55 protein-coding genes and 3 tRNA genes (2 of these 58 running past the window's edge) are annotated in these 55,390 nt (G+C 67.0%); 34 read left to right on the top strand and 24 right to left on the bottom strand.

The features are described from left to right. From ACFTSF_RS03800 to ACFTSF_RS03815, 4 genes are all read left to right on the top strand, one after another. Window positions 1-72, top strand: the 3' portion of a protein-coding gene (locus ACFTSF_RS03800) for a hypothetical protein (RefSeq protein WP_380152342.1). 69 nt of this gene lie to the left of the window's left edge; the window shows 72 of its 141 coding nt (coding positions 70-141); its start codon lies beyond the left edge, outside the window; the stop codon is at window positions 70-72. Window positions 73-331: 259 nt separating this feature from the next. Beyond that, window positions 332-526 (top strand): hypothetical protein, encoded by a 195-nt coding sequence (locus ACFTSF_RS03805; protein ID WP_380152343.1) that lies wholly within the window; start codon window positions 332-334, stop codon window positions 524-526. Window positions 527-540: 14 nt separating this feature from the next. Continuing rightward, a complete protein-coding gene (locus ACFTSF_RS03810) occupies window positions 541-1,059 on the top strand; it encodes a DUF6879 family protein (protein ID WP_380152344.1) in 519 nt (172 codons plus the stop codon). Continuing rightward, on the top strand, window positions 1,001-1,897 hold the full coding sequence (locus ACFTSF_RS03815; RefSeq protein ID WP_380152345.1) for a helix-turn-helix domain-containing protein: 897 nt from the start codon (window positions 1,001-1,003) through the stop codon (window positions 1,895-1,897). The genes ACFTSF_RS03810 and ACFTSF_RS03815 overlap by 59 nt, the downstream gene beginning before the upstream one ends. Before the next feature lie 627 nt (window positions 1,898-2,524). On the opposite strand, the gene ACFTSF_RS03820 is transcribed toward ACFTSF_RS03815, so the two are convergent. The 4 genes from ACFTSF_RS03820 to ACFTSF_RS03835 form a co-directional block, all read right to left on the bottom strand. After that, window positions 2,525-2,600, bottom strand: a tRNA-Phe gene (locus tag ACFTSF_RS03820). A gap of 45 nt (window positions 2,601-2,645) precedes the next feature. Next, a tRNA-Asp gene (locus ACFTSF_RS03825) sits at window positions 2,646-2,722 on the bottom strand. A 59-nt stretch (window positions 2,723-2,781) separates the two neighbouring features. Beyond that, window positions 2,782-2,854 (bottom strand) — tRNA-Glu (locus tag ACFTSF_RS03830). 124 nt (window positions 2,855-2,978) lie between these two features. After that, a complete protein-coding gene (locus tag ACFTSF_RS03835; RefSeq protein WP_380152346.1) occupies window positions 2,979-4,139 on the bottom strand; it encodes a hypothetical protein in 1,161 nt (386 codons plus the stop codon). Window positions 4,140-4,266: 127 nt separating this feature from the next. Here ACFTSF_RS03835 and ACFTSF_RS03840 point away from each other — a divergent pair, with 127 nt between their 5' ends. Together ACFTSF_RS03840 and ACFTSF_RS03845 are read left to right on the top strand one after the other, a co-directional pair. Beyond that, entirely contained in the window at window positions 4,267-5,190 is a 924-nt protein-coding gene (locus ACFTSF_RS03840) for a LuxR C-terminal-related transcriptional regulator (protein ID WP_344153179.1), read from the top strand. A gap of 16 nt (window positions 5,191-5,206) precedes the next feature. Then, window positions 5,207-5,557, top strand: a complete 351-nt coding sequence (locus ACFTSF_RS03845; protein WP_344153182.1) for a metallopeptidase family protein — start codon at window positions 5,207-5,209, stop codon at window positions 5,555-5,557. A 49-nt stretch (window positions 5,558-5,606) separates the two neighbouring features. Here the strand turns inward: ACFTSF_RS03845 and ACFTSF_RS03850 are convergent, their stop codons facing one another. Then, window positions 5,607-6,335: a polyprenol monophosphomannose synthase gene (locus ACFTSF_RS03850; protein WP_380152347.1), complete on the bottom strand. Its 729-nt coding sequence runs from the start codon at window positions 6,333-6,335 to the stop codon at window positions 5,607-5,609. Between the two features lie 102 nt (window positions 6,336-6,437). Further along, window positions 6,438-6,788 carry an STAS domain-containing protein gene (locus ACFTSF_RS03855; RefSeq protein WP_344153188.1) on the bottom strand — a complete coding sequence of 117 codons (351 nt, stop codon included), beginning with the start codon at window positions 6,786-6,788 and terminating at the stop codon, window positions 6,438-6,440. 243 nt (window positions 6,789-7,031) lie between these two features. Between ACFTSF_RS03855 and ACFTSF_RS03860 the strand changes: the two genes are divergently transcribed. From ACFTSF_RS03860 to ACFTSF_RS03870, 3 genes are all read left to right on the top strand, one after another. Next, complete coding sequence (locus tag ACFTSF_RS03860; protein WP_344153191.1) at window positions 7,032-7,775, top strand: SDR family oxidoreductase; 744 nt, start codon at window positions 7,032-7,034, stop codon at window positions 7,773-7,775. After that, a complete protein-coding gene (locus tag ACFTSF_RS03865) occupies window positions 7,772-8,497 on the top strand; it encodes a DNA alkylation repair protein (protein ID WP_380152348.1) in 726 nt (241 codons plus the stop codon). Before ACFTSF_RS03860 ends, ACFTSF_RS03865 begins: the two co-directional genes overlap by 4 nt. Before the next feature lie 84 nt (window positions 8,498-8,581). Continuing rightward, window positions 8,582-9,391, top strand: a complete 810-nt coding sequence (locus ACFTSF_RS03870) for a M23 family metallopeptidase (protein ID WP_380152349.1) — start codon at window positions 8,582-8,584, stop codon at window positions 9,389-9,391. On the opposite strand, the gene ACFTSF_RS03875 is transcribed toward ACFTSF_RS03870, so the two are convergent. The 3 genes from ACFTSF_RS03875 to ACFTSF_RS03885 all read right to left on the bottom strand — a co-directional run bounded on the left by ACFTSF_RS03875 (window position 9,322) and on the right by ACFTSF_RS03885 (window position 12,437). After that, on the bottom strand, window positions 9,322-10,155 hold the full coding sequence (locus ACFTSF_RS03875) for a type II CAAX prenyl endopeptidase Rce1 family protein (protein ID WP_380152350.1): 834 nt from the start codon (window positions 10,153-10,155) through the stop codon (window positions 9,322-9,324). The genes ACFTSF_RS03870 and ACFTSF_RS03875 overlap by 70 nt on opposite strands. 86 nt (window positions 10,156-10,241) lie before the next feature. Continuing rightward, window positions 10,242-11,708, bottom strand: coding sequence for an MFS transporter (locus ACFTSF_RS03880; protein WP_380152352.1), 1,467 nt, complete (start codon window positions 11,706-11,708; stop codon window positions 10,242-10,244). A 36-nt stretch (window positions 11,709-11,744) separates the two neighbouring features. Further along, the gene (locus ACFTSF_RS03885; protein WP_380152353.1) at window positions 11,745-12,437 is read right to left on the bottom strand and encodes a hypothetical protein; all 693 of its coding nucleotides are present in this window, start codon (window positions 12,435-12,437) and stop codon (window positions 11,745-11,747) included. Between the two features lie 213 nt (window positions 12,438-12,650). Between ACFTSF_RS03885 and ACFTSF_RS03890 the strand changes: the two genes are divergently transcribed. After that, window positions 12,651-13,412, top strand: coding sequence for a DUF4397 domain-containing protein (locus tag ACFTSF_RS03890; RefSeq protein ID WP_344153209.1), 762 nt, complete (start codon window positions 12,651-12,653; stop codon window positions 13,410-13,412). A 74-nt stretch (window positions 13,413-13,486) separates the two neighbouring features. Continuing rightward, entirely contained in the window at window positions 13,487-14,053 is a 567-nt protein-coding gene (locus ACFTSF_RS03895) for a class F sortase (RefSeq protein WP_380152354.1), read from the top strand. 1 nt (window position 14,054) lies between these two features. Here ACFTSF_RS03895 and ACFTSF_RS03900 read toward each other — a convergent pair whose 3' ends face one another. Beyond that, window positions 14,055-14,378, bottom strand: a complete 324-nt coding sequence (locus tag ACFTSF_RS03900; RefSeq protein ID WP_380152355.1) for a cupin domain-containing protein — start codon at window positions 14,376-14,378, stop codon at window positions 14,055-14,057. Beyond that, window positions 14,378-15,421, bottom strand: coding sequence for a Gfo/Idh/MocA family protein (locus ACFTSF_RS03905; RefSeq protein WP_380152356.1), 1,044 nt, complete (start codon window positions 15,419-15,421; stop codon window positions 14,378-14,380). The genes ACFTSF_RS03900 and ACFTSF_RS03905 overlap by 1 nt, the downstream gene beginning before the upstream one ends. A 65-nt stretch (window positions 15,422-15,486) precedes the next feature. Here ACFTSF_RS03905 and ACFTSF_RS03910 point away from each other — a divergent pair, with 65 nt between their 5' ends. The 5 genes from ACFTSF_RS03910 to ACFTSF_RS03930 all read left to right on the top strand — a co-directional run bounded on the left by ACFTSF_RS03910 (window position 15,487) and on the right by ACFTSF_RS03930 (window position 21,014). Next, window positions 15,487-16,899 carry a PLP-dependent aminotransferase family protein gene (locus ACFTSF_RS03910; protein WP_380152357.1) on the top strand — a complete coding sequence of 471 codons (1,413 nt, stop codon included), beginning with the start codon at window positions 15,487-15,489 and terminating at the stop codon, window positions 16,897-16,899. 53 nt (window positions 16,900-16,952) lie between these two features. Then, window positions 16,953-18,140 (top strand): S41 family peptidase, encoded by a 1,188-nt coding sequence (locus ACFTSF_RS03915; RefSeq protein ID WP_380152358.1) that lies wholly within the window; start codon window positions 16,953-16,955, stop codon window positions 18,138-18,140. A gap of 9 nt (window positions 18,141-18,149) precedes the next feature. Beyond that, window positions 18,150-18,767: an L-threonylcarbamoyladenylate synthase gene (locus ACFTSF_RS03920; RefSeq protein ID WP_344153226.1), complete on the top strand. Its 618-nt coding sequence runs from the start codon at window positions 18,150-18,152 to the stop codon at window positions 18,765-18,767. 83 nt (window positions 18,768-18,850) lie between these two features. Next, window positions 18,851-19,807, top strand: a complete 957-nt coding sequence (locus ACFTSF_RS03925) for a penicillin-insensitive murein endopeptidase (RefSeq protein ID WP_380152359.1) — start codon at window positions 18,851-18,853, stop codon at window positions 19,805-19,807. A gap of 580 nt (window positions 19,808-20,387) precedes the next feature. Further along, entirely contained in the window at window positions 20,388-21,014 is a 627-nt protein-coding gene (locus ACFTSF_RS03930; protein WP_380152360.1) for a nitroreductase family protein, read from the top strand. Here ACFTSF_RS03930 and ACFTSF_RS03935 read toward each other — a convergent pair. The 3 genes from ACFTSF_RS03935 to ACFTSF_RS03945 form a co-directional block, all read right to left on the bottom strand. After that, the gene (locus tag ACFTSF_RS03935; protein WP_380152361.1) at window positions 21,011-24,157 is read right to left on the bottom strand and encodes a glycoside hydrolase domain-containing protein; all 3,147 of its coding nucleotides are present in this window, start codon (window positions 24,155-24,157) and stop codon (window positions 21,011-21,013) included. The genes ACFTSF_RS03930 and ACFTSF_RS03935 overlap by 4 nt on opposite strands. Window positions 24,158-24,252: 95 nt before the next feature. Next, entirely contained in the window at window positions 24,253-24,726 is a 474-nt protein-coding gene (locus tag ACFTSF_RS03940; protein WP_380152362.1) for a DNA polymerase ligase N-terminal domain-containing protein, read from the bottom strand. 20 nt (window positions 24,727-24,746) lie between these two features. Beyond that, window positions 24,747-25,556: a SigB/SigF/SigG family RNA polymerase sigma factor gene (locus tag ACFTSF_RS03945; protein WP_344153240.1), complete on the bottom strand. Its 810-nt coding sequence runs from the start codon at window positions 25,554-25,556 to the stop codon at window positions 24,747-24,749. A gap of 224 nt (window positions 25,557-25,780) precedes the next feature. Here ACFTSF_RS03945 and ACFTSF_RS03950 point away from each other — a divergent pair, with 224 nt between their 5' ends. The 5 genes from ACFTSF_RS03950 (at window position 25,781) to ACFTSF_RS03970 (ending at window position 29,249) form a co-directional block, all read left to right on the top strand. Beyond that, complete coding sequence (locus ACFTSF_RS03950; protein WP_344153243.1) at window positions 25,781-25,975, top strand: hypothetical protein; 195 nt, start codon at window positions 25,781-25,783, stop codon at window positions 25,973-25,975. Window positions 25,976-25,987: 12 nt separating this feature from the next. Further along, on the top strand, window positions 25,988-26,920 hold the full coding sequence (locus tag ACFTSF_RS03955) for a LysR family transcriptional regulator (RefSeq protein ID WP_344153246.1): 933 nt from the start codon (window positions 25,988-25,990) through the stop codon (window positions 26,918-26,920). A 93-nt stretch (window positions 26,921-27,013) separates the two neighbouring features. Continuing rightward, the gene (locus ACFTSF_RS03960; protein WP_344153250.1) at window positions 27,014-27,751 is read left to right on the top strand and encodes an SDR family oxidoreductase; all 738 of its coding nucleotides are present in this window, start codon (window positions 27,014-27,016) and stop codon (window positions 27,749-27,751) included. Next, a complete protein-coding gene (locus ACFTSF_RS03965; protein WP_380152363.1) occupies window positions 27,748-28,623 on the top strand; it encodes an SDR family oxidoreductase in 876 nt (291 codons plus the stop codon). The genes ACFTSF_RS03960 and ACFTSF_RS03965 overlap by 4 nt, the downstream gene beginning before the upstream one ends. Continuing rightward, the gene (locus ACFTSF_RS03970; protein ID WP_380152364.1) at window positions 28,620-29,249 is read left to right on the top strand and encodes an amidohydrolase family protein; all 630 of its coding nucleotides are present in this window, start codon (window positions 28,620-28,622) and stop codon (window positions 29,247-29,249) included. The genes ACFTSF_RS03965 and ACFTSF_RS03970 overlap by 4 nt, the downstream gene beginning before the upstream one ends. Here ACFTSF_RS03970 and ACFTSF_RS03975 read toward each other — a convergent pair. Beyond that, window positions 29,228-30,133 carry a TIGR03564 family F420-dependent LLM class oxidoreductase gene (locus tag ACFTSF_RS03975; protein WP_380152365.1) on the bottom strand — a complete coding sequence of 302 codons (906 nt, stop codon included), beginning with the start codon at window positions 30,131-30,133 and terminating at the stop codon, window positions 29,228-29,230. The two genes, ACFTSF_RS03970 and ACFTSF_RS03975, sit on opposite strands and share 22 nt — an antisense overlap. A gap of 87 nt (window positions 30,134-30,220) precedes the next feature. On the opposite strand from ACFTSF_RS03975, the gene ACFTSF_RS03980 reads away from it, so the two are divergent. The 8 genes from ACFTSF_RS03980 (at window position 30,221) to ACFTSF_RS04015 (ending at window position 41,480) form a co-directional block, all read left to right on the top strand. Continuing rightward, window positions 30,221-31,063, top strand: a complete 843-nt coding sequence (locus ACFTSF_RS03980) for a LysR family transcriptional regulator (RefSeq protein WP_380152366.1) — start codon at window positions 30,221-30,223, stop codon at window positions 31,061-31,063. Window positions 31,064-31,335: 272 nt separating this feature from the next. Continuing rightward, complete coding sequence (locus ACFTSF_RS03985) at window positions 31,336-33,639, top strand: MFS transporter (protein WP_380152368.1); 2,304 nt, start codon at window positions 31,336-31,338, stop codon at window positions 33,637-33,639. Between the two features lie 460 nt (window positions 33,640-34,099). Continuing rightward, window positions 34,100-35,389 (top strand): SWIM zinc finger family protein, encoded by a 1,290-nt coding sequence (locus ACFTSF_RS03990; protein WP_380152370.1) that lies wholly within the window; start codon window positions 34,100-34,102, stop codon window positions 35,387-35,389. Then, window positions 35,386-36,789, top strand: a complete 1,404-nt coding sequence (locus ACFTSF_RS03995) for a DUF5691 domain-containing protein (RefSeq protein WP_380152371.1) — start codon at window positions 35,386-35,388, stop codon at window positions 36,787-36,789. Before ACFTSF_RS03990 ends, ACFTSF_RS03995 begins: the two co-directional genes overlap by 4 nt. Next, window positions 36,786-37,865: an AAA family ATPase gene (locus ACFTSF_RS04000; protein WP_380152372.1), complete on the top strand. Its 1,080-nt coding sequence runs from the start codon at window positions 36,786-36,788 to the stop codon at window positions 37,863-37,865. Before ACFTSF_RS03995 ends, ACFTSF_RS04000 begins: the two co-directional genes overlap by 4 nt. After that, a complete protein-coding gene (locus tag ACFTSF_RS04005; protein WP_380152373.1) occupies window positions 37,862-40,039 on the top strand; it encodes a DUF5682 family protein in 2,178 nt (725 codons plus the stop codon). The genes ACFTSF_RS04000 and ACFTSF_RS04005 overlap by 4 nt, the downstream gene beginning before the upstream one ends. Beyond that, a complete protein-coding gene (locus ACFTSF_RS04010) occupies window positions 40,039-41,184 on the top strand; it encodes a VWA domain-containing protein (RefSeq protein ID WP_380152374.1) in 1,146 nt (381 codons plus the stop codon). The genes ACFTSF_RS04005 and ACFTSF_RS04010 overlap by 1 nt, the downstream gene beginning before the upstream one ends. A gap of 11 nt (window positions 41,185-41,195) precedes the next feature. Then, window positions 41,196-41,480 (top strand): antibiotic biosynthesis monooxygenase family protein, encoded by a 285-nt coding sequence (locus ACFTSF_RS04015; protein ID WP_380152375.1) that lies wholly within the window; start codon window positions 41,196-41,198, stop codon window positions 41,478-41,480. 36 nt (window positions 41,481-41,516) lie between these two features. Here the strand turns inward: ACFTSF_RS04015 and ACFTSF_RS04020 are convergent, their stop codons facing one another. From ACFTSF_RS04020 to ACFTSF_RS04030, 3 genes are all read right to left on the bottom strand, one after another. Then, complete coding sequence (locus tag ACFTSF_RS04020) at window positions 41,517-42,266, bottom strand: polysaccharide lyase family 7 protein (protein WP_380152376.1); 750 nt, start codon at window positions 42,264-42,266, stop codon at window positions 41,517-41,519. Between the two features lie 31 nt (window positions 42,267-42,297). Next, a complete protein-coding gene (locus ACFTSF_RS04025; RefSeq protein ID WP_380153078.1) occupies window positions 42,298-43,227 on the bottom strand; it encodes a D-2-hydroxyacid dehydrogenase in 930 nt (309 codons plus the stop codon). A gap of 134 nt (window positions 43,228-43,361) precedes the next feature. After that, the gene (locus ACFTSF_RS04030; RefSeq protein WP_380152377.1) at window positions 43,362-44,450 is read right to left on the bottom strand and encodes a hypothetical protein; all 1,089 of its coding nucleotides are present in this window, start codon (window positions 44,448-44,450) and stop codon (window positions 43,362-43,364) included. A gap of 168 nt (window positions 44,451-44,618) precedes the next feature. On the opposite strand from ACFTSF_RS04030, the gene ACFTSF_RS04035 reads away from it, so the two are divergent. Beyond that, window positions 44,619-45,632, top strand: coding sequence for a LacI family DNA-binding transcriptional regulator (locus tag ACFTSF_RS04035; protein ID WP_380152378.1), 1,014 nt, complete (start codon window positions 44,619-44,621; stop codon window positions 45,630-45,632). A 770-nt stretch (window positions 45,633-46,402) separates the two neighbouring features. Beyond that, entirely contained in the window at window positions 46,403-46,834 is a 432-nt protein-coding gene (locus ACFTSF_RS04040) for a GNAT family N-acetyltransferase (RefSeq protein WP_380152379.1), read from the top strand. Here the strand turns inward: ACFTSF_RS04040 and ACFTSF_RS04045 are convergent. From ACFTSF_RS04045 to ACFTSF_RS04060, 4 genes are all read right to left on the bottom strand, one after another. Beyond that, the gene (locus ACFTSF_RS04045) at window positions 46,831-47,175 is read right to left on the bottom strand and encodes a YciI family protein (RefSeq protein ID WP_344153300.1); all 345 of its coding nucleotides are present in this window, start codon (window positions 47,173-47,175) and stop codon (window positions 46,831-46,833) included. The genes ACFTSF_RS04040 and ACFTSF_RS04045 overlap by 4 nt on opposite strands. Before the next feature lie 10 nt (window positions 47,176-47,185). After that, a complete protein-coding gene (locus ACFTSF_RS04050; RefSeq protein ID WP_380152381.1) occupies window positions 47,186-48,136 on the bottom strand; it encodes an aldo/keto reductase in 951 nt (316 codons plus the stop codon). A gap of 158 nt (window positions 48,137-48,294) precedes the next feature. Further along, window positions 48,295-49,458, bottom strand: coding sequence for a hypothetical protein (locus ACFTSF_RS04055; protein ID WP_380153079.1), 1,164 nt, complete (start codon window positions 49,456-49,458; stop codon window positions 48,295-48,297). After that, on the bottom strand, window positions 49,442-50,494 hold the full coding sequence (locus ACFTSF_RS04060) for a glycosyltransferase family 2 protein (RefSeq protein ID WP_380152382.1): 1,053 nt from the start codon (window positions 50,492-50,494) through the stop codon (window positions 49,442-49,444). The genes ACFTSF_RS04055 and ACFTSF_RS04060 overlap by 17 nt, the downstream gene beginning before the upstream one ends. Window positions 50,495-50,567: 73 nt before the next feature. On the opposite strand from ACFTSF_RS04060, the gene ACFTSF_RS04065 reads away from it, so the two are divergent. The 3 genes from ACFTSF_RS04065 to aceB are packed head-to-tail and all read left to right on the top strand — an operon-like array spanning window position 50,568 to window position 53,547. Further along, complete coding sequence (locus ACFTSF_RS04065) at window positions 50,568-51,122, top strand: TetR/AcrR family transcriptional regulator (RefSeq protein WP_380152383.1); 555 nt, start codon at window positions 50,568-50,570, stop codon at window positions 51,120-51,122. Beyond that, window positions 51,119-51,976 (top strand): LLM class F420-dependent oxidoreductase, encoded by an 858-nt coding sequence (locus ACFTSF_RS04070; RefSeq protein ID WP_380152384.1) that lies wholly within the window; start codon window positions 51,119-51,121, stop codon window positions 51,974-51,976. The genes ACFTSF_RS04065 and ACFTSF_RS04070 overlap by 4 nt, the downstream gene beginning before the upstream one ends. 5 nt (window positions 51,977-51,981) lie before the next feature. Then, a complete protein-coding gene (gene aceB / locus ACFTSF_RS04075; RefSeq protein WP_380152385.1) occupies window positions 51,982-53,547 on the top strand; it encodes a malate synthase A in 1,566 nt (521 codons plus the stop codon). Window positions 53,548-53,681: 134 nt separating this feature from the next. On the opposite strand, the gene ACFTSF_RS04080 is transcribed toward aceB, so the two are convergent. Continuing rightward, complete coding sequence (locus tag ACFTSF_RS04080) at window positions 53,682-54,338, bottom strand: Rid family hydrolase (RefSeq protein WP_380152386.1); 657 nt, start codon at window positions 54,336-54,338, stop codon at window positions 53,682-53,684. Then, window positions 54,335-55,390: the 3' portion of a flavin monoamine oxidase family protein gene (locus ACFTSF_RS04085; protein WP_380152387.1), read on the bottom strand. 528 nt of this gene lie beyond the right edge of the window; only the last 1,056 of its 1,584 coding nucleotides appear in the window; the start codon falls outside the window, past its right edge; the stop codon is at window positions 54,335-54,337. The genes ACFTSF_RS04080 and ACFTSF_RS04085 overlap by 4 nt, the downstream gene beginning before the upstream one ends.

Raw genomic sequence — 55,390 nt, forward strand, 5'->3', positions numbered from 1 at the left:
GAGCGGCCGCTCGCTGATCAAGTACGCCGCTGCGATGAGCCGTCGCTTCGCCGGGCTGCGTGTCACCAATGAGCCTCTACCGCCGTTGGCCGCCAGCGATTCGCAACAAGTCGACCATCCACCGATTCCGTCCGAGCAGCGGCTCTGGCCGCTGACGGTCCTCTGATCCTCACCTCACGGGAGCACAGCATGTAGACGATGAGCGCCTTCCCCGGCGTTGCGAGGCTAGGCTGGATCGCGCAACTTCCCGCAACTCCGCTGACAGGCAACAAGCCGTAACTCCAGACTCAAATGGAGCAAGGTCAGGCAACGACGGAAGCAGGGAAACATCATGAAATTGACGCTCGTAGCAGGCGACCCGCAGTCCCGCCCGGACAACAGCCCCACGCTGTACAAGACTGACCGCGGGAGTTGGGTGGTGCAGGGTTGGGTCGTCGAAGACCCAGACGCACTTGCGACACTCAATGTGCCGGACGGTGAGACCGTCGTCGAGATCCCGGACCGCATGATCCAGTTCTTCAAGTAAAGGCGCCGCTCACAGTGGAAGAGATCAGCGAAGACGACTTCGGGAGGCTATTGAGGTCGTTCAATCGATCCTCGCTGCATCTTGAGACCCGCGATGCCTATGGCACGGAGACCGAGCTGCCACACATGGCGAGGTGGGCGGCCGGTGAGCCGGACGACTTCGAATGGCTCAAGGAGTATTGCGAGAGACTGCGAGCTCATCGGGCCGCTGGACGCATCGTGCATCGAGCGATGATCGTGTCCGAGCCCCTCAGCGACTACCAGCGTTGGGCATACAGCACAACGCAGCCGCTGGTCGACGCAGGCGAGGATCTTCGTTGGGTTCCTCGGCGTCGTGTCTCCGAGGTGTGCATCCCTGGCAACGATTTCTACCTCCTCGACGATGAGCGAGCTGTGTTTCTGCACTACGCGGGCTCAGGTCTGAACACTGCCTTCACGACCACAACCGATACCGCAACAGTGGCAATGTGCCGCGATGCCTTCGCACGTGTGTGGTCCTTGGCAATCCCGCACAGTGACTACAAACCCGAGTAGTTCAGCTAGAAAAGCGCAGGAGGCTTTAGGGATACGCCTGCGAGACCTGCGCATGGATGCCGGGCTGACCGGTCGCGAGCTAGCAGCCGCGACCGGTTGGCATTTCACTCGGATCAGCAAGCTGGAGCATGGCGTTCAGACGCCCACAGACCAGGACATCCGGACTTGGTGTGCTGCCTGTCGCGCCGAGGATCAAGCTGCGGACTTGATCGCCCAGTCTCGAGCTGTCACCTCGATGTACATGGAGTGGCGTCGTAGAACGCGCGCCGGCATGAAGCAGCTAATGCTCTCTGGCGTCCCGCTGTACGAGCGCACCAAGCGCTTCCGGATCTACGAGCTGAATGTCGTTCCCGGCTTGTTCCAGACCGCTGATTACGCCCGCGCGATGCTCGCCGTATGGATCGAGTTTCTAGATGCTCACGACGACCTCGATGCCGCAGTCGCCGCGAAGATGGCGAGGCAATCCGTCATCTACGACGGCACCAAGACCTTCGCAGTCCTCCTGGAGGAGGCGTCCTTGCGGACGTGGTCCGGCAACGCTGACACGATGCTTGCTCAGCTCGACCGGCTGCTGTCGGTCATGACGTTGCCCAACATTTCGCTCGGGATCCTTCCCGCCATGATCGAGCGTCAGGCAGTCGGCTCGGCCGGCTTCTGGATCTTCGATGAGACGGTCGTCGCGCTCGAAATCCCAACCGCCAGCATCGAGGTCACCCAACCCCAGGAGATCGGCCTCTACGCCCGAATGTTCGAGCAGATGAGCCGAGCGGCGGTCTACGGCCGCGACGCGCGCGCAATCATCATCCGCGTGCAATCCGAGATCGACGGGCGCAACTGACCGCAACTGTCTATCCCCCGCGAGGCTCCCGTTCCTAGCGTTCTCGTCATGACCTCCGCAGGACTCACAGACTTTGGCGCAGAGTGGGGCGGCGAGCCTACTCGTCCGACGCCCGCAGGACTCGGTTGGCCGACCCTGCGACCCGCTGAACTTTGCGACGGTGAAAACCCGATGACTGGTCGTCCTTGCGCCAAGGGCCACCACCGCGGCTACCACTGCGACACCACAGGTGCAGAGTGGCTGGACGACTGACTCTCGACACCGACACTCAGCTGGGCAACTAACCTGGACTAGCGCTGCTGTAAGTCCAGGTTAGGCAGATAACCTGGACTTAGCGTGTCGAGGAGTCCAGGTTGATCCACCAGATGACTCCACCCGCTTGTGGCTGGATCTGACGAGCCTGGACCGGTTCTCCTGTTCGATGCCTAGATCATTAGCCGAGTGCCGGGAGGGAGCGCCGGCGTGCGGCAGGGGAAGGAGCGCGCGATAGCACGCACCGCCGAGGGTGGGCGGGTGCGCGCGTAGTGGGCGCGGGTGAGGAGCGGAGCGACGAGGGAGCGAACGCGTAGCACGCTGGGGAAAGATAAAACCCCAAAAGAAAACCCTCACCGGTGTCGGGGAGGGTGGTGGTGGTCAGGGGCGGTCTCGAACCGCCGACCTTCCGCTTTTCAGGCGGACGCTCTACCAGCTGAGCTACCTGACCGGGGAGAAAGTTCGGCGGCGGTGTGTTTACACCGCCGCCTTCTCCTGGCGACCCAGACGGGACTCGAACCCGCGACCTCCGCCGTGACAGGGCGGCACGCTAACCAACTGCGCTACTGGGCCAGGTTTCTCGATGATCTTACAGCATCTTCGAGGTGGTTCTGACACTGGTCTTTCGACCGTATCCCCAACGGGATTCGAACCCGCGTTACCGCCTTGAAAGGGCAGCGTCCTAGGCCACTAGACGATGGGGACTCGGACCCGCGGGAGCCGAAGCTCCAGGGACAGCCGTAAGCATAGAGGAGGTTTCGTCAGCTTCCAAAACGAGTTCTGGAGGGCCCCGGACCGGGTGTGAGAGGGACCGGTCCGGGGCGGTTGGTCAGCTGGTGGCGTCGGGGGCGATCAGCTGGGGGTAGTGGGCAACGAAGAGGCTGTGGAAGGTGAGGGCGGGGAGGATGTGGCCTTGGGGGCGGGCGGTGTCGGCGACGTTGTAGGCCCAGAGTGCAGTGCGCATGCGTTGGGTGGGGGTGCCGTGGTGACCGGGGGCGCTGAAGCCGCAGTCGCCTACCTGGAAGAAGACCTGGCTGAACTGCTGGGCGCGCTTCCACTGGACGGCGCCGCCGCGGGCGTGGGCGAGGAAGTACGACGAGAACGCGTCGGCCATCAGTTCGGCCCAGCGGGAGGCTTCGGGGGCGGGGAGGTCGGTGCGCATCAGGTTGTCGGCGAACTGGACCTGGTGGCCGAATTCGTGGGCCAGGATTGCGCGGGGTGCCACGTCGCCCAGGCCGACCTTGGCGAAGCCGTCGAGGACACCGTCGCCGAGGACGATGCGGCGTACTGCTGTGGGGTACCCGGGGATGACCTCGCCGCCGGAGGCCGCGTAGGCGTTGAAGGTGAAGACGGGCAGGTCGCCCTGGTTGAGGGCTGGGGTGTTGAGCTGTACGGCGATCAGTTCGCCGACCGCCTGAGCCGTGGCCGGGTTGACGCCGTACAGGGCGGTGAGGACGCGGGCGCTCACTGCCGGGTTGAGGAGTGAGTGGCCGTGGGCGGGGACCAGTTCGATTCCGGCGGACGGGATGTCCCAGAAGGTCCGCAGACTGCGGTCCGTGCGGTTGACCTGGGCGGTGAAGTCACCGTCGGCGCCGTATGTGAACGGGCCGCTCTGTGGCAGGTAGACCGCATCGACCATGGGGATGTCGAAGATCAGTACGAGTGTTGCGGCCAGACGCTGGTCCGGGGTCCAGTTCGTCGCGTCGGGGAGGATTGCGGACAGTACGGGCGGCGGTGCGGCCGAGCACTCGTACTGCGTCGGGTCGATCGCGGCCAGTGCAGCGTCCTGCATCGGACTGCGAGTCAGGCCGAGCCGTGCCTGTCCGGCCTCGGCGAGTGCCTTCAGCGCCGGCAGTTGCTCGGCGACAGGGGACAAGGCAGGGGATAAGGCAGGGGACAAGGCCGGTGCTGCGGTAGCGCCGGTCGGCGCGGTGAGGCCGAGGGTGAGGCCCAGAGCGGCCACCACCGGCCAGACAAGGCGTTTTCTCATCGGGGTCTCCTGAAACGCGAGGGGAACAGAGCACGGTCAGTATTTGCCGGTGAGAGCGCGTGCACGAGACGCCAGTGGTGTCAGAAACCGGCATGGCGGGAACCTGTCGCCAGTGGTACACAGAGGCATGGACGCGCTCCGCGCACTAGACCTCTCGCCGGAGGCGGAGAAGCTCTACCTAGAGCTCCTGCAGCACCACGTAGAGCACCCAGCACAGCAGTACGTCGACGAACTGGCCGCGCGGGGCCTTGTCGAGCACGTAGGTGGCGAGGTCGTCGTCCGGCCGCCGAGGCTCGCCGTGGAAGCGCTCGCTGAGCAGCACGCGAAGCAGTCCGCACTCATAAGGGAGAGCGCGGACGTCCTCACAGACCTCTGGCGGGCGGCCTCCGGCAAGCAGGACCACCTGGAGCTCCTGACCACGTACGACGCCGTACAGTCCGTGATCGACTCGGTACAGACCGATGCGCAGCACCAGGTCCGGGCGATGACGATGGGCACGATCATGGCGCCGCGCAAGATGCAGATCGTGGCCGGCCTGTTCGACGCACTCAAGCGAGGAGTCCGGTACGACGTCATCTACGGAGCACACGTCTTGCAGAACGAGGCCGCACTCCACATGGCCCAGGAGTGCATCGACGCGGGTGAGCAGGCCAGGGTCTTCCCACGCGTACCGCTCAACCTGACCCTGGTCGACCACCGCTGGGCCCTGGTCGCCGCCCGCTCACCAGACGCCCGCCCGGAGTTCGTCGCGATGGTGGTCCACGAATCGGCGCTGCTCGAGGGTCTCGAGGGAATCTTCGAGGCGCTGTGGCGGATCGCCGTACCGATCACCAACACCACCGAGTTGAACGACGTCGACGCCGGACCGAGCCTGGAGACGAAGCGGCTGCTCACCTATCTGAGCGCGGGCCTGACTGACGAGTCGATCGCGCGCGAGGTCGGGGTCAGTGAACGCACCATCGCCCGGCGGATCGGGCGGCTCCAGGAAGCGCTGGGTGCGCAGACCCGGTTCCAGCTCGGCGTTCAGGCCAGCAGGCAGGGCTGGTTGTAGTCACTACGCTGGTGATGTGATCGAGATGACACGGGCGGACTTCGAGGTGCTGGTGGCCGAGGCGCTGGACGAGGTGCCGCCGGAGCTCGCGGCGTTGATCGACAACGTGGCGATCTTCGTGGAGGACGACCCGCCGCCGGGGGACCGCGAGCTGCTCGGGATCTACGAGGGCATCCCGTTGACGGAGCGCGGGCACTACTACGGCGGCGTGCTGCCGGACCGGATCACGATCTACCGGAATCCGACGCTGCGGATCTGCGAGACCGTCGAGGACGTCGTGGATGAGGTGAACATCACGGTGGTCCACGAGATCGCGCACCACTTCGGGATCGACGACGCGCGGCTGCACGAATTGGGCTACGGGTAGGCCAAAACCGCCGTACGGCGCGAACGTCGTACGGCGGTCAACAGAACGCTCAGGAGCGGCTGAAGAGCAGCTTCCAGGGCATCATGGCCGACTCGAGCTGCACCCGCAGGCTCATCTTCGAGACACCCTCGGTGCGCTCCTCGAAGTGGATCGGGACCTCCGCGATGCGCAGGCCGCGCTTCACCGTGCGGTAGTTCATCTCGACCTGGAACGAGTAGCCGTTGCTCTCGATCGAGCCGACGTCGATCCAGCGCAGGGTGTCGGCCTTCCAGGCCTTGAAGCCGGCGGTGGCGTCCTTCACGTGCAGCCGCAGTAGGGCGTTCACGTAGAAGTTGGCCCAGGCCGACAGCGCCCGGCGGTGCCAGCCCCACTCGGCGGCCGCGGAGCCGCCCTCGACGTACCGGGAGCCGATCACGAGGCCGGCGTCGGTGGTCCGCAGGGTCTCGACCATCAGCGGGATGACCGAGGCGGGGTGCGAGAGGTCTGCGTCCATCTGGATGACGATGTCGGCGCCTTCGTTCAGCGCGCGGGTGATCCCGGCGATGTACGCGCGGCCGAGGCCGTCCTTGGTGGTGCGGTGCAGTACGCCGACCTTGTCCGGCGACTCCTTCGCCAGTTCGTCGGCGACGTCACCGGTACCGTCGGGGGAGTTGTCGTCGACAACCAGCAGTTCGAGCCCGGGCAGGTTCAGGTCGGACAGCAGCCCGGCCAGAACAGGCAGGTTCTCCCGCTCGTTGTAGGTCGGTACGACGATCACGATCTTGGCTAAGTCACCCATGCCATTCCTTCTTCGGGGATACCGGACGCTACCGCACCTAACGGTCGAGACCATGAACGCGGTACGCCGAAGGCCGGTGTTGCCACCGGCAACCCCCGGAAGTCAGAGCTCAGCGAGGGCTTCGGCAGCCGATGCGAAGATGCGGAACTGCCCGCCCAGACCGGTGACGGCGAGCGGCCGATCGACCGGGCGACCGACGCCGACCAGGGCGAGGGTGATGTTGTGCCGGCCAGCCAGCGTGCGCGCCTCGACCAGGTTCCCGAGGCCGGCCGAGCTGAGGAACGTGACAGCCGAGACGTCGATCAGCACCAGCCTCGCCGGTGGTGCGACCGCGGCGCGGATCGATTCGGAAGCGAAGTCGGTGGTGGCGATGTCGATCTCGCCGGACAGGCGCACGAGCAGGACGCCCGGCTCCAGCTCTTCGGTGACCGCGTCGAACGTCGTTCTGATCATTTCGCCGTCCCGCGGCTCAGGCTGGCTTGTCACGCCGGTCTCTCCCCCGGGTAGTCCTGGCCGCCGGTCCGTCCTGGCGGGTTGTACTGCCCTGGGGCAACCGTATGCCCCGATGGCTTAACGTCACAACGCCTGCCCGACGGTTAACCCCGGAGCGTGACCACCCCGTTGTAAGCGCTACCAGAAAAGTCAAGCCCTGTAACGACGATGCTGACTGTCCCCGCCGGATGGTAGACAAAGAACATGGGCGTACTCGACGGCAAGGCAGCTCTGGTCACCGGCGGTTCGCGAGGCATCGGTGCCGCGATCGTACGGCGTTTGGCGGCGGACGGTGCCGTCGTCACATTCACCTATTTGAATAGCGAGGCCAAGGCGGCCGATGTGGTCGCCGAGGTGAAGGCGGCCGGCGGTCAGGCGATCGCGGTGCAGTCCGACCAGGCCGACGTGTCCGCGGTGCCCGAGTTGTTCGAGCGAGCGCTTGAGCCGACCGGCACACTGGACATCTTCGTCTGCAACGCGGCGCTGGCGACGATCTCGCCGATTGCGGACGTCACCGAGCCCATGTACGACGAGTTGTTCGCGACCAACCTGCGTGGTCCGTTCTTCGCGATCCAGCGCGCGGGTGAGGTGTTGCCCGACGGCGGCCGGATCATCGCGCTCTCGACACTCAACACGGCGATGCCGGTCCCGACCGTCGCCCTGTACGCCGCCAGCAAGGCCGGGCTGGAGCAGTTCGTGAAGATCGCCGCCCGCGAGTACGGCGCTCGTGGCATCACCGTCAACTCGGTCTCGCCGGGAGCCACCGCGACCGAGATGTTCTACGACAACAATCCGCCCGAGGTCCAGAACATGCTGGTCAGCGTGACCGCCCTGGCCCGGGTCGGTCAGCCGGTCGACATCGCCGACATCGTCGGTTTCCTGGCCGGACCGGACAGCCGCTGGCTCACCGGCCAGAACCTCCGTGCCAGCGGCGGCATGCTGATATGACCGCGGCAACTTTGACCGCGGCCACGCTGCTCGCCGAGATCGACGACGCCGCGGATCCCCAGGTCGCCGAGGTCCTCGAGCGCTACTTCCAGCTCCAGCCGGGCGGCTATGGGTACGGCGATCAGATGGCCGGCGTGAAGCTCTCCACGATCCGCGGACTGCTCAAGCCGTATGCCCGAGCCGCGATCCCGCTGGAGGATCTCGAGCAAGCCCTGACCAGCCCGATCCACGAGCACAGGCTGGCCATCCTCTGCCTGCTCGCCGACCGAGCCAGCCGGAACAAAGGCAACGAGCGGCCAGAGATCTACGACCTCTACCTCCGCAGCACGGCGTACATCAACAACTGGGATCTGGTCGACTGCAGCGCCTCCGAGATCGTCGGCGGCCATCTGCTCGACAAGCCACGGGACGTCCTGACGAATCTGGTCCACTCGGAGTCGCTCTGGGAGCGCCGCATCGCCCTCGTCGCGACCCACTGGTTCATCAGACGCGGTGAGAGCGAGGACATCTACCACCTCGCGCCCGAAGTCTTCGATGACCGCGAGGACCTGATCCACAAAGCGGCCGGCTGGATGCTGCGCGAGGCCGGCAAACGGGTGTCCGAGGAGGAGCTCCGCGTCTTCCTCGACGAACACGCACCGGCGATGCCCCGGACCATGCTCCGCTACGCCATCGAGCGGCTGCCAGCCGACGTACGAGCGAGCTACCGCGCGCGGCGCTAACACTTCGGCCAGGCTCGAAAGGACTGCTTCACCCCGTACGGCGGATCTACGCTGAGCGGACCCGAGTTCTGAGAGGTCCGCCCCATGAAGCTCATCCGTTTGGCCCTGCTGGCGATTCTGGTCGCGGCCGGCCTGATCGCCGTACCGACGACGGCGATGGCCGCCGATCCGGTCTTCCAGATGCCGATCCCGTGCGGTCTGCGCTGGACGACGGCCACGCACAGCGGTCACAACCCCAAGGAGAAGCTCGACATGGTCGACCCGGGTGGGAACACCCGCGGTACGACGGTCCTCGCGGCCGCCGCCGGCCGGGTCAGCGTCTCGACCTTCGTGGCCGACGCCGGGAACATGATCGTCATCGACCATGCGGACGGCTGGCAGACCCGCTACCTGCACCTCGATCGCCGTGATGTTGCTGTCGGCAACGAGGTGGCTCAGGGCGCGCCGATCGGGCTGGTCGGCAACACGGGCAGCGCGACGACCGGGGCGCATCTGCACTTCGAGGAGAAGCAGAACGGCGTCGTCAAGCAGGTCACGTTCGACGGTCACCTGGTCCCGATCACGTGGAGCTATGGCGAGCACTTCGAGACCAGCGCGAACTGCAGCGGTCCCGGGGACAGCAAGTTCTGGGTCGACACCTTCGCCGACGCCCCCGGGTATGCGAGCCCGGGTGTCGAGCCCAGCACCGGCACCCTGAGGAAGGGCACGAGCTACGTCTACTGCCGGGTCGAGGGCCCGGTCGTCCGCGTCGGCGACAGCTACAACAAGTGGTGGCTGAAGACCGACCTGGACGTCGGCCCGGCCAACCAGTACGTCTCGGCGTACTACTTGTCGCGCTGGGGCAACGACGAGGCCAAGGACAACTCCGGCCGCGATATCAAGAACTGCACGTAGTAGACGAGGGCGGCGAGCACCAGGTACGCCGGGACGAGCAGCAGCACGTCCTGGCTGACCAGGCTCGCCGACCACCCCGAGTCCCGCTTGGCGCCGTCAACGGTCAGCCGGTTCACCGTGAGGAAGGTCAGATGTGTTGCGACACTGGCCCACAGTGAACCGGTGGCCACGCGAGCGGCGATCAGCGTGAACCCGAAGATCGTCAGCAGGAACAGGTACGACGCGATGTCCTCGCCCGGGGGGACGAAACTCAGCGCCTGGGTGTTCTGCTCGAAGATGGTCCCGAGAATGAGCTGGACCGCCGATGAGATCCCCGGCACGAGCAGGAACAACGCGGTGGTCCCGACGGCAGCCAGCAGCCCGCGGTACCGCGATCGCAGCGCACTCCAGGTGTGACCCCGCAGGCTGAGCTCCTCCGGCAGAGCCTCGAGCAGCAGCGCGATGATCGTGTTCGTCAGCAGGAACAACAGCACGCGATGCAGTTCGAATCGGCCCCAGGTGATCCATCCGGCGAGCGTCCCCGCGCCGAGGACGATGGCAGCGCTGCCGCCCGTCACCACCAGCCCGTTGAGCAGCCCGCGCGCCGCGTTCCGCAGCCCCAGCTCCTGCCGCCGCCGGAAGGGCCGGATCAGCAGTACGGCGACCACCGCACACACCACCGCCGGCACGTACCGGTTGTGCACCGCCTCGGACACCGTGATCGAGCACCCCAGCGCAAACCCCATCGCGGCGGCTCCGAACGCCGCCCGCCACCACACGTTCACCCCGTACCTCCCCAGGTCGCTTGCCACCGACCATATCGCACGACCGTGTCAAAAAGATCCCGGTTTGTCGACATGTCGGCCAACGATCAGCGGGTGTGCGTGTACGGCGGTGCCTCCAGCGCGCAATGCCGGTGATGCAGGACCTGCACCGTACGGCGCTTGGTCCCGTCCCCGAGCGTGGTCCACGCAATGACCGCCCCGGCCACGGCGAGTACCGCGGAGATGATCAACGCCCGGTGAAAGCTATTGCTAAAGGCAACAGGATCCCGATACGACTCCCCGGTGATCCCCGCCGCCATCGGAATCGCGGCAACCGCCATCAACTGCGCCGACCGGGCAATCGCGTTGTTCACCCCGGACGCAATCCCAGCGTGATGATCCTCGACCGATGACAACACGGTCGCGGTCAATGGCGCGACCGTCGCAACCAGCCCAAGACCCAGTACGACGACCGCCGGCAGGACCGCGGTCACGTACTGCGAGCCAGGCGAGATCCGCAGCATCAGCAGGAAGCCACCCGCCATCAGCAACGGCCCCACCGTCATCGGTATTCGGGCCCCGATCTTCTCCGCCAATCCACCCGCATAGCCCGACAGGGTGAACATCAACGCGGTCATCGGTAGCAAGGCCGCCCCGGCCCACACTGCGGCGTACCCAAGGGCTGTCTGGAAGTAGACGACCACCAGGAACGTCGCCGTACCGAGGGCGCCATAGACAACTACGGTCACCAGGTTCGCCCCGGTGAAGCGTCTGTTGGCGAAGATGCCAGGTGGCAGCATCGGGTGCGAACTGCGCCGCTCGACCTCGACGAAGACACCGAAGGCAATCAGCCCGGCCGCCAGACTGGCGATCACCGACGCGTTGCCGAAGCCGCTCTCACCTGCGCGAATCAACCCGAACGTGAAGCCGGCCAAGCCGATCGTGGCCAGGCCTGCGCCACCGAGGTCGAGTTTGCCGGCCATCGTTTCGTCGCGGGTCTCCGGCACATGCCGCATCGTGACGAGGATGGTGACGAGCGCGATCGGTGCGTTGATCAGGAAGATCAGCCGCCAGGAACCGCTGTCCACCAAGGTCCCGCCGACGAACGGCCCAACGGCAGCCGCGACCGAGGTAAGCCCGGACCACGTCCCGACCGCCTTGCCGCGATCACCTGGCGCAAAAGTCGTCTGCAGGATCGCGAGACTGCCCGGCGTCAGCAGCGCGCCGCCGATGCCCTGCAGAACGCGCCCGGCGATCATCACCTCGAGGTTCGGTGCGATCGTGCAGATCACCGACGCCACCGCGAACCAGGCCACGCCGATCACGTACATCCGCCGTCGTCCGAGCCGGTCGCCGAGCGATCCGCTGAGCAGGATCAGCGACGCCAGCATCAGCATGTAGCCGTTGACGATCCACTGCAGACCGGCCATGTCCGCGCCGAGGTCCTTGCCCATCGCGGGCAACGCGACATTGACCACCGTGCCGTCGAGGAATGCCATCCCCGACCCGAGCGCCGTCGCCGCCAGCACCCACCGCGCTCGCGCGGTCCCCAATGCGATCCGTTCCTCCGCCATGAACTCACAGTAAGCGGCCCCTCGGACAAAACGACATCAGGGCAGGTCGAGCTGGATCACCACCAGTGCCTCGGCGACCGGAATGTCCGGCCGGATCGTCAGCGCAGGCGGGTCGCCGACCGCGCAGCGGGTCTCCGGAAGCAACGGGCAGACCGCGTTCAACAGCCCGGCCGACACCGAAACCGTTGTCGGCAAGGTGCTCTCGGCGGGCATGATCAGCGGGCGCAACGCGGCCGCGGCGCGCTCAGGTCGCTGCGGTGTACGGCGAACCGTCGTACCAGTCAGCCGATACGTCAACCGAATCTTCGTGGCGGCCGACGGCAGCGGCAGATCCCGAGTGGTCTCCACCGTGGTTGTGTCGAGCGGGATTTCGTGGTCATCGGCCAGCAACTGCAAGTCGGACGCGCGTGGCGCGGTCTTCGTCATCAACCCCGGCAACTGTTCCCCAGAAGTAGGAACCTGCAACTGCAGCACATCGACCGGCGCAAACAGCATCACGTCTTCGACCATGTCGAACGACCCGTCAGTCCGCGGTACGGCGGTCAGCCGGATCCCCGGCGCGGTGACGCCGGGACCCGGCGTCTCGGGCGTTTCCGACTGACCCGGCGGTGGAATGGCCTCGGTATCGCCGACTCCCGGACTGGGTGGCACTGGTTCGGGCTCCCCGGAACATCCGCCGAGCGCCAGGATCAGCGCAGCCAAGACCAACGTTCGTTTGCGATGTGGCATCACGCATCGCCCCCCAAGGAAACGGATCCGGTTGGGCGCACTGCCTCTGGCGGCCGGATCTGTTTGCGCTTACGATACGCCGGAATTCGCCGATTCTCGGCAATTGTGTGGGGACACTGTGAACGCGAACATCCAGGGGGCGAAATGTGGAAACGTAGCGTATCCGAACATCTCCGGGCGGTATTTTCGAGAATACCAGGTCCGGTAATTCTGGTGCTGGCGATCGTGGCGGCTCCGGCCGTCCTGGCGGTGCCGGCGCAGGGGGCCGCCGGAGGCAATGTCTACATCGTCCAGGGGCTGCCCGGGCGGAGTCTCGACATCAGCATCGACGGTCGTGAGGTGGCCACGAAGGTAGCGGCCGCCAAGCTGATCGGCCCGCTCGGCGTCTCCGCCGGGCAGCGCACAATCACTGCGAAACAAGGCGGAAAGGTCGTCATCGAACGCAAGGTGACGGTCGCCTCCGGCGGCAGTCTCGACGTCGTGATCCACCAGCCGGCCTCCCCGGGTGGCGCGCCCGTGATCACGTCGTACAACAACAAGCTGAATGCGGTCCCGGCCGATAAGGCCGCGGTCCGGGTCGCGCACACCGCCGCGGTCGGCCCGGCCGACATCCGGGTGAACGGACAAGTCCTGTTCGCGAATGTTGCGAACGGAGAATCACTCGACGTAGTCGTTCCGGCGGCCACTTACCGTGTCGAGATCGTGCCTGCCGGTGCAAAGTCACCTGTTGTTCTCGGGCCGTTGGCTTTGCCGCTGAAGGCCGGATATCTGACCCGGGTTTTCGCGGTCGGCGCACCGAGCCAGAAGACGATGACGGTCGCGGTCGGCGAGATCAAACTCCGCCCGACCGGATCCCCGAAGCCGAAGGTGGTCAACACCGGAGAGGGGCCCGACCAGACCGCAACGCTGGCCGGTGTCGCCCTGCTGCTCCTGCTGGCCACAGCGATCACTGTCAGAAGGGTCAAACGCCGCTGAGGAGGTTGCTGCTCGGGCTGCTGGTGTGCTGCTGCGTGGGCCTGGAGGGGTGCGCCGCGCAGTCGGACGGAGCTGTGCCGAGCGTCGGGGTGGGCGGCGGAACTGCGTCGTCCACCCCTCTCGAGCTCACGCCCACGGGCAAAGTCCCACCAGGCCGCGTCGGTACGCCGGCTCCCAGCCAGCGCATCCGATTCGTACCGACCGAGGTGGTGCTGCCCGGCGGCGCCCGCGCACCCGTCGTCCCGGCCGGCACGGTCAAGGACCAGCTGCAAGTGCCGTCCGGCGCGCAACGCGTCGGTTGGTGGGACGGCGGTGCCCAGGCCGGTGACCCGTTCGGCTCGATCGTTCTGGCCGGTCACGTCGACACCAAGACCGAGGGTCGCGGATTCTTCGCGCGCCTACGACAGGCCGAGCCCGGCGAGTACGTCGTACTGCGTGGTGCCGGCCGAAGCGCGACGTACCGGGTTGTTTCGAAGGTCTCGGTCCCGAAGGACGCTTTGGCGACCCGCAGTGGTGCCTTTGACCAGACCGGCGATCATCGGCTCGTCCTGATCACCTGCACCGGCGCTTATGACGCCGACAACGGCGGCTACGAAGACAACCTGGTCGTCACCGCGACCGCAGTCGGCCTGGCGAAGTAGGTCATTCGCCAACGACCTGCCGATCCGGACTCGAGAACGCGATCACGAAGATCGCTTCGTCGTCACCGAGATTGCGCGCGTTGTGAACGCGGCCGGACGGGATGCTGATCGTGTCACCAGGCCCCATGCGGACAAGTGAATCGTCGACGCTGTGCTCGATCGTCCCTTGCAGGACATGCAGAACCTCGTCGCAGTTCGGGTGATAGTGCCGAGGATTCTGCTCGCCAGGCCGGATGTAGCAGCGCCCGACCGTCATCGTCGTGGAGTTGCCCAAGGAACCGGACACCATCCACTCCAACCGTCCCCACGGTTGTTCCTCGATCATCATCGGTACCTTTCGTACAGGTCGAGAATCATCCGGGCATCGGCCAATGTCCCTTTCTGCACTGGCTTTCCGGCCAGTACGCTCTCGCAGAAGTGCACGACTTCCGGGACATAGCCGAGGTAGAACAGGTTCTTGTTGTAGAGCTGTCCGAGCGAGAACTCCGGCTCCCAGTGCAACGGGGCGACCTCGTCATCGGCGATGAACGACGCCGATCGCCCGTACGGCAGCTCGACGCCGCGCCGGTAGTAGGTCAGTCGGACGCCGTTGTCCACCACGACGTGGGCGCCGTCGCCGATCACCTCGACCCGCTCCAGCGGCGCACCGGGTGCCGAACCGGCCGCGAGATGCAGCGACCCGATCGCTCCGGATTCGAACAGCAGGCTGGACACCGAGGCCCCGGTTCGCGGCTCCCATTCGTAACTGAGCCGCCGTACCGGACCCATCAGATAGGTGAGGATCGCGGCCGGATGGAAGATGTGGTCGAGAAACCCGATCATCGCGACGTCGTCGGACCGATCGGCCGGCGCCGGAAGCGCCTGCGGATAACGCACCGCGATCGAGCTGGCCGGTCCGAACGCAGGATCGCGCAGGATGGCCGCCACCTTCTCGATTGCCGGAGTGAAGATCTTCTTCAGCCCGGTCATCACGGTCAGCCCGGTCTCGTCGGCAACCGCCTGCAACCGATCCAACTGCGTCATACCGGCCGCCGTCGGTTTCTCCATCCACACATGCGCTCCGGCCCGCAGACAGTCCTCGGCCAAGGCTGTCGCCTGTACGTCGCCGGTGTCCGTGTACGACGTGACGATGAAGACCGCGTCGGGTCGTTCGGCCGCCAGCATCGCGTGGTGATCGGCGTACGCCGTCGGTGCGCCGAAGCCCCGTGCGTAGGTCTGGGCGCGGTCGAGGTCGACATCGCAGATCGCGACGAGCTCGACCGGCGCGTACTGGAAGGCCGGGTAGACGTTGCGATACGAATGCCCGCCGGCGCCGATGAATGCGCAGCGCAGCCGCTCGGCGTACTCGAACTGATAGGTGACGCTCATGGGGTCAACCCTGACCCGGCCGGTGCGATGATCTCCAGAGCCACCTCGCCGGAATTGGACCTCGAATGCACAGGATCACCACCGATCAGCTGACCCGCATGCTGGTAGGGACCGGTACGCCGACAGGTCCGCTCTATCGGCGGTTGAGCGAGGGCCTGGCCGAGCTGATCGATCGCGGCGAACTTCCGCCGGGTGCGGTCCTGCCAGCCGAACGAGCGCTCGCCGTGGCACTCACGATGAGCCGTACGACGGTCGTCGCGGCGTACCAGGAGTTGCAGGCCGGCGGTCTGCTCGAGCGGCGGCGTGGCAGCGGAACCAGGGTCCGGACGCACGCCCGGCATACCGTGTCGAGCCGCGAGTTGGCGGGTGATCACGCGGCGAGTCAGTTCCTCGATGGACCGCCCGCGACCATCGACTTCATGACGGCTGCGCTGCCGAGCCTTGGGATCGTCGCCGACGTGGCCGCGAGCCTGACGCGGGACGACTACCTGCAGTTGACGACCACGCATCATGGCTACCACCTCAAAGGCCTGCCGTCGCTGCGTGAGCGGATTGCGAGCTGGTACGGCGGATCGGATGACATCCTGGTCACGGCGGGAGCCCAGCAGGCGCTGGAATTGGTTGCGCGCGGTTGCCTCCAGCCGGCTGATCGCGTGATCGTCGAGGACCCGACGTACCGGGGAGCGTTGGATGCCTTCTCGCGGACCGGCAGCAGACTGTGCACGGTCGCTCTGGACAGCGCCGGTCTTGATGTCGATGCGCTGGAGAAGCTGCTAGTGACCGAGGCGCCGCGACTCGTCTACGTGCAGGCGTCCGGTCACAACCCGACCGGCGTGGTGATGACAGCCGATCGCCGTCGCCGCCTCACCCGGCTACTCGATCGGTACGACTTCATCTTGGTCGACGACACCTCACTCGCCGGTACGGCGTTCGCGCCAACACCCTCGACCTTGGGCACACACGAGCGGCTGCTCACGATCGGCTCGCTCAGCAAGGTGTTCTGGGGCGGCCTGCGCCTCGGCTGGATCCGCGGTGCGCCGCAAACGGTCGCGCGACTCGCCCAGGTGCGCGGGATCAGCGATCTCGGCAGCTCGCTGGTCGCTCAAGAGGTGGCCCGGCGGCTCTTCGATCACTACGAGGACGCGGTGGCCGAACGCCGTACGACGCTGCCGGTGCAGTTGCGCACGCTGACCGATCTCCTGCAGCAGCACCTCCCCGACTGCACCTGGCAGGAGCCCGCAGCGGGCGCATCGCTCTGGGTCCGCCTGCCGCACGGAACCGCCACGCAATGGAGCCAGCTGGCACAGCGGTACGGCGTCGCGCTGCTGCCCGGCGCGGTGTTCGGTTCGTCCGATGACCACACGCGGATCCCGTTCACGCTGCCCGAGGCAACGCTGCGCGAAGGTATCGAAAGGCTGAGTCGGGTAGCGACGGAAGTCGTCGGGAACCCCACCGATGCGGCCCGAGTGAACCCCTGATCCTGGCGGCGATCCGTTCCCACAGATGGGGGAGCGCGCCGAGCATTCCAGTCATGATCACTGCAACCGTGGCGGCCGTTGCCGCCCTGCTCAGCCTCGACGGCGTCTACCAGACCGACGGTTACAACATTGCCGTTGCCATCAGCAACGGTACCGCGCAGTTCTACGACCTCACCAAGGTCAGCTGCGCACCCTCTGACACCGCCACCGAAGTACGGCCAGGCGTCTTCGAGTCCGAAGACTCCCGCTACCGGATCAGCCCGCACAGCCTCCAGGTGGACGGCAGCGTGGGCACGATCCGACTCCGTCCCCGACCTGCGTTGCCGGCGCGATGTGCGGTCGAGACACCCAGCGATCCACTGAGTGTCTTCGACGTCTTCTGGGCCTCGTACGCCGAGAACTACCCGGCCTTTCGCCTCAAGGGCGTGGACTGGCAGGTCGAACGAGCCCGTGTCCGCCCGCTCATCCACGACGGCATCTCCGACGACAAGCTCTTCGAACTGATGGCCGGCATGCTCGAACCACTCGGCGACGCCCACGTCGGCCTGCGCTCACCCGAGCACGCCTACAGCGGAGTCCGCCCCGGAACCGAACTCCCCTCCGACGAACTCGAAGCCCGCGCCCAGGCCCTGATCCACAAAGACCTTCGCGGCGCGAAACTGACGTCGTACGGAAGCCTTCAGTACGCCGACCTGCCCGGCCGGATCGGTTATCTCCGCATCACCAGCTTCGACGAGGATCTGGACGACGCCCTCGACACGATCTTCCGCAAACCCCTGCTAGGACTGATGATCGACCTGCGCGTGAACCCGGGCGGTTCGGATCCGTTCGGCCTGCGGTTGGCGTCGCGGCTCACGAACAAGCCGTACGTCGCCTATCGCAAGAGCACGCTGGTCACCGCACCGCAGTCGATTCGTGTCCACCCGAGCCGCAGGCCGTCGTACCGGGGACCGATCGCCGTACTGACCTCCGGCGCGACCGTCAGCGCGGCTGAGTCGACCACCCTCGCGCTGGACGGCCGCAGTCCGCGCCCGATCCGGTACGGCGAGAGCACGCAAGGGGCGTTCTCGGACACGATGATCCGCACGCTGCCGAACGGTTGGCTGATCGCCGTACCGGCTGAGCGGTATGTCAGCGCGAGCGGCCGCAACTACGAAGGCGTCGGTCTGCCGCCGCACCGCGCGACGCCTGCATTCGACTCCAGCACCTTCGAGGCGGCTCTGCGGGAGCTGCGGCGGTAGGCTCGGCGGGTGGCCAGGTATTTCGATGTGCATCCGGACAATCCCCAGAAGCGAGCGGTCGGCCAGGTCATGGACCTGGTCCGCGGCGGCGGGCTGATCGCCTACCCGACCGACTCGTGTTTCGCTCTCGGCTGCGCGCTGGGGAACAAGGACGGGATCGACCGGATCAGATCGATCCGGCAACTGGATGACAAGCACCACTTCACGCTGATGTGCCAGGACTTCGCCCAGCTCGGGCAGTTCGTGCACATCAGCAACGCCGTCTTCCGCTCGATCAAGGCGGCCACGCCCGGCAGTTACACGTTCATCCTGCCGGCCACCAAGGAAGTTCCGAAGCGGCTGCTGCACCCGAAGAAGAAGACGGTCGGCGTTCGGATCCCCGACCATGTGGTCACTCAGGCGCTGCTCGAGGAGCTCGGTGAGCCGATGCTGTCGAGCACGCTGCTGCTGCCCGGGCACGAGGAGCCGATGACCCAGGGCTGGGAGATCAAGGAAGAGCTCGACAACCAGGTCGACGGCGTGATCGACGGCGAGACCGGCGTCGAGCCGACGACCGTGATCGACTTCTCCGACGACGTCGCCGAGGTGGTCCGGGTCGGCGCGGGGGACCCGGCACCTTTCGAGTGAGGGCTTGCGCTGCAGGTAATTGATGCCGGATTGTGGCGAAGGACCGTAATTTAGTTTCTTCGACCGCCCCCGGAGGATCTCCCATGCGACGTCTCCTGGTCGTACTCCTCGCCCTGGCTCTCGCCCTCGTTCCGACCAGTGCCGGCGCGTACGCGAACGCCTTCTTTCCGACTCAGAGCAGCGGCAACCGCGGCGCCGACGTACTGGCGATCCAGTACTTGCTGCAGCACAACGGCCACAGCACCCCGGCCGACGGCGTCTTCGGCGCCTCGACAGTCGACGCGGCCAAGGCGTTCCAGACCGCCAAGGGCCTTGGCACCGACGGAATCGTCGGCCCACAGACCTGGGCCGCCCTCGCCCCAACCCTCCGCTCCGGCGACAACAACGCGGCCGTCAAGGCACTCCAGGTCGAGCTGAACGCCAAGCGCCGCCTCAGCCTCCCGGTCGACGGCGTCTTCAGTACGGCGGTCCGCGACGCAGTCGCCGCCTTCCAGACCCACGCCGGGATCGGCTCCGACGGAATCGTCGGCCCGATCACCTGGCGCAACCTCGCCTGGCACTACGACTACCCGGACTTCACCGCAAACCTCTGCGACCAGGACCCCGACGGCAACGGTACGGCGGCCAACTGGGCCACCTCAGCCGCAGTAGCGCAGCTCGAACAGGCCGCCCGCTCCTTCGCATCCACCGGCCAAGGCAAGGTCCCGTACGGCGACGCCGGCTACGAGCACGGCGGCGACATCCCCGGCCACGGCAGCCACGAGGTCGGCCTGGACATCGACATCTGGCCCATCCGCACCGACAACGGCCAGTGCAGCGCCGGCCGCATCACCTGGCAGTCCACCACCTACGACCGCGCCGCCACCCGCCAACTGGTCCAGGCAATCCGCGCCGCCGCCCCCGGCCACGTCCGCATCATCTTCTTCAACGACCCCACCCTGATCAACGAAGGCCTCACCACCGAGTGGCCCGCCCACGACAACCACCTCCACGTCCGCTTCTGCGAAAAGGTCCACCCCAACTCCCTGTACACCTGCTGACTGTCGCTAGGGACACGTAGTGGTGGCACGCGATGCCGTTCGCGCGGCTGACTTCGGCGGGCGCCGCCGGCTACGTAGATGGCTACTACATGTCCTTGCCGACACATTGCAGGAAGCGCAACTTCCTCCAGGAGGGGTTGCTTGGCAGATATCCGGAGGTGATCGGCGAGTGTGGGGAGTGGGAGGTCGAGTGTGATCTCCGTGTCGTTGTCCATCGTTTACCGGCGGCTTTCTCCCCACAGTCAGCGAGGGGATGCTGTTGGTGGCGCGTCGAGCGAAGCCACCCTGCCGAATGGGTGAGCCGGGGAGGGGGCGGACCGTCGAACTCTGGGTGGGCTGCTGGGTTCACGCTTGGCGCGGCTGCCTGGATCGGCTGGGGAGCGGGTTGGTGAGTGGGGCAGGTCCACCCCAACTCTCTCTGTACCTGCTGAGCCGTCGCTCCAAGAACAGGACGTATAGGTATGCGACGGCGGTCGCGCGGGTGGCTGCCTGCGGGCGTGGAGGTCTACGTATACGAGTACCTCCTGTTGATGTTCAGGCGGCGAGGTAGAAAGGGGGTGTGACGGAGACCTTGGATTTGATGCCTGATGAACTGCTGACTACTACGCGGACCGTCCGGAAGCGGCTGGACTTGGACCGGCCAGTCCCGTTGGAGCTGGTTCGGGAGTGTATTGAGGTGGCGGTGCAGGCGCCTTCGGGGAGTAATCGGCAGACGTGGCATTGGATGGTGGTCACGGATGGTGAGAAGCGGGCTGCTATCGGGGAGTACTACCGGCTGGCGGTTGAGCAGTATTTGGCCAGCGAGGGGGCCGCGGGGAAGCTGCACGCGGATGATCCTGAGCGGGGGCCGGTGCAGCGGCGGGTTGGGGACAGCGTGGCTTATCTGGGGGAGCGGATGGGGCAGGTGCCTGTTCTGGTGCTGCCTTGCCTGCAGGTGAGCAAGTTGCCGGCTGGGAATCAGTCGGGGACTTGGGGGTCGATTCTGCCCGCGGCTTGGAGTTACTGCTTGGCGGCGCGAGCGAGGGGACTTGGTACGGCGTGGACGACGCTGCACATGGTTTATGAGAAGGAGATTCAGGAGCTGCTCGGACTGCCGGAGGAGATCCGGCAGTCCGTGCTGCTTCCGACTGCTTACTACACGGGGGACACGTTCAAGCCTGCTGCGCGGCAGTCACTCGACGATGTCATCCACGTGGACACGTTCTAGCTCACTTCGAGTTCGGCGAGTTGCATTCGGTAGGTGCCCTCGCCCTCTGGTCGCAGCTCGGTTCCGCGGACCTGCACGTAGCGGGCTGTGGTGGTTGGGAAGGTGTGGGTCACCGCGCTGGAGCCGGGCTGCGGTACGTCGTTCGCTGTGGCGACCGGCGTGAAGTTGACCCCGTCTGTGGACGTTTCGACGACGTAGTCGACCGGGAACATGCCGCCGGTGTTGGAGCCGTCGGAGCGTGCGTACAGGTCGACCTTGCCGATGCGGGAAGGGCCGCCGAGGTCTACGCGGACCCATTGTGGGGAGTTGGCGGGGACGGAGTCGCTGGTCCAGCCCATTGAGTTCCAGAGGCGCGACTGGCGGGCGCCGTCGGTCAGGTTGGCTCGCAGCCAGCCTTCGCCAACGAACTCCGAGGAGGTCGACGAGGTCACTGGTCGCCCGGCGGCGAAGTTGCCGCCGGCAACTTCGACCTCGGCCAGTTGCATTCGGTAGGTGCCGAAGGGGTCCTGGGCCAGCCGACGACCGATCACCTGCACGTAGCGCACGCTGCGAGCTGGGAAGTCGAAGGACTGTACGCCGCTAGGCCTGGCCTGGCCGGATCGTGTGCCGATGGTGCTCCACGACGATCCGTCCGTCGAAACCTGTACGTCGTAGTCGATCGGGAAGCCGACGCCCACGTTGGCCCCGTCGGCCCGCGGATACAGGTCCACCCGGCCGAGCGAGCGCGCAGCGCCGAGATCGACCTTGAACGTCTGCTGGTCGGTCGCGTTGGCCGCGGCAGCGGAGGTCCATCCCATCGAGCTGGCGTCCGACGTACGGCGTCCGTCGACGGCCGCGATCGCGCGCCAGCCGTCATTGTCGTACGACGACGAGACCGAAACCGCACCGCCTTCGGCCGGGTTCACGTCCGGGTTGAGCCGCACGTTGTCGAAGGCCACGTTCACCCCGCCACTCGCGAGACCGATACCCCCGGCCGTGAACGAGGAGTCGGTGACTGTCAGCACCGGCGCGGCACCAGTCCCGGCGTACACGGTGATCTTGTTGCCGCGCGCAACCACGCGGAGGCGGTTGAATTGACCGGGTGCGTAGCCGACCGCCTGGGCCTTGCCGAGCGTCGTACCGGACTTGAAGACGAAGACCTCGCCATTGTTGCGCTGGGCCACGAGATAGCCGCTCTCGAAGTCGGTCGGGTTCAGGTTGCGAACCACCAGCCCGGCCCAGTTCGTGTTGCCACCATTCGAATTCACGCCGCGAATCTGCAGGTCGACGCTCGCCGACACATCGCCGTACGCGCGCCCCTCGAGACCGGCAACGTGGTTCCAACCACCGGTATCCGTCTGCACCAAAGCTCCACCCGAAACAGACCACGACCCGGCGTTCGACTGCCACGACTGCGATCCGGCGCCGAAGTCATCGGCGTACGGATACACCTGATCCGGCCCACCAGACGCCAACGCATCCAAGACCTGACGATGTACGGCGTCCGCCGCGACCCCCGACTTGTCCAGCGTGAACGAGTTCGTCAGCAGCGAGTTGGCCAACGCGCGAGCGAGCACCGGCTTGGTCGCGGCCAACTGCGTGAACAGCTCGTAGTCCTCGACCCCGTCCAACTGGGCCTCACTGCGGATGCTGTCGTAGACGTCGTACGCCGGCGCGTTCGGCCGGACGATGAAGTTGTCGCCGTTCTGCGCCCCGTCGAAGGTGTCGAACTTCTGCCCCAGCGTGCCGAACCAGTAGTTCCACCCCCAGTGCAGATACCCGACCGCGTTCGCCTTCCAGGCCAGCATCGGCGTCAGCCGGGTCTTGACCAGGTGTGACATCAGGAACCGGTTCAGGTACGGACCGCGCGGCCCGATGCAGTTGTAGATCCACAACTCGTTACCAGCAAGGCGTTTGGTCTGGAAGTGCCCGACGTTGTTCTCGTAGAGATCGAGGATCGGGGTGTTCGCGGTGACGGTCGCGGTCGGGTTCTGGATGGCCAGTTCGGCCTCGTTCAGCTTCGGGTTCGGGAAGTACTTGCGGTAGATCTCGTACATCCAGTTCGCCGCGTTGGTGTCCTCGGTCCGCGTCGTCTCGTCGTTCGCGCTCATGTAGAAGATGTCGGTCAGACCCTTGGCGTCCAGATGCTGCTTGAGCGCCGGGAACAGCTTGTTCAGGTACGCCGTCCCCTCCGCGGAACCCGAGTTGACCGGAACCATCTGCGTGGATCCGTTCGCGGCACGCTTCAGCATCTCGAGGCGGTTCGGCAGACCGGCCCCAGGATCGCTGGTCATCAGCAAGTGCGGCGTGTGGATCCACTGCAGCGCACCGGCATCCTTATAGATCTGGATGAACCGGTCGAACGCCTCCCAGCCGAACGTATAGTTGCCAGCAGCATCGATCGTGGTATGAGGGATCAGCAGCGCCTGGAAGTCCGCGAAGACCACGTTGTTGCGGTGCCGAGCGTGGTTGCGGGCCATCGCCTCGATCACCCGCCACCAGTTCTCGTCGAACATCTGCACGTTGTACTGCAGCGGAATCGCCTGGATCGTCCCCGTGTAGTCCCAACCTGCCGAGGTAGTCCAGTTGTTCAGCTTGAACGTCGACTGGTTCGTCGGCGGGAGAGTGGCCGACGCGACGGTCAGCCGAACCGGTACGACGGTATTCCCCGCGCTGCTCTGGACGGTCGCCGTACCGGTGTAGACGCCGGGTGTCGCGCCGGTGGGCACGCGCACGCTGTAGTGATACGGCTGGGTGACGTTGGCCGCCAGGGTCCGCGGAGTGTTCTCGACGAGCGCGTCGTAGTACTGCGAACCGGTGCCTTCGCGTTCGGCATCCGGAGCCTGGAAGACATTCGGGTGCAGGTATTCGCGACGGACTGTGATGTCCGAGAGGGTCGCGCCGCCCGGGCCGGTCAGGTTACTCACGGCAACCGAGACGCCAGATGTGGACGCGGTCGGGCGGACCGCGATCTGGGCGGCCTCGGTCTCGTTGCGGGCGGCGTACAGGTCGATCGAGGTCGGGGCGCCGGCCGGCCGGGTGGCATAGGGGAAGAGGCGGTCGGACGAATTGTGGGTCCAGACCGGTGGCGGCGCCGCCTGAGCCGGCAGCGGTAGCAGCGCGGTCAGTACGACGGTGGAGAGGGCAACGGCAATTTTGCGCATTCATGTCCTCCGGGCGGCAAGGAAGGTCAGAACTACGCAAGCAGTCTCGGTCGCGCCCTATACCCGGTCAAGGCAGGACAGCTGGCCAGAATCGGTCAGGTCTCTTGACCGCCGGGCCGGGAGGCGGCCATCTCCTCAATGGTTAGACCACTCAGCACCGACCGCGGCTCGGAAACAGTCAGATCGCGCGATGGATCGGCGTCGTCATCGCGGACCTTCACCAGCAGCCAGTCCTCGCCGGTCCGCGTGAAGGCCCACGCCCCAGAGAGCTTCACCCCGTGCAACCGCACCTTCAGGTGACCATTCGAGATCGCGTCGGCGGCACTCCCCGGCGTCAGGTTCGTGTAGACGCCGGCATCCCAGACGATGACGGCGCCACTGCCGTACTTGCTGTCCGCGTGCACACCCTCGTACGACGCGTACTCCAGATCGTGATCGGTGGTGAAGACAGCGAGCCGCTTCACCACCGGATCCAGGGACGGCCCACGCGGGACCGCCCACGATTTGAGGACGCCGTCGACCTCCAGCCGGACGTCGTAGTGCAGTCTTCGAGCGTCGTGCAGCTGCACTACGAAGATCGGCCGGTGGCTCAAGCGGCGGCTGCCGCAGGGGGTTCGAGCCGGTCGCGGAGCCGCTCGAGAATGCCCCGGAGCAGTCGGGAGACCTGCATCTGGCTCACCCCGATCTCGGCGCCGATGTCCGCCTGGGTCTGCCCCTCGACGAACCGTAGTTCCAGAATCCTACGCTCGCGCGGCTTCAGCATGGTCAGGGCAGGCGCCAGTACGGCGACCGCTTCGGTCTGCTCGAACGCCGTGTCCTCGTCGGCGATCGTCTCGCCGAGCCGGGTCGCGGAATCGCCGTCCAGCGGACGGTCCAGGGAGAGCACGGAGAAGCAGCCGTCGGCCGCGATCGCGTCCTCCACTTCGTTGACTTCGGCCCCTATTTCGGCGGCGAGCTCGGCCTGCGTCGGTTCCCGGTGCAGGTCCTGGATGAGCTGCGGGCGGACCGAGGCGATCGAGCCCTGCAGTTCCTGCAGCCGGCGCGGGATCCGGACCGTCCAGGAGCAGTCCCGGAAGTACCGTTTCACCTCGCCGCGGATGGTCGGGACGGCGTACGCGAGGAACGGCGTACCCGTCGACGGATCGAAACTACGGGCGGCCTTGACCAGACCGAGGTAGGCGACCTGGTCCAGGTCGTCGGCCTCGACACCGCGGTTGCGGAACCGCGACGCGATGCTGTGGGCGACGCCCAGATGCAGCTCGATCGCCTGATCGAGAAGTTGTTGACGTAAGTCTTCGTCGGTGCTGGCGGCCCGGCGGCTGAGCAGGGCCTGCGCCTCGCTGTCGCGCTGATCTGCACGATGCCGGGCGGAGCTGGTGGTGACTGCGGTGGTGTTCATGTTCTGACCTCGCGACGTGAGTCACGGCGCGGCACATGTCTGGACCACGGTCAGGACCTTGCACCTCATTCCTACCCCACTCGGGCCCCGTTATGCATCCTCTCGGCGGTTACCGCCTCAGGTTCGTGATCAATCCGAGTTATCGCTAACGCGGCGTCACAATGCGGTTGTAGTCTTGTCGCTGCCACCCTCGATCTCCGCCCCTGTCACGAAGTCAGGTCGCTATGCCTCTCGCCTCTTCCCCGGCCAAAGGTTCCTCCGCACCTACCGACGCCGCCACGACCGGTGACGTCCAGATCCATGTCGGTGGCCGTTGGGTCGCCGGTCACGAGCTCGGCCGCCGCGCCAACGAGGTCCTGGTCAGCCACCACGGGCACCTGGTCTGGGTCGACCGCGAGGCGGTCCGTCCCGCGGAGTGACAGACTGCCGGAGTGGAACTGCGGCAGCTGGAATACTTCGTGGCGGTGGCGCACGAGCGCAGCTTCACCTTGGCCGCTCGTCGGCTGCATGTCGTCCAAAGTGCAGTGAGTGCTGCGATTGCGGCCCTTGAACGGGACTTGAAGGTCACGCTCTTCGAGCGGAACGCGCAGCGCGTGGTCCTGACCGAAGCCGGTACGGCGTTGCTGCCGGAGGCGCTCGCGGTGATGGACGCGGTGCAGGGTGCCCGGGATGTCGTCGACGAACTCGGGGCCGGCTTGCGTGGATCGGTGCGAGTCGGACTGTTGCCGGGGTTGGGTTTGATCGATTTGCCGGCCGCGGCGGCCGAATTCCGTCGCCGCTATCCGAATGTCGAATTGCAACTCAGAGTGAACGCCGAAGGATCCGCTGGGATCATGGTCGCGTTGCGTAATGGCGATATCGATATCGGTTTCCTCGGTGTACCGCAGGGCAGTGTGCCGCGCGAGTTGACCACTTGGGAGCTGCTCCGGGTGCCGCAGGTGCTGGCTGTCCCGGTCGGGCACCGCTTGGCCCGGCGGCGATCCGTCCGGGTAGCGGACCTCGCGGACGAGGAGTTCGTCGACTTCCCGCCGGGATTCGGGACGCGGACGCTGATCGACCAGACCTTCGAGGCCGCCGGGATCGAGCGCCAGGTGGTCGTCGAAGCGCTTGGTATCGAGAACGGGGTTCAGTTTCTGGCCCAGGGGGTCGGCCTCGGGATCCTGCCTGAGTACGCCGTCTCCGGGCTCGATGCAGTGCGCGTCGTACCGATTGTGGACGAGACGTTCCAGTGGTCGCTCTACATGGCGACCCTGCGGAAGCGGAAACCGACGGCCGCTCTCAGGGCGCTGCTCGGTCTGGTGAGTACGCATCTCAAGCAGCCCCCGGGGACCTCGCTGGGTGCGGAGATGCATCAACAGGATTGATCCTGCCATCGACTTGAGTCGTTGGACTTGATCCATCGTCCGGAGCACGATCGAGCTGTCAGCACGAAACGACAGTCTCGAAAGGCAATGACGATGAGTGAGAACACCAGGGTCGCGATCGTGACCGGCGGATCCAGCGGGATCGGCCGCGAGGCCGCTGCCCGGCTTGGCCGCGACGGCTACTCCGTTGTGATCGGCTACTCCGGCAACAAGGACCGCGCCGAACTGGCCGTCAAGGAGGTCGAAGCCGACGGTGGCCGGGCGATCGCCGTACAGGCTGATGTGGCCGATGAGAACGCGGTCACCGCGCTCTTCGATCGGGCCGAGCAGGAGTTCGGTGGCGTCGATGTGGTCGTCAACGCGGCCGGCATCATGCCGCTCGCGCCGCTGGCCGAGCTCGACCTGGAGGTCTTCGACGACATCGTCCGGACCAACCTGCGCGGCACCTTCGTGGTCGACCAGCAGGCCAGCCGCCGGGTCCGCAACGGCGGCGCGATCGTCAACATCTCCAGCTCGCTGACCCGGCTGGCCCGCCCCGGCTACTCGGCGTACGCCGCGAGCAAGGGTGGCGTCGAGGCGATCACGCTGATTCTGGCCCGCGAACTGCGCGGCCGCGATGTGACCGTGAACGCGGTCGCCCCCGGCCCCACCGCGACCCCGCTGTTCCTCGACGGGAAGCCGCAGGAACTGATCGACCGGATCGCCGCCGAGCCGCCGCTCGAGCGCCTCGGCCAGCCGTCCGACATCGCCGAGATCATCGCCTTCCTGGCCGGACCCGCGCGCTGGATCAACGGCCAGGTCATCTACGCCAACGGAGGTTCGGCAGCATGAGCGTCGTACTCATCAGTGGCGCGTCGAGCGGCTTCGGCGCCTTGACCGCCCGCGCCCTCGTCGACGCCGGACACCTCGTGTACGCCGGAATGCGCGACCTCGCCGGTCGGAACGCAACTGCCGCGGCCGACGCCGTCGGTTATTCGCCGAACCTGCGGGCGGTCGAACTCGACGTGAGCTCCGAGACTTCGGTGCAGCAGGCCGTCGACACGGTGGTCGGTGAGCAGGGGCGGATCGGCGTACTGATTCACAACGCCGGTCATATGGTCACCGGCCCGGCCGAGGCGTTCACTCCGGAGCAGGTGCTGGATCTCTACGACACGAACGTCGTCGGCACGCAGCGACTCAATCGGGCGGCACTGCCGGTGCTGCGGGCTCAGCAGGACGGTCTGGTCGTATGGGTCGGCAGCTCGAGCACGCGCGGCGGCACCCCGCCGTACTTGGCCCCGTACTTCGCGGCGAAGGCCGGGATGGACGCGCTCGCGCAGAGCTACGCGTTGGAGCTGGCGCGATTCGGCATCGAGACGACGATCGTCGTACCGGGTGCTTTCACGCACGGTACGAATCACTTCCTGCACAGCGGATCGCCGGCCGACACCGACGTGGTTGCGGCGTACGAGACGAAGTACGCCGGTCTGATGGAACACGTCGGTCAGCGACTGGCCGATCTGGAACCGGAGTGGTCCGACGTCGCCGAGGTTGCGCGTCTGATCGTGTCTGTGGTCGACACCGAGAAGGGCAAGCGCCCGTTCCGCGCGAGCTACGACCCGTCCGACGACGGCGCGATCGTCGTCAACGCGGTCGCCGACCGAGTCCGGTCCGAGTTCCTGCACCGGATCGGCCTGGAAGACCTTCTGCGCCCAGTCGCATGACTGTTTATACGCACTTCCTGCCGCCCGAGTACGTCGCGGCGGCGGAACGAGCCGGGCATCTTCGACCTGACGGGTTGCCCGGCTGGCCGACGTACCCGCGAGGTGATGTCTTGTCGATCCCTTCGCCGGGTGTGCACTTCGGAGACGACTTCCGCGCTCGGGTGCTCGCGCGTCGCGTCAACGAGCTCGCCGCTGAGCGCTCCAGCTTCCTGGCCAGTCTTCCGCTGCCGGATGTCGACGCGGCGCTGGCCGAGCTCGACTACGCGTACGACGTCTTGCACGCGGACGGCATCATCCTGCTCAGCAACGTGACTGGGCTGTACCCGGGTGAGCCCTCGTGGGAGCCGCTCTGGCGAGCCCTCAACGAGCGGTCCGCGCAGGTACTTCTCCACCCGACCTCACCACCGCAATGGCGTCAGGTCGCGCTGGATCGGCCGCGTGCGTTGATCGAATTTCCCTTCGACATAGCGCGAGCGGTCACCGACCTGACCCTGACCGGCGTCCTCACCCGGCACCCCGACATCCGCTTCACCATCTCGCACGGTGATCTCCTGGGCTGCCTCGCCGACCGCATCGACGAGTCAGCCCTCTGGAAGAACTTCACCTACACCGACTGCTGTCGATAATCGTGGGCGAACCGGATCGTTCGTTCCTGCTCCTCGGGCGTGCCGACCGGGCACAGGACGAACTCGGTCGCTCCGGCGTTCGCGAACCGCTCGATCTCCCGCGCGACCGCCTCCTCGTCCCCGAGTACGGCCGTGTCCTCGGGACCGGCCAGGCCGCCGCGATCCAGCACCGCCCGGTACGCCGGCATCTCGCCGGCCATGCCGAAGCGGTCGTGGATCCAGGCGCGGGTCGCGTCCGGATCGTTCGTGACCGCGACTGTCGCGGCCGCGATCACCTCGGGTCGTGGTCGTCCGACAGCTGCCTTGTCGATGGTCGGGCGGATGTACGACTCGATCAGTTCGGGGCCGACCCAGCTGGTCGTCGTACCGGCCGTGAGTTCGCCGGCGATCTTGAGCATCCGCGGTCCGAGCGCTGCCAGGATCACCTCGGGCGCTTCCGCACCTGCGATCGCCAGCTGACCGCGGGCGGTGATTCGCTCGCCCTGATAGTCCGTTGGTTCGCCGGTGAGCAGCCGGCCGAGTGCGTCGACGTACTCGCGCATGTAGTCCGCCGGTCGCTCCATCGACAGCCCGTGCAGTCCTTCGATGATGAGTGGATGGCTCGACCCGACGCCGAGGAGTAGCCGGTTGCCGGTGAGTGCCTGGACGCTGCGCGCCTGGGCCGCCAGCGCGATCGGGTGCCGCGGATACACCGGTACGACGCCGACCGCGAAGCCGATCGTGGATGTGTACGGCGCCGCGCCCGCGACGAGGGTGAGAGCGTCCCAGCCGGTGCGTTGGCTGAACCAGATCCGATCGATACCGCTGTCCTCCGCCGCCTTCGCGGCTGCCCCGACCTGCTCGATGCGCAGGCCCTCTTCGTCGATCCACAGTCCGATTCGCATGCTCACCAGTCAAGAAGGCCCGAGGCTGCTGACCCAGACCCACTTACGCTGTGCAGTAATAAGGAATCGTGATCGCTGGGGGTGGCGATGGAGCTACGGCAGCTGCGGTACTTCGTCACGGTCGCCGAGGAACTGCACTTCGGGAGAGCCGCCGAGCGACTCGGCATCGTGCAGCCCGCGGTCAGTCAGCAGGTCGCTCGGCTGGAGCGGGAGTTCGGGCTGCAGTTGCTCGACCGATCCTCGCGGCACGTTCGGCTGACCAACGACGGCGAGCGTCTGCTGCGCGAAGCGCGCGCGGTGCTCGCTGCGGCCGACCGAACCACTGAGGTCGCGGCCGAGCTCGTCTCCGGTCGCGGTTCGCTGATCAGGATCGGTACGGCGCCTGGTCTGCGCGACCGCCTTGAGCGCGGCCTCGCCGTACTCGCCACCGATGGTGAGATCAAGCTGGTCGCGGGGACGCCGGCCGAACACCTGGCCGCGTTGCGAACCGGCGAACTCGATCTGGCGTTCGTCCGTGGCGAGGTGACCGCGCCGGACCTCACCACGATCGAGCTCTGGCGCGAACCGATCTCGGTGCTGGCTCCGACGGCGTACCGGTCGGACGACGGGGTGAAGCCGGCCGACCTGGCCGAGGTGCCGCTGCGGTTGCCGCCGGATCCCTGGTTGCGTGAGCAGGTGCTGGCCGTCTGCCGGGAGGCCGGCATCGAACCGGTCCTCGGACGACCGGCGGACAACATCGAGCATGTGGTGATCGAGATGTCGGTCGGGACGCCGTCGTGGACCGTCGTCTACGGGACATCGTGCGGCTCGGGCGAAGAGGCGGTCTGGTTGGGGCCGCTGGTGCCGGCGTTGAGTGCGCCCGGGCAGTTGGTGGCGGTCGCGGGCCAGTCCGCGCACTGCCTCGACGTCGTGGCCGAGGCGTTTCGTTGAGAGGTACCCCGGCGGGCCCTGACAGCTCCGCCGGGGTAGCTTCTGTTGACTACTCAACAAGCACCGGATCGTACGCGGCAAACGGCTTCCCGGGCAGGGCTCGTCTCAGATTCGCAGGGACCAGCCGGTGATCGGTTGCTGACACAGCGGGTTTATCGTTGGTAGTCGCAACCAAATACCTGGCTGGGTGAGGACACGCCGGCCGCTTCCGCCCCGGGGGACAGTGCTGATCCGCTGCTCTCGGCCGAAGCGAGCCCGACGAACGGAACGCGATGTCAGCCTTCACTCCCTACCGGTCCAAGTACGCCGTGAAGGAGGCCGTCGTACCGGCTGCTGAGCTCACGCATCGGCAGATCCTCGAGATCCTCGCCGGTCTGCTGGCGGCGCTGTTCACCGCGGTGCTCAGCTCGACCATCGTGAGCAATGCACTGCCGACGATCATCGCGGACCTCGAGGGGTCGCAGACGCAGTACACCTGGGTGGTCACGAGCAGCCTGCTCGCGATGACCGTGTCGACGCCGGTCTGGGGCAAGCTGTCCGACCTGATGAGCAAGAAGCTGCTGGTGCAGCTCGCGATCATCATGTTCGTGGTCGGGTCGGCGCTGGCCGGGATGGCGCACAACGTGCCGTTCCTGATCGGTGCGCGGGTGCTGCAGGGGCTGGCGATGGGCGGGCTGATGGCGCTCGCCCAGGCGATCGTCGGTGCGGCGATCCCGCCGCGCGACCGTGGGCGGTACTCCGGCTATATGGGTGCGGTGATGGCGGTCGCGACTGTGTCCGGTCCGCTGGTGGGTGGAGTCATCGTCGACACCTCGTGGCTCGGGTGGCGCTGGTGCTTCTACGTTTGCGTGCCGTTGGCCGTGCTCAGCATGATCGTGTTGCAGCGGTATCTGACGCTGCCGGTGCTGAGGCGGCCGATCAGGCTCGACTACCTGGGCGCCGTACTGATCGCCGGCGCCGCGAGCCTGCCGCTGATCTGGGTGTCGTTCGCGGGACAACACTTCGCGTGGTGGTCGTGGGAGACCGGTGCCTACCTTGGCGGTACGGCGTTGCTCGGTCTGCTGGCGGTGGTCGTCGAGACCCACGCACGGGATCCGCTCGTGCCTGTGTCGGTGGTGCGCGAGCGGACGACGGCGTTGGCGATTTTGGCCAGTCTTGCGGTGGGGATCGCGATGTTCGGTAGTGCGGTGTTCTTGGGGCAGTACTTTCAGGTCGCGCGGGGGTATAGCCCGACCGAGGCTGGGCTGCTGACTATCCCGATGATGCTCGGCTCGTTCTTCGGGTCGGTCGGGTCGGGGCAGTTGATCACTCGGTACGGGAAGTGGAAGCGGTACCTGGTGATCGGCGGGCTGTTCCTCACCGCGGGGCTCGGACTGCTCGGCACGATCGACCACACGTCGCCGTACTGGTATGTCGGGGTTGGGATGCTCGCGATGGGCATCGGCATGGGCATGATGATGCAGAACCTGGTACTCGCCGTACAGAACACTGTCGACGTCAGCCAGGTCGGTGCGTCGAGTGCGACCGTCACGTTCTTCCGCAGCCTCGGTGGTGCTGTCGGGGTCTCCGTCCTCGGCGCGGTTTTGGCGAACCGGGTGACCGAGCTGATCACCCGAAACCTGGGTGCACCGCCGACCAGCTCGGGTGGCTCGGTGCTCGACGTCAACGCGCTGCCCGCACCGGTCGCCGAGATCGTCCGGCACGCCTACGGCGATGCGACCGGCCGAATCTTCATCATCGCGGCCGGGTCCGCGGTAGTGAGCCTGCTCGCGGTGTTGTTCATCCGCGAGGTCCCGCTCCGTCGTACCGTCGCGATGACCGACGAAGACGCCGCCGCTGACCTGTCGGCCGCTGCAGCCCCGGGTGCCGCCGGCCCAGGCGTCGTACCGACAGCCGATGGGCATGCGTCCGACGATCAGGCGGAGCGTGCGGCGGCGGTCGCCCTCGACGTGATCACCTCCGCCGAACGAACCGCCCGCGAGCGCGAACGCGAGGCCACCGAACGCGTCCAAGCGGCGGCGAACACCATCCGCCAGATGCGTACCGACGTCGCCGACCTCTTCACCCGCGTCGACCACCAACTCGCCACCCTCGCAGACACCCTCCCCCAACCAGCAGCCGCACTCTTCGAAGCCCATCACCACACCGGCGACCTCTCCGAAGAACTCCGCCACTACGAACTCAGCGTCCTCACCGCCAGCCAACGCACCGCCGACCACCTCCGCCAAACCGCCAAGGCCGAAGCCGACCACCTCCTCACCGAAGCCCGCGCCGAGGAGCAAGAGATCCGCACCCGCATAGCCGAACTAGAAGCCGTAGAACACCGCCTCCTAACCCAAATCCGCACCACCCTCACCACACCCACCCCCGAACCCCCAACCGAACCCCCAACCGCACACAGCACATCCGCAACCGCCGCCCCCGCAGCACCCACCCCGCCCGCAGCGCCCGCGCCCGCAGCGACGGCCACCCAAACGGCGCAACCCACCCACGCGCCCCACACCGTCCTGCCGCCCACTCACCACCACACCGGCAACGGCTACCCCGACGTCGAACACCGCCAACCCTTCGGCTGAGCTGGGCGGACCGCCAACACTCACCAACCTCCGCCACACCCCGTCCGCCACGCTCAGCACCCGCCCGGAAACCCCCGCCGAAGCAGGTTGGTGAGTGGCTCAGGTCCGCCCCTCCGACAGACAACCGCCCGACCGACAGGACGTATACGTCTGCGACGGTGGTTTGTGGTGAGGCCCAGGCGGGCAGCGGGGTATGCGCACACGCCTACCTCCTGTCGTTCGGACGATGAGGTGGGCGGGCGCGCTGTCGTTCGGGTGATGAGGTGGATGTGCGCGGCGCCGCGGGGCGAGCGGGTGCGTGGCTCAGGTCCCACCCCGCACCCCCCGACGGACGAGTGCCCATTAGGACGTATACGGGTGCGATGGGGGTTTCGGGGGACGGGGCAGGCGGGCGGTGGGGTGTGCGTACACGGCTACCTCCTGTCCTTCGGGTGTCGGTGGGGAATGGCATGCTTTCGGGGTGGAGACGTGGGATTCGGAGCGGGTGCTTGCGCTGGCATCTGATGGGGCGTCTGCCAAGGCGGGGCAGGGGTTGGCCCGGGCGGGGAAGTGGTCGGGCAGCGGGGTGTCCGGGCGGGCGGTGTGGGGGTTGTGTCAGGGGAGCGGGAAGCAGCCGTATCAGACCGCGGTCGACCTAACCGGCCCCGCGTTCAAGTGTTCGTGTCCTAGCCGGAAGTTTCCGTGCAAGCATGCGCTGGGGTTGCTGTTGTTGTGGGCGGGCGGGGAGGTTCAGCCGGGCGAGGAGCCGGAGTGGGTTGAGTCGTGGGTAGGCAAGCGGGCCGAGCGGCCGGAGCGGAAGCCGGGGGAGGTTGCTGATCCGCTGGCCGCGCAGGAGCGGGCGTCGCGTCGGGCCGATCGGGTATCGGCAGGGATGGCGGAGCTAGCGAGCTGGCTCGACGACCAGGTGCGCCAAGGCCTAGGCGGATTCGACCAGCGTGCCTACACCGAGCTGAGCAGACTGGCCGCCCGGATGGTCGACGCACAGGCACCGGGTGTCGCCGGAGCGGTACGGCGTGCGGCCGCAGTCGTCGGGCGTGGACACGGCTGGCCGGGTGAACTGCTCGAGGAACTGTCCCTCATCCACCTGATCGTCGCCGCCCACGCCCGCATGGCCGACCTGCCGCCCGCACTCGCGGACACCGTGCAGTCCCGCATCGGCTGGACCGTCGAAACCGCCCGCGTCCTGGCCGACGGTGAGCAGGTCGAAGACGACTGGCTGGTCCTCGGGCGAGTAATCGAACCCGACGACCGCCTCACCGTCCGCCGCGTATGGTTGCGTGGGGCAACAACCGGTCGCCTCGGCCTGATCCTCAACTTCGCCGCCGCCGGTCGACCCCTCGATCCCCTCCCGGCCCGACCAGGCGAGTACATCCCCGGCGTCCTCTCCTACTACCCCGGCGCCCTGCCAATGCGCGCACTCCTCACCCAGTCCGCACCGCGCCTCCCCGCCCCGCGCCCGACCGGATCCACCGCCCACCAAGCCCTGGCGTCGTACGTCGAATCCGTCGCCGCCGACCCGTGGAACGAGCGCTGGCCGCTCGTCCTCCAAGACGTCCGCCCAGCCCGGTACGGCGAAGGTTGGGCGCTCGTAGATGTCGAAGGCGAAGCCCTGGAGCTCCTCCCGGGCATCGACCCGTGGAAGCTGTTGGCCGTATCAGCCGGCGACCCGATCACCGTCGCCGGTGAATGGAACCGAGCCGGCTTCCGCCCGATGACCTGCTGGCACGCCGACCGCCCGGTGCTCCTATGAAGGGCTGGGACGGGCTGGTCAGCTCGGCGTTGCTGGGAACCGAGCGGCGCCCGACGCATTTCGAGGAACTCCCAGCTGCGATCCAGGACAAACTTGGTGACGGCGGTCTACTGGATGCGGCCGCGCTGGCCACGCTGTACAAAAGGGCCGGCCGCAAACCGCTGAGTGACGTCGAGCCGTTGCCCACGGTCCCCGGCGAGGACCGCCCGTTGCCGCGACCAGTGGCGATCCGCCGACTAGCAGCGATGCTTGGTGGGTTCCAGACGACAGCTCTCGGCGAGTGGCTACGGGCTGCGGATGCCCGCGGCTGGGGCGTCCCACCGGAATACCTGCCGGCATTGGCCGACCATGCGCGCAATCGAGCTGAGTACCGACCGCTCGTCATCGCGGCCGCCGGACGGCGAGCGCATTGGCTCGCAGACCTCAACCCCGACTGGCGTTTCCTCCATGCAGCAATTGCCGACAGCAACAACCCCGAACTGTGGACCCACGGCGATCCCCTGCAACGCCGCAGCTGGTTGCGCGACCTCCGCCGTACCGATCCGTCAGCGGCCTTGGAAGCGCTGCGCGAGGTCTGGCCAACCGAATCCGCAGCAACCCGCACCGACTTCCTCGCACTGCTAACAGATGGTCTGTCCGCAGCCGACGAGGACTTCCTCGAAGCCGCGCTCGACGATCGTTCCCGAGAAGTACGGCGACTGGCGGCCCGACTGTTGACCCGCCTGCCGGACAGCCGACTCAGCCACCGCATGACCGAGCGCCTGCACGCGCATCTGCTGTTCAGCCAAGGCGTCCTCACCGTCGACCTACCCAGACAGCTCAGCGCTGCAATGGAGCGCGACGGGATCGACTCGCAGCTCACCGAAGGAATCGGCAAGCGCGCCAACTGGTTCCGCCAGATCGTTGCCGCCACCCCGCTATCTGCGATGGACCCCGCCTGGCTCCAGTCGCCTGTCGAAGGTTGTGCCCCCGAAGTACTGCAAGCCGGATTGACTGAGGCAACCATCCGCGAAGGATCACCCGACTGGGCCCGCGAGATCTTGCGTACCAACGCGAACACCGGCACCCGCAGCCCCGCCGAACTCCTCAAACTCCTCCCGCCCGACGAGTGGGCCGACGCCGTACAGGCCCTCCGCAAGTCCGTCGACATCACCGAACTGGTCGGCGGACTCCCCGTCCCTTGGCCGGCCTCGCTCGCCACCAGGCTGCTCGACCAGTTGGCCAAGGTCGGCACCGCGCGCGACTGGGCCCGTCTGGCGAGCGTGACCGCCCGCGCCGCACCACCCGACGTACTGGACCATCCGATCACCCGCGAACCGACCGGCGAAGAAGACACCTGGCGCCGACGACTCGTCGAAACCCTGACCTTCCGCCGCGAGCTATACGAGGAGCTGTCATGACCGAAGTACTGCGGCCGCACGCCGAGACCGAGTACGCCGGGGAGCTGGCCGCACTGGCGGCGGCAGACGACCGGGCGCGCCCGCCGGCGTGGCAGTTGTCGCCCGCGGCGGTCGTCACCTACCTGCTGGGTGGACGGGCCGGCGACACCGAGATCTCACCCAAGTACGTCGGCCCGCGCCGCCTGATCGAGGTTGCGGTCGCGACGCTGGCGACGGATCGGGCGCTGCTGCTGCTCGGCGTCCCCGGTACGGCGAAGACCTGGGTGAGTGAGCATCTCGCGGCGGCGATCAGCGGGGACTCGACGTTGCTCGTGCAGGGGACTGCGGGGACGGCCGAGGAGGCGATCCGGTATGGATGGAACTATGCGCAGTTGATTGCCCAAGGCCCCAGTGAGGCGGCGTTGGTGCCGAGTCCGGTGCAGCGAGCGATGGCCGAGGCGAAGATCGCCCGGATCGAGGAGCTGACCCGGATGCCGTCCGACGTACAGGACGCGTTGATCACGATCCTGTCCGAGAAGACGCTGCCGATTCCCGAGTTGGCGACCGAAGTCCAAGCCCGCAAGGGATTCAACGTCATTGCCACGGCCAACGATCGCGACAAGGGCATCAACGAGCTGAGCTCCGCACTGCGGCGCCGGTTCAACACCGTCGTACTGCCGCTGCCGGACAACGCCGAGGACGAGGTCGAGATCGTGTCCCGTCGAGTCGCGCAACTCGGGTCGGCGCTCGAGCTCCCGCAGGCCGATGACGCCCTCGACGAGATCCGCCGGGTGGTGACGATCTTCCGCGAGCTGCGTTCCGGTCGCACCGAAGACGGCCGTACGGCGGTCAAGTCGCCGTCCGGCACGCTGTCGACCGCGGAGGCGATCAGCGTGGTCACCGGCGGTCTCGCGCTCGCCGCGCACTTCGGGGACGGCGTACTGCGGCCGACCGACGTGGCCGGCGGCATCCTTGGTGCGGTCGTCAAGGACCCGTCGGCGGATCGCGTCGTCTGGTCGGAATACCTGGAGACGGTGGTCCGCGAGCGCGACGACTGGGCGCCGTTCTATCGAGCCGCGCGAGAGATCTCGGGATGACCGTTCACCTGCTCGGGATTCGGCACCACGGGCCGGGATCCGCGAGGGCGGTTGCGACTGCGCTCAACGAGTTGCGGCCGGACGTCGTACTGATCGAGGGGCCTCCGGAGGCTGACAAGGTCGTCGAGTTGGCGGCGTCCGAGGAGATGGAACCGCCGGTCGCGTTGCTGGCTTATGCGGTGGACGATTCGACGCGGGCGGCGTTCTGGCCGTTTGCGGTGTTCAGTCCGGAGTGGCAGGCGATCAAGTACGCGCTCGCGGCCGACGTACCGGTGCGGTTCTGCGATCTGCCGGCTGCCCAGCAGTTCGCGTCATCCGGTCGTGAGGGTCGGCGGGGTGTGTCGATGGATCCCTTGGCGACGCTGGCGAACGCGGGTGGGTACGACGATCCCGAGCGCTGGTGGGACGACGTGATCGAGTCGCGGCGGGATGGTGCTGAGCCGTTCACCGTGATCGCCGATGCGATGCGCGAGCTGCGGCACGATGAGGAGGCGAGTGGGCGGGAGGCGCAACGCGAGGCCTACATGCGGACCGTCCTGCGGAAGGCTCAGCGTGAGGGCTTCGAGCGCATTGCGGTGATCTGTGGTGCTTGGCATGTTCCCGCGCTGGAAGCTCCGTTGCCTCCGGCGACACATGATGCGCGGATTCTGAAGGGGTTGCCGAAGCGGAAGGTCGCTTGTACATGGGTGCCGTGGACGCACGGTCGGCTCGCGGCGGCCAGTGGGTACGGCGCCGGCATCACCTCGCCCGGTTGGTACCACCACCTGTTCACCGCGCCCGACCAGATCACCACGCGCTGGCTGACCAAGGTGGCTCAGGTGCTGCGGGCCGAGGACCTGCCGGTGTCGAGTGCGCACGTGATCGAGGCCGTCCGGCTCGCCGACACCTTGGCCGCTTTGCGCGAGCGTCCGCTGGCCGGGCTGTGCGAGGTGACCGAAGCAACGAGAGCAGTGCTCTGCAACGGAAACGATGTTCTCCTCAACCTTGTCACCCGCGAGGCGGTCGTCGGTGAGCTGCTCGGATCCGTACCGGGCGAGACGCCCCAAGCACCTGTGGCAGCCGACCTCGCGGCGCAGGCGCGGCGGCTCAGGCTGCGCCGGGACGCGACCGAGCGCGTGATTGAGCTCGACCTGCGCAAGCCGAACGACCTGCAGAAGTCGCGGCTCCTGCATCGCCTCCGCATCCTCGGCGTGCACTGGGGTGTCCCGGCGGCCGACGAACGACGCGCGCAAGGCACCTTCCGCGAGATGTGGAAGCTGATCTGGGATCCCGGTCTCGAGGTCGAGTTGGTGGCGGCCGGAGCCCACGGCACGACGGTCGTCGGCGCCGCGACCACGGTCATGCTCAAGGTCGCCGCCGACTCGTCGACCCTCGCGGAAATCACTGCTGCACTGGAGAAATCGCTCCTCGCCGATCTGTCCGACGCCCTGCCCGATCTTCTTCAGGGCGTTGACAGCAGAGCGGCCGCCGACGCGGATGTCGGTCACCTGATGGAGGCCTTGCCCGCGCTGGCCCGCTCATCCCGGTACGGCGATGTTCGCGGGACCGACACCGCCGGTCTCGGTGCAGTCGCGAGCCGGATGGTGTCGCGGATCTGCGCCGGCCTCGGTCGCACGGTCCACGGACTCGACCCGGAGGCGGCGACCGCCGTACAGGAGTTGATTGACGGCGTACAGGATGCGACCGCGTTGCTGGCCGAAGAGGTTCGGGTCGAGTGGTTGCGTACTTTGGAGGGTCTCAGCGATCGGCCGTCGGTGCCGCCGTTGATCCGCGGGCGATTGACGCGGTTGATGCTTGACACGTCGCGGCTTCCGGATCACGAGATCGCGCTGAGGTTGGGCCGCGCGCTGTCGCCCGGTACGCCGACCGCCGATGCGGCCGGGTTTGTCGAGGGCTTCCTCGCCGGTGGCGGTTTGCTGCTCGTGCACGACGAGCGGTTGCTGGGATTGGTCGATGCTTGGCTCGGCGCGATCCCGGATGATGCATTCGTCGAAGTCTTACCGTTGCTGCGAAGGACTTTTGGCACTTTTGCGGCTCCGGAGCGGCGTACTATCGGGGCCCGAGCGAAGGTGCTCGCCGATCCCGGAAGCGCGGTGGTTGCTGATGACAACGATCTTGACGCTGAGCTGGCTGCTTCTGTGCTGCCTGTGGTCGCTCAGTTGCTGGGGGTCTGATGGACGAGCGACTACGCCGTTGGCGACTCGTGCTCGGCAGCGAGGCCGACCCCGAGACCGGTACGACGCTTTCCTCCACCGACCAGTCGATCGACAAGGCACTCGCAGCTCTGTACGACGCGGTGCCCGGCGACCAGGGTGGTCAACGGGCGGCCGGGCTGGGGTCGTCGGCACCGCGGGTTGCGCGTTGGTTGGGCGACATTCGGCAGTACTTCCCGAGCACGGTCGTCCAAGTGATGCAACGGGACGCCGTGGACCGCCTCGGCATCACCCGGATGCTGATGGAGCCCGAGCTGCTGAACGCGGTCGAGCCGGATGTGCACCTGGTCAGCACGCTGATGGCGCTCAACGAGGTGATGCCGGAGGAGACGAAACAGACCGCTCGCGAGGTGGTCGGCCGCGTCGTCGCCGAGCTGGAGGCGCGACTCGCCGAGCGCACCAGGGCGGCGGTTACCGGTGCCCTCGACCGCGCTGGGCGTACCGCTCGGCCGCGACATTCCGACATCGACTGGGACCGGACGATCCGGGCGAACCTCAAACACTTCTCGCCGACGCTCGGCACGATCGTGCCGGACCGACTCGTCGGGTACGCGCGGCGGAATCACAGCGTGCAGCGCGACGTCGTACTGGCTATTGACCAGTCGGGGTCGATGGCTGAGTCGGTCGTGTACGCCGCGTTGTTCGGGGCGGTGCTCGGGTCGATCCGGACGTTGAAGACGAGCCTCGTGGTGTTCGACACCGCGGTGGTCGATCTGACCGATCAGCTGGAGGATCCGGTCGACGTACTGTTCGGGACGCAGCTCGGCGGGGGCACGGATATCAACCGCGCGCTCGCGTACTGCGAGCAGTTGGTCACCAAACCGGCGGAGACCGTTCTCGTGCTGATCTCCGACCTCTACGAAGGTGGGGTGCGCGAGGAATTGTTGCGGCGGGCCCGTGGTTTGGTTGAAGCAGGTGTGCAGGTGATCGCGCTGTTGGCGTTGGCCGATTCCGGCACTCCGTCGTACGACGCAGAGAACGCCGCCGCGCTCGTGGAGCTCGGCGTACCGACCTTTGCCTGTACGCCGGACCGCTTTCCGGACCTGATGGCCGCCGCGATCCGTCGTGACGACATCACCAGCTGGGCCTCGACCAACTTGTCGTGAAAGGACTGTTGATGACCACCGTCGAACTGACCCGCTTCCGCGTGCTGCCGGAGCAGACCTCGGAGCTGCTGGAGGCGCGGGCCGAGATGCTCTCGGACTTTGCGGCCGATCGGGCCGGGTTCCTTGGTGCTCGCTTGGTGCAGCTGCCCGAGGGTGAATGGCTCGACATCGTCGAGTGGGACACCGCGGAATCCTTCGCGGCTTCGCGCGAGAAGGGTGGCAACCTGCCGGGGATCGCGCGGTTCTTCGCGGCGATCGACTCGCTGGTGGTTGCCGAGGAGGGCACGCTGGCCTGATGGTTGGGGCCCCGGTGCGCCCGGGGCCCCGTCGTACTAGCTATGGGTGACGGTGACGTTGTAGACGATGGTCTCGCCGTAGTTGCTGGTGCTGCAGGGGGAGGAGTTCGTGCAGTTGGCCTGCGTGTAGACGCCGGCCTTGAAGTAGCCGCCGGTGAACGACTTCGGGAGCGTTGCCTGCAGCACGTTGTTGTAGTACGCCTTGATCGAGCCGTTGCTGACCACGAACTTGGCCTGGAACCGTTTGCCCAGCGTGTAGTTGCCGTCGACAAGCTTGTAGTGCGTGTCGTTCTCGTTCGTCACGTACAAGCTGGAGCCGTCGAGGCGGAAGGTCGCCATGTCGTTGCCGTTGTGGATCTGACCGGCGACAACCTGCGGCTTGGTGTTCGGTCGGTGCGTGATGGCCTGGTCGATGACCATCGTGTGTACGCCGGAGGTCGAGGACCAGGAAGCACCTGAGCCGTTGCGCATCTCGCGTAATTCGGAGCGGGCATAGGTGGTGTTCGGGGTCGTGACGCCGTTGACCGCGTTGCGGAATCGGACGCCGTTGCAGTCCGGCTGGTCGATGAACCACGGGCTCAGTTCGTAGCTGTCGAGTTGCGGTTGGCTGACCTCCAGCACCTGCGTGCCGGACTGGTTCGGGTTGTCGACCGGCAGTTGCAGCTTCCAGTTGGCCAGGTTCAGCACGTCACCAGGCGTGGAACAGGCGGTGGTCGCTGCAGTCGCAGTCGGTGCGGCGGCTGATGCCGCTAGCAATGTGGTGGCGAGGAGTGCTCGGACGAACATGCTGTTCTCCTTCGGGGCGGTGGGCAATTCATCAGAACCGCTGGGCTTTGTCGACCTGATTGATCAACGGGTCCCCAGCGAGGAACCGACGGGCGTTCTCCAGCAGTACGGCGAATCGTCGTTCGGCCGCATACGGGCCGGCACCGGCCACATGCGGCGTAATCAGCACATCAGGCCGCGACCACAGCGGGTGCGCCGGCGGCAGCGGCTCAACCTCAAACACATCAAGCGCCGCCGCCTTGAGCCATCCTCTTTCCAGCGCCTCGGTCAGATCGTCCAGCCGAACCGTCGGCCCACGACCAACATTCACGAACAGCGCAGATCTCTTGAAACGCTTGAGCCGAGCGGCGTCGATCATCCCCTCGGTCTTTGGTGTGTGCGGCACAGTCAGTACGACGATGTCCGCGCCCGGCAGCAGCTCATCCAACTCGTCCACCGGACGCACCCCTACAAACCCCTTCGGCGCCTCGGTGATCCGCACATCAACCCCAGTCACCGCCACCCCGAACTCACTAAGCAGCCGACCAATCTCCGCCCCCACGGCCCCCGCCCCGACCACCAGCGCCGACGCCTCCCCAAGCGCCACCACCGACCCCGGATCCCAATCCGGCGCCCACTCGGCCGTCTGCTGTTCACGCACATACCGCGGCAACCCCCGCGCCATCGCCAACACCAACGCCAACGTATGAGCAGCCACATGATCGGTATACGTATCCCGCATATTCGTCACCACCACCGGATGCGCAACCAACTCCGGATAATAAAACCCAGGAGCCGGCCCAGCCTGCGGAGCCTGCAACCACCGCAACCGCCCCGCCCGCCCCAACAACTCCCGAGGCAGTACGCCGTACGCCGCATCCGCCTCGTCGATCGCCTCGACCCCGCACACCCGCAGTCCCGGCACCGCCGCCTCCAAGCGCCGGGGCCAGTCGGCGCTCTCCTCGGCCAGCCCAGGCAACATCACCAGCACCCCACGACTCCCACCCCCACCGCCGGCTCCACCCGTCTCCACCAACTCCCCACCCGACGGACGCCCCGCACTCGAGCCCGGATCCGCGGGTGGAATGACGTGTGGGCTTGGTTCCTTCCCGCGGGTCATCTGCGGGCCTCGGTGATTGCGGTGCGGATTCGGTTGAGGCGGGCTTTGGAGGCTAGGCCTGCGTGGTAGTACCTCACTTCGGTGGCGCCTGCTTCGAGTAGTTCCGCAACGCCGTTCCATTCGGGGTCGAGTGCCGTCACGTTGGCGATCAGCGGGATGTCGGTTCGTGCGGCTGCGGACTTCAGTTGGCGCGCGGCTGCGGCGGTGTCTCCCCAGGACTTGAGGACGAACGCGTCCGGCGCGACCGACTGGAAATCCACGCCTACGTCGGGGCCGGTGACCCAGGGGTCGTCGGTTGCCATGAGCAACAGTCGGCGATCGCCGGCTAGGGACTTTGTCTCGCGGACCAGGTCTGCGATGACAGTGCCTCGGTGGGCGAGGAGGGCGGTTGCGTCGACGGGGGTGGGATGACCGCCGGTGAGTTCGGCGTCGACGGCGGTTCGGACCGAGCGCGCTAGGCGGTCGGCTTCGGCACCTAGCGCCGTACGGCAGGCTGGGCAGAAGCAGAGGGAGAGTAGGCGGCGGGCGGTGGTGGAGAGGTCGGCGCCCTCGGTCTTCTCGTGGTGGCTGCCGTGGTCGAAGCCGAGCCAGCCGCAGGCTTCGAGCATCAGGTCGACGTCGTACTGGGCGCAGATCTCGCTCACGATCGTCAGCGCGTAGTCGCGTACCAACTGGTGTGACGGACATAGCGCGTACGGGTAGCACTCGCCGTATGCGTTCCGCACGGTCACATCCGGGTACGCCGAACCGACCGCTGACGAGTGGGTGAGCACCAGCCACGCCTCGACCGACAACCCGGCGGCAGTGAGCGCGGCGGCCGCCGTACCGAAGCGGTCTGGGTTTTCCACACCCCAGGTCGGGGCGAGTGGGCGGAGGCCGGGCCAGCGGTCTTCGCGGAGGCGGAAGTAGGCGGCGGCGTGTTCGGCGTGGACGACGCGGTGGGCCGGGTGCCACGGGGTGATCCCGCGGACCGAGTGGTACGCCGCCTGCAGGGTGACGGTGTCGGCGCCGAGCCCGGCGATCCGGGCTGCGGCATCCGGGTCGCCGACCAGGTCCCAGGTGTACGCGAACACGCCGTGACTCACGAGCCTCACTCCTGTGGGTAAGCGCTTGCCAAGATCAGGTCCGCCCAGAGTAGATCCGGCGGGTCGGTCGCGGCAAGAGCTGAGAAAGCGGTTTCATATCCACAGGTTGTGCATGACCTTGTGGATTAAGGATCATGAGTAAGGGCTTTCAGTCCGATGTAGAGGGAGGTGAGACGGCTGCGCGCCAACACCCAGCGGGTCACGATCACCGACGTCGGCGCGGCCGCGGGCGTCTCGCCGGCCACCGTCTCCCGGGTGCTGAACGGGACGGCCAAGGTCGACGCCGCTCTCGCCGACCGCGTCCAGGCGGCCGTCCGCACCCTCGGCTACCGGCCGAACGCGGCCGCGCAAGGACTGGCCAAGGGGCGCTGGGGCACGATCGGCGTACTCGTCCCGGACCTCGCCAACCCGTACTTCCCCGACATCCTCAAAGCGGTCAGCGCCGTCGCACGCGCGAACGGTCACCGCGTGATGATCATGGAGTCCGAAGAGGACCCCGCCGTCGAACCCGAACTCGTCGCCGACCTCCTCCGCAGCTGCGACGGCCTCCTGCTCTGCTCACCCCGAATGCCCCGCGACCAACTCGTCGACCTCGCCGACCGCGGTCACCCGATGGTTCTCGTCAACCGCATCGTCCCCGGCCTCGCCGTACCGTCGATCTCGGTCGACTTCTACGGCGGTACGACGCTCATCTGCGGCCACCTGGCCCAACTCGGCCACCGCAAGGTCGCCTACCTCAGCGGCCCCGAATCCTCCTGGGCCAACGGCGAACGCATCCGCGCCCTCGAAGCCGCAGCCGCCTTCGGCCTCCGCCTGACCGTCATCCCCTGCGGCGCCACCGCCGCCGACGGATACGCCACCGCCGACCAGATCCGCCGGACGAGCGCGACTGCAGTCGTCACCTACAACGACCTGGTCGCCCAGGGCGCGCTATCTCGCCTGCGGGAGCTCGGCATCGACGTACCAACCGACCTCTCGGTGATCGGCTTCGACAACCTCTCCCTCGACTGGACCGGCCAAGCCACCCTCACCACCGTCTCCATGCCCCGAGACCAACTAGGCCGCCAAGCCGCCACCCTCCTCGAACACCTCATGACCGGCACCCCCGACACCAACCCCCACCTCCTCCCCGCCAAACTCCTAACCCACCAAACCACCGCCCCACCCCACCACCCCATCTGATCGGTCAACCCACCAAACGGCACGAGGACGGTTGGTGCACACGAGACCGCGGTGACGGCCAGTTGCCCGGCGGCGCCGGTACGGCGGGATTGCGCCGAAGACACGCATTGCGCGGATCAGCCTCGGTCCTGGACCGCAACCAAAGCCCGTCAGCCCCAGGCAACCTGAAGCGCGGTCGCAGCTCGCCATCCCCCTCAGCCACCGCGTCGCCCAGCCATCCTTTCTTTTGATCGGCCGAAGCGGTGATCAGCCACAGCGAGCGCACCCGGCCGAGCCGCCTGCGTCCCTGGCTGCCCGCTGCGACTCGGCCGTCAAAAGACGGCCGACAAAGCAAGAGGGTGCACTGAGTAGATGGCTGGGCCGGATGGCGGGCTCGGCTACCGCGGTTCCACGTTGTCTGGGGCTGACGGGCTGGGGCTGGGGTGCATGAGGCGGATAGTTCAGCTAGTCGGAAGATTTTCGGGTCCAGGCGCCGAAAAAGTACCGACTAGCGCGCCAATAGGCGCAACCGCAGGGGGTGGAGCAGGGAATGGCGAGTGGGGCCGGGGTGCGCGTCGGGTGACAGGGGTGTGGTGTCGGGTTCGGCCTCAGTGATGGGCCGGAGGCGTGGGGGCGGTGCGGGCTGGCCGACTGCTCGTGGTGGTGGCGGTTCGCGGGGTGGACCTGGGGGCCATCACAAATGGGGTGTGGTCGGGTGGGGCTGGCGTGGGGGTGGCGGGTGGGAGGAAATGCGATGGCGTTTGGGTTCGGGGGTACCTAGCGTTGGTGGGATGGAGATCGGGGTGGTTGAGGCGGGGGAGTTTGGGCGGGCGGCTGAGTTGTGGGAGGCGTCGGTTCGGGCTACTCATGACTTTGTTACTGAGACGGATTTGGACGTGTTCCGGCCTTTGGTGCGGGAGGCTATTGCGGGGATTCCGCAGTTGGCAGGGTTGCGGGATGAGGTCGGCTACCTGATTGGGTTCGTGGGGGTGGCCGAGGGGAACGTCGAGATGTTGTTTCTGGATCCCGCGTACCGGGGGCGAGGTGGTGGGACGTTGCTGCTCGACCATGCGTGTAAGGAGTTTGCGGCGACTGCTGTTGATGTGAATGAGCAGAACGCGCAGGCGGTGGGGTTCTACGAGCAGTACGGGTTCACGCTGGTGGGCAGGAGTGAGCGGGATTCGACCAACAAGCCGTATCCGATCCTGCACTACACGCTTTAGCCGGCGATTTCGAGGATGTCGATCTCGGTGTAGGGGTCGGCCTCGGCGAAGCGGAGGGCCCAGCGGACGGCGTCTTCCTTGGAGTCGACGCGGATGATCGAGAGGCCGGCGACCAGTTCCTTGGTTTCGGCGAACGGGCCGTCGACCACGCGCGGCGGGCCGGGTTGCGCGACGGAGATGCGGGCGCCGTTGGCGCTGGGCATCAGGCCTTCGGCGACCAAGAGGATGCCGGCCTGGCGCATCTCCTCGAGGACCGCGTCGGCGCGGGCCAGGATCTCGGGGTCCGGCGGGTTGCCGGCTTCGAGTCCGTCGTTGGTCTTATGGAGCAGCATGAACCGCATAACGCCGACCTTAGTAGGTCGAGAGCTCTGCCCAGAAGGCTTCCGGGATGGCGTGTTCCAGCCAGCCCGCGACCTCGCTGATCTCCTGCGGACTCCGCGCCCCGACAACCACAGCCGGTACGGCGGGATGCGCCAGCGGGAACTGAATCGCGGCCGCCAGCAACGGTACGTCGTACCGGCGGCACAGCTCGCGGAGTCGGTCGATGCGGGTGAGGAGGTCGGCGGGCACCCGCGCGTAGCCGTGGGGTGCGCCTTGGGCGGTGTCCGCGAGCACGCCTCCCTGGAACACCCCGGCGGCGAGGACGGCGACGCCGAGCTTCGAGCACAGGGGTAGCAGTTCGTCGGTCGCGGAGCGGTCGAGCAGCGTGTAGCGACCGGCCAGCAGGATGCAGTCCGGGCCGGCGGTACCGGTCTCGCGGAGGAAGCGGGCTGCGACGTCGGCGTGGTTCACCCCGAGGGAGATTGCGCGGATCGCGCCGCGGCCGCGGAGTTCGTTGAGCGCGCGGAGGGCGTCGGTCGAGGCGGTCGCGAAATCGAGGTCGGGGTCGTGGATGTGCAGGATGTCGATCCGGTCGATCCCCATCCGCTCCAGACTCGCCTCGAACGAGCGGATCACCGCGCCGTACGAGTAGTCGAGGCGTGGTCCGACACCGGCCGGTGGTTCGGCCCAGATCGGTTGCAGGTCCGGTCCGCCGGGCTCGATCAGGCGGCCGACTTTGGTGGACAGCACGAAGTGGTTCCGCGGGCGGCCGCGGAGGGCCAACCCGGCACGCTGCTCGGAAACGCCGTACCCGTAGACCGGTGCCGTGTCGAACAACCGCACCCCGAGCTCCCACGCCCGGTCGATCGTCGCGATCGCCTGCGACTCCGGTACCGCCGCGAACATCCCCCCGATCGAAGCCAGCCCCAACCCCAACTTGCTGACCCGCAACTCCGTCCGCCCCAACTCCACACTCCGCATGCCGCCGACCCTAGAACCCACCACCGACAATCCACCTTGAGCACGGTTCGACCATTCCAACCGCCCGCGAGTGGTTGATGGGTGCACAAGGTTCCGGACTGTGGCCGCCTTGAGCACGGGTCAGTCGTTTGGGCGGGTTGCGCGTGGTTGAGGGGTGCTCAAAGTGGGTGCACGAGGTGGGGGAGGGCGCTGGGGGCGTAGTAGATGTCGGGGGTTGAGCAGGTTGGCGCGCTCAACAGTTCGGCGGGGTCCGTCAGGAGGGTGGCGTGGCCTGAGGTGATGGGGGTGGCAAGGTATTCGTGGCCGGGGAGGTTGGCTACGGCGGTTCGGCAGCCAAGGGCCATGCCTTCGAAGAGGGCGGTGGTGGAGACGCCTACCTGGTACGTCGCCTTCGCTAGCAGGTCGAGGGTGTTGCCTGAGGTGGAGAGGTGGACGGCGGGCGAGGGGGTGTAGTCGGCGGGGTGCTCGCTGGGGTGGAGGCGGAAGAGGACCTTCAGCGAGGGGTTTGCCTTGGCTACGGATTCGGCGACCTGCAGGAGATCCCCGCCAGTGGTGCCTTGGGAGAGGAAGACCGTCAGTGACGGATCCTTCGGGCCGGGTGTGGGGAGGTAGGGCGCGCCCACGACGGAGGTGCGCATTCCGGCGGGGAGGTCGGCGATCGTCGACCAGTAGGAGCCGAAGGTCCATAGCTCGTCGGGCTGGTCGGCTACTACCGGGCGGCCGGGGTAGCTGTAGCCGAGGTGGAAGGGGCTGATGGCGCCGTGCTGGAGTTCGACGACGCGGATGCCGAGGTCGCGGGCGGCGCCGACGATGTGTTGGTGGAAGTAGGCGACGACGACGTACACGGTCTTGATGTCGTGGCGCTTCAGGAGCTTGCGGTAGAGCGCGCGCAGGCGGAGATGCTTGGGCACCTCGCGGGCGAGCAGCGCGCTGATCGGCACCGAGACACCGGTCAGTTCCTTCAATGCAGCAGCAATACCGAGCGGGTCGTCGGCGGAACGCGAATGGACCGCGCCAAATGCCGACGTGAAGAAGTCGAGGTTGCGGCTGCCGGGGAGCGGTACGCCGTTGATTCCCGAGTCGAGGATCAACGCGGACGGCCCCAGCGCAGCGCGGAGTTCGGAGGTGTAGATCTCGACACCGTCCGGTTTCCGCGGATGCGGGACCACGAGAGAGGAGTACCGGCCGAAGAACGGGTTGCGGGTCGCGAGGCCGGCCACGTGCCGCCCGACCAGACCGAGTTTGTCGCCGACAGAACGCCGTACAGGGTGTGGAACGCCGTGGATGCCGGAACGACGGGTCAGCTCATGGAAGACGCGCATCCGGATGATCGGCCACGGGTGTGTGCCCCGGATCTGCCAGTCGAGGAGACCCAGATCCCGCTCCACCTGCCAGATCGCCCGGCACAGGCTCGCCACCGTCGTGTTCGGCGCCGTGCCGTTCCCGGTACTCGTCATGATTGATCCCCACTATGCCCGCCAGGCTGCCGATACCGGAGAAGAACCGGCGGACTGCCTTGAGCAGGTGCGTCTTCCGGCCGAGCAGCAGTCCGGCCAGCGCGTAACCGATCGCCGAGACCACCCGGGCCGAAGCATAGGCCAGCACCAGGACGTAGCTGACCGCGCCCGGACGGATCAGCAGGCGGCTGATCGTGTCCCCGCTGCCGGAGCGGAAGGCACGTCGTACCAGCCAGCTGAGCGTGGTCCGCGCGGCCGGGACCTCCTCGGCGATCACGGCCTCCTCGCACCAGACGATCCGGAAACCGGCCCGGTGCACCCGCAGGAAGAAGTGCAGGTCGCTGGAGCCGGTGTAGCGGAACGCGGGATGGAAGCCCGGCGTGACCGTGTGGTAGACGCGCCGGCTGACCAGCGTGTTGTTCGTGTACGCCTTGCGCAGCTCCAGGCCGGTGGTGTGCCGGCCGGTCGAGTCGTGCACGTCGCTGTAGTGGTTCCACGGCGGGGCGCCTTCGGGCAGGTTGCCCTTGACCGGGCCGGTGACAACGTCGGCCCCGGTCTTCTCCCAGGCCTGGAGCAGGGTCGCGAGCCAGTACGGCGGCGCCACCTCGTCGTCGTCGACGAAGATCAGCGCGTCGTCGTTCCAGCAGAGTTCGACCGACCGCTCGCGCGCGAACGGGATCCCCGGTTCCGGTTCCACCACCGACTCGATCGGGTACCGATCGCCGTCGAAGGCGGCAACGACCTGGGAAGCGGTGCCTTCGGCATCGTTGTCGACGACCACTATCCGGACCGAATAATCCGAACCCGCAGGCAGTTCCTGGGCCTGCAAACTCGCCAGCAGACCCCGCAACAGACCAGGCCGCCTAAACGTGATTACCGCAATGGCGACACTGGTGGTCATAGTCCCCCGAGACTATCGGTCCGGCTCTGCTGTCAGCCACCTGAGATGTTGTACCTCTGGGTACAGTGGTGGCGTGGAGACGGTCGAGCGGTTGATTCGCAGTACGCAGGAGTTGTTGTGGGAGCGGGGGTATGTCGGCACCAGCCCGAAGGCGATCCAGGCCGCGGCGGGAGCCGGGCAGGGCAGCATGTACCACCACTTCAGCGGCAAGGCCGAGCTGGCGAAGGCCGCCATCGAGCGGTCCGGGGTCGAGATGCGGGCCGCCGCCGAGGAGCAGCTGGGCGGAGCCGGTACGGCGGGGGAACGGATTGCGAGGTATCTCGGCCGCGAGCGGGACGTGTTGCGGGGCTGCCGGATCGGCCGCCTGACCGCGGATCCCGAGGTGGTCGCGGACCCGGAGTTGCGGGCGCCGGTCGACGAGACGTTCACCTGGTTGCGCGGCCGGCTGGCCGAGGTGATTGCTGAGGGCAAGCAGAACGGCGAGTTCGCGGCAACGGTCGACCCCGACCGGCTCGCGGCGACGATTGCCGCCGTACTGCAAGGTGGTTATGTGCTGGCTCGGGCGGCGGAATCGACCGAGCCGTTCGATCTGGCGATCCAAGGACTTCTGGAGTTGATCGAAGCATGAGGATCGGAGCGGTCTTTCCGCAGCTCGAGATCGGTCCGGACCCGGCCGTCGTGCGGGAGTGGGCGCGGACGGTCGAGGACGCCGGGTACGCGCATGTGCTTGCCTATGACCACGTTCTCGGCGCGGATCCGGCGAACCGTCCGGGCTGGACCGGGTACACCGACAAGTCCTTGTTCCACGAGGTTTTCGTGCTGTTCGGCTACCTGGCCGCGATCACCACGAAGCTTGAGCTTGTGACTGGCGTCCTCGTGCTTCCGCAGCGGCAGACCGCGCTGGTCGCGAAGCAGGCGGCGGAGGTCGACGTCCTGTCCGGTGGGCGGCTGCGGCTCGGCGTCGGCATCGGCTGGAACCACGTCGAGTACGACGCTCTCGGCGTACCGTTCACTCAGCGCGGTGCCCGAATGACCGAGCAGGTCGAGCTCCTCCGCAGACTCTGGGCCGACCCGGTCATCACCCACGAAGGCCGCTTCGATCGTGTCGAGGAGGCCGGGCTCAACCCGTTGCCCGGTCGGCGAATCCCCATCTGGTTCGGTGGCGGAGCGGACGCCGTACTGCGAAGGACCGGTGCGATCGGCGACGGGTGGATGCCGCAGGGTCGGCCGGACGAGGCGATGCGGGCGCCGCTCGAGACGATCCGGGAGGCCGCTGAGCGGGCGGGGCGCGACCCGGGCGAGATCGGGATCGAGGCTCGGTTGTCGCTCAATGCGGTGCCGCAGGAGGAGTGGCGCGCGTACGCCGACGCCTGGCGTGACCTCGGCGCCACCCACTTGTGCGTCAACACGATGAACTTCGGGCTCACGCGTCCCGAGGAACATGCCCAGCTCCTCCGCGAGGTCCTGCCGAAGTTAGGGTGAGCCTCATGGCTATCGAGGTGATCGGGACCAAGAGTGACCGGTACGACGAGATCCTGACCGAGCGGGCGCTCACCTTGATCGAGCGGTTGCATCGCGAGTACGACGGGCGTCGGCAGGGACTGCTGGCTCGTCGTACCGGGCGGATCGCGGCGATCGCGGCCGGGGCGGATCTCGGGTTCCTGGCCGAGACCAAGGACATCCGCGACGATCCGGACTGGCGGGTCGCGCCGGCGGCGCCCGGGCTGGTCGACCGCCGGGTGGAGATCACCGGGCCGACCGACCGGAAGATGACCATCAACGCGCTGAATTCCGGCGCGAAGGTCTGGCTCGCCGACCAGGAGGACGCGAACACGCCGACTTGGGAGAACGTCGTCGGCGGTCAGCTCAACCTGCTCGATGCGATCAAACGGCAGATCGACTTCACCACCGACACCAAGTCGTACGCGCTGAAGCCCGATGACGAGCTGGCGATCATCGTCGTACGGCCGCGGGGCTGGCATCTGCCCGAGAAGCACATCCTGGTCGACGGTGAGCCGGTGTCTGGTTCGCTCGTCGACTTCGCGTTGTACTTCGCGGCCTGTGGACAACTGCAGCTCGATCGCGGCCAGGGACCGTACTTCTACCTGCCGAAGATGGAGTCGCACCTCGAGGCCCGCCTGTGGAACGACGTGTTCGTGACCGCGCAGGAGGCCCTCGGCATTCCGCGCGGGACGATCCGCGCGACCGTGCTGATCGAGACCTACCCGGCGGCGTTCGAGATGGAGGAGATCCTCTACGAACTGCGCGAGCACTCGGCCGGTCTGAACGCGGGCCGCTGGGACTACATGTTCAGCGTGATCAAGACCCACCGCGACCGCGGTGTCGACTTCCAGCTGCCCGATCGCAACAGCGTGACGATGACCGTGCCGTTCATGCGCGCGTACACCGAGCTGCTGGTCCGCACCTGCCACAAGCGCGGCGCGCACGCGATCGGCGGCATGGCGGCGTTCATCCCGAGCAAGGACCCGGCCGTGAACGAGCAGGCCTTCGCGAAGGTCCAGGCCGACAAGACCCGCGAGGCCGGCGACGGTTTCGACGGCTCCTGGGTCGCGCACCCCGGCATGGTCGACACGTGTCGCGCGGTCTTCGACGCCGTACTCGGCGACAACCCGAACCAGCTCGGCAAACTCCGCGAGGACGTCGACGTCACCGCCGACCAACTCCTCAACGTCGCCGCCACTCCCGGCGAGGTCACCGAAGCCGGCCTCCGCAACAACATCAGCGTCGCCCTCCAGTACCTCGCCGCCTGGCTCGAAGGCACCGGCGCCGTCGGTATCTTCAACCTGATGGAGGACGCCGCCACCGCCGAGATCTCACGCTCCCAGATCTGGCAGTGGCGCAAGAACGGCGTAGTCCTCGACACCGGCGAAACCATCACCACCGAACTGGTCGAACGCCTGGCCGACGAAGAGATCGCCGCCCTGGACCAGCCCCTCCGCTACCAGTCCGCCCGCTCCCTCTTCCTCGAAGTAGCCCTGGCCGACGAGTACGTCGACTTCCTGACCCTCCCCGCCTACGACCGCTTCGCCTGATCGCATTTGGTGGTTACCCCACCAACGTGGGGGCTCCCGTACCGGAATTCGGTGTGGGAACCCCCAATCCGGTGGGTGCACCCACCAAATGCGCGCGGGCCGGGCCGGGCCGGGGCGGGCGGGAGCGGGCGGGGTTAGTGCTTGGGGTAGGCGGCGTCTACTTCTACTTCGACTAGCCAGCCTCCGACGGGGAGGTTTTCGATTTCTAGGGCGAAGCGGGAGGGGCGGGATTTGTTGATGACGAAGGGTTTGGCGGGTGCCGCGGTGCCTAGGGGGACTGGGGTGAATTTGCCGGTGGTTAGGTCGGTGTTGGCGAAGTACTGGCGGTAGGCGCGGTTCCAGCCGGCGAAGTCGGCGGTAGCCGCGCCGGTGGGGTTCTGGAGGAAGACGCGCATGGTGTAGACGTCGGTGTAGGTGAGGCCGGCGGCTTGGAGGTTTTCGCCGATGCGGCGGAGGACGTTGATGCCTTGGGCCTCGGTGATGGTGACGCCCGCTGACAAGGTGCCGCCGGGGAAGATGGCGGTGTCGATGTACGACGCCTCTGTTCCGGCCGGAGCCGCGGTGTTCAGCGCGGTCGGGCCGATGCCGCTCGTCTTGTAGATCGGGGTGTTCGCGCCGATGCCGACGCCGGTGGCGATCATCGGGTTGGCCTGTCCGGCGGGGAGAGCCGGTACGACGGTTCCGGGTCGGGGTGGCCGCGGTTTGTCCCACCAGCCGGCCGCCGTTCCAGCGCCTGCGGTGAACGAGACGACGACTGCCGCAACTCCGACGGTTAAGAACCTGAGCTTCATCGAGAAGTCACCACCCGGTGGTGTAGCGCGGTCACGGTGGCGCGGGCCGAGGTCATGGCGCCGTGCTGCCAGGCGATCGCGTGGGACAGATGGTCGCCGGCGAAGTAGACGTTGCCGGTGGGTTCGAGCAGGCGCTGGTAGGTGCCCTCGGTCTGCGAGGGCCAGCCGACCCAGGAACCTTCGGAGTACTTCGCCGAGGCCCAGTTGACCGAGAACGATGCCGAGATGTCGCGACCGTAGACGTCACCGTGCATTTTGGTGCCCTGGGCAACGGCTCGCTGGAGTCGTGCGGTCGGCGTGAGAGCGCCGTACGTGTTCGCGTTGGTGCCGGTGTTGTAGTAGCCGATCACCGTGCCGCGGCTGCCGTGGAAGCCGGTCGACGGATACCAGGTGTTGCCGGTGTCCAAGCTGCTGTTGGTGATCCCGCCATAGATGCGCAGATCCTCTTCCCACCAACGACGGCCGTACTCGATCCCGATCTTGCCGGCGTTGCTCGGCCGCGCATACTTCAGCGCATCGACAACCGGCGTCGGCAGGTTCGACGGAATCTTCGCGGCGATATGCGGCGGCAGACTGCAGATTGCGAAGTCGGCAGCCAGCACTCGCGGCCGACCACCCGTGCTGTAGGTGACCTGAACCCCAGTCGGCGTGTTCCGCAGTCCCAGGACCTCGGCGCCGTACTGGATCTTCTCCCGGCCGATCGCGCGTTCGAACGCGTACGGGATCCGGTCCATCCCGCCGACCGGCTGGAACATCATCATCGCCTGGTCCCAGCCGAACTCGAACGAGAAGTAGCTCCCGACTCCACTCGCGAAGACATCACTCAGCGCGTACGGCGATTCCGTCGTACCGCCTTCGGTTCCGGCGCCGGGCTCGACCGTGTACCCGCGGCGGCCGTCGGTCCCGGTGTACTTGAAGTCGCCGGCCTTGTTCGAGATGGAGCCGAAGCTGGTCAGGAATCCGATCAGCGCCTGCTTGTCGCTCACGGTCAGGTAGGAATCGAGCGCCCCCTGATCGGTCGCCTTCGCGAGCAACTCGGAGACGTAACCGTA

This window comes from Kribbella sp. NPDC056951 (assembly GCF_042674205.1).
GTDB classification, from domain to species: Bacteria; Actinomycetota; Actinomycetes; order Propionibacteriales; family Kribbellaceae; genus Kribbella; species Kribbella yunnanensis.

Excerpts from the sequence above, each read along its gene's own strand:
- ACFTSF_RS04045 (WP_344153300.1), bottom strand. The coding sequence starts at position 47,175 with ATGCGGTTCATGCTGCTCCATAAGACCAACGACGGACTCGAAGCCGGC.
- ACFTSF_RS04060 (WP_380152382.1), bottom strand. The coding sequence starts at position 50,494 with ATGACCACCAGTGTCGCCATTGCGGTAATCACGTTTAGGCGGCCTGGT.
- ACFTSF_RS03840 (WP_344153179.1), top strand. The coding sequence starts at position 4,267 with ATGGACGCGCTCCGCGCACTAGACCTCTCGCCGGAGGCGGAGAAGCTC.
- ACFTSF_RS03805 (WP_380152343.1), top strand. The coding sequence starts at position 332 with ATGAAATTGACGCTCGTAGCAGGCGACCCGCAGTCCCGCCCGGACAAC.
- ACFTSF_RS03950 (WP_344153243.1), top strand. The coding sequence starts at position 25,781 with ATGCCTCTCGCCTCTTCCCCGGCCAAAGGTTCCTCCGCACCTACCGAC.
- ACFTSF_RS03960 (WP_344153250.1), top strand. The coding sequence starts at position 27,014 with ATGAGTGAGAACACCAGGGTCGCGATCGTGACCGGCGGATCCAGCGGG.
- ACFTSF_RS03995 (WP_380152371.1), top strand. The coding sequence starts at position 35,386 with ATGAAGGGCTGGGACGGGCTGGTCAGCTCGGCGTTGCTGGGAACCGAG.
- ACFTSF_RS03975 (WP_380152365.1), bottom strand. The coding sequence starts at position 30,133 with ATGCGAATCGGACTGTGGATCGACGAAGAGGGCCTGCGCATCGAGCAG.
- ACFTSF_RS03935 (WP_380152361.1), bottom strand. The coding sequence starts at position 24,157 with ATGCGCAAAATTGCCGTTGCCCTCTCCACCGTCGTACTGACCGCGCTG.
- ACFTSF_RS03855 (WP_344153188.1), bottom strand. The coding sequence starts at position 6,788 with ATGATCAGAACGACGTTCGACGCGGTCACCGAAGAGCTGGAGCCGGGC.
- ACFTSF_RS03870 (WP_380152349.1), top strand. The coding sequence starts at position 8,582 with ATGAAGCTCATCCGTTTGGCCCTGCTGGCGATTCTGGTCGCGGCCGGC.
- ACFTSF_RS03850 (WP_380152347.1), bottom strand. The coding sequence starts at position 6,335 with ATGGGTGACTTAGCCAAGATCGTGATCGTCGTACCGACCTACAACGAG.
- ACFTSF_RS04015 (WP_380152375.1), top strand. The coding sequence starts at position 41,196 with ATGACCACCGTCGAACTGACCCGCTTCCGCGTGCTGCCGGAGCAGACC.
- aceB (WP_380152385.1), top strand. The coding sequence starts at position 51,982 with ATGGCTATCGAGGTGATCGGGACCAAGAGTGACCGGTACGACGAGATC.
- ACFTSF_RS03865 (WP_380152348.1), top strand. The coding sequence starts at position 7,772 with ATGACCGCGGCAACTTTGACCGCGGCCACGCTGCTCGCCGAGATCGAC.
- ACFTSF_RS03835 (WP_380152346.1), bottom strand. The coding sequence starts at position 4,139 with ATGAGAAAACGCCTTGTCTGGCCGGTGGTGGCCGCTCTGGGCCTCACC.
- ACFTSF_RS04080 (WP_380152386.1), bottom strand. The coding sequence starts at position 54,338 with ATGAAGCTCAGGTTCTTAACCGTCGGAGTTGCGGCAGTCGTCGTCTCG.
- ACFTSF_RS03925 (WP_380152359.1), top strand. The coding sequence starts at position 18,851 with ATGCGACGTCTCCTGGTCGTACTCCTCGCCCTGGCTCTCGCCCTCGTT.
- ACFTSF_RS03900 (WP_380152355.1), bottom strand. The coding sequence starts at position 14,378 with ATGATCGAGGAACAACCGTGGGGACGGTTGGAGTGGATGGTGTCCGGT.
- ACFTSF_RS04005 (WP_380152373.1), top strand. The coding sequence starts at position 37,862 with ATGACCGTTCACCTGCTCGGGATTCGGCACCACGGGCCGGGATCCGCG.
- ACFTSF_RS03970 (WP_380152364.1), top strand. The coding sequence starts at position 28,620 with ATGACTGTTTATACGCACTTCCTGCCGCCCGAGTACGTCGCGGCGGCG.
- ACFTSF_RS04020 (WP_380152376.1), bottom strand. The coding sequence starts at position 42,266 with ATGTTCGTCCGAGCACTCCTCGCCACCACATTGCTAGCGGCATCAGCC.
- ACFTSF_RS03885 (WP_380152353.1), bottom strand. The coding sequence starts at position 12,437 with ATGCCACATCGCAAACGAACGTTGGTCTTGGCTGCGCTGATCCTGGCG.
- ACFTSF_RS04050 (WP_380152381.1), bottom strand. The coding sequence starts at position 48,136 with ATGCGGAGTGTGGAGTTGGGGCGGACGGAGTTGCGGGTCAGCAAGTTG.
- ACFTSF_RS03930 (WP_380152360.1), top strand. The coding sequence starts at position 20,388 with ATGCCTGATGAACTGCTGACTACTACGCGGACCGTCCGGAAGCGGCTG.
- ACFTSF_RS03980 (WP_380152366.1), top strand. The coding sequence starts at position 30,221 with ATGGAGCTACGGCAGCTGCGGTACTTCGTCACGGTCGCCGAGGAACTG.
- ACFTSF_RS04040 (WP_380152379.1), top strand. The coding sequence starts at position 46,403 with ATGGAGATCGGGGTGGTTGAGGCGGGGGAGTTTGGGCGGGCGGCTGAG.
- ACFTSF_RS04070 (WP_380152384.1), top strand. The coding sequence starts at position 51,119 with ATGAGGATCGGAGCGGTCTTTCCGCAGCTCGAGATCGGTCCGGACCCG.
- ACFTSF_RS03910 (WP_380152357.1), top strand. The coding sequence starts at position 15,487 with ATGCACAGGATCACCACCGATCAGCTGACCCGCATGCTGGTAGGGACC.
- ACFTSF_RS03965 (WP_380152363.1), top strand. The coding sequence starts at position 27,748 with ATGAGCGTCGTACTCATCAGTGGCGCGTCGAGCGGCTTCGGCGCCTTG.
- ACFTSF_RS03860 (WP_344153191.1), top strand. The coding sequence starts at position 7,032 with ATGGGCGTACTCGACGGCAAGGCAGCTCTGGTCACCGGCGGTTCGCGA.
- ACFTSF_RS03945 (WP_344153240.1), bottom strand. The coding sequence starts at position 25,556 with ATGAACACCACCGCAGTCACCACCAGCTCCGCCCGGCATCGTGCAGAT.
- ACFTSF_RS03815 (WP_380152345.1), top strand. The coding sequence starts at position 1,001 with ATGCCTTCGCACGTGTGTGGTCCTTGGCAATCCCGCACAGTGACTACA.
- ACFTSF_RS04010 (WP_380152374.1), top strand. The coding sequence starts at position 40,039 with ATGGACGAGCGACTACGCCGTTGGCGACTCGTGCTCGGCAGCGAGGCC.
- ACFTSF_RS04000 (WP_380152372.1), top strand. The coding sequence starts at position 36,786 with ATGACCGAAGTACTGCGGCCGCACGCCGAGACCGAGTACGCCGGGGAG.
- ACFTSF_RS03905 (WP_380152356.1), bottom strand. The coding sequence starts at position 15,421 with ATGAGCGTCACCTATCAGTTCGAGTACGCCGAGCGGCTGCGCTGCGCA.
- ACFTSF_RS04055 (WP_380153079.1), bottom strand. The coding sequence starts at position 49,458 with ATGCGCGTCTTCCATGAGCTGACCCGTCGTTCCGGCATCCACGGCGTT.
- ACFTSF_RS03985 (WP_380152368.1), top strand. The coding sequence starts at position 31,336 with ATGTCAGCCTTCACTCCCTACCGGTCCAAGTACGCCGTGAAGGAGGCC.
- ACFTSF_RS03915 (WP_380152358.1), top strand. The coding sequence starts at position 16,953 with ATGATCACTGCAACCGTGGCGGCCGTTGCCGCCCTGCTCAGCCTCGAC.
- ACFTSF_RS04025 (WP_380153078.1), bottom strand. The coding sequence starts at position 43,227 with ATGTTGCCTGGGCTGGCCGAGGAGAGCGCCGACTGGCCCCGGCGCTTG.
- ACFTSF_RS03880 (WP_380152352.1), bottom strand. The coding sequence starts at position 11,708 with ATGGCGGAGGAACGGATCGCATTGGGGACCGCGCGAGCGCGGTGGGTG.